Annotated in this window: 45 protein-coding genes, 2 tRNA genes, 3 rRNA genes and 1 pseudogene (2 of these 51 running past the window's edge); 25 read left to right on the top strand and 26 right to left on the bottom strand. The window is 70.9% G+C overall.

What is annotated here, in order from left to right; genetic code table 11:
* Window positions 1–2,300, top strand: the 3' portion of a protein-coding gene (locus OG989_RS05955; protein ID WP_327029927.1) for a fibronectin type III domain-containing protein. It extends 232 nt beyond the left edge of the window; the window shows 2,300 of its 2,532 coding nt (coding positions 233–2,532); the start codon falls outside the window, past its left edge; its stop codon occupies window positions 2,298–2,300.
* Window positions 2,301–2,342: 42 nt separating this feature from the next.
* On the opposite strand, the gene nudC is transcribed toward OG989_RS05955, so the two are convergent.
* Complete coding sequence (gene nudC, locus OG989_RS05960) at window positions 2,343–3,263, bottom strand: NAD(+) diphosphatase (protein WP_327029928.1); 921 nt, start codon at window positions 3,261–3,263, stop codon at window positions 2,343–2,345.
* Between the two features lie 180 nt (window positions 3,264–3,443).
* Here nudC and OG989_RS05965 point away from each other — a divergent pair, with 180 nt between their 5' ends.
* Both OG989_RS05965 and OG989_RS05970 read left to right on the top strand, forming a co-directional pair.
* Entirely contained in the window at window positions 3,444–5,258 is a 1,815-nt protein-coding gene (locus OG989_RS05965; RefSeq protein WP_327029929.1) for a VanW family protein, read from the top strand.
* Between the two features lie 140 nt (window positions 5,259–5,398).
* Window positions 5,399–5,731: a hypothetical protein gene (locus OG989_RS05970; protein ID WP_327029930.1), complete on the top strand. Its 333-nt coding sequence runs from the start codon at window positions 5,399–5,401 to the stop codon at window positions 5,729–5,731.
* A 117-nt stretch (window positions 5,732–5,848) separates the two neighbouring features.
* Here OG989_RS05970 and rrf read toward each other — a convergent pair.
* The 5 genes from rrf to OG989_RS05995 all read right to left on the bottom strand — a co-directional run bounded on the left by rrf (window position 5,849) and on the right by OG989_RS05995 (window position 13,179).
* Window positions 5,849–5,965 (bottom strand): 5S ribosomal RNA (rrf, locus tag OG989_RS05975).
* Window positions 5,966–6,049: 84 nt separating this feature from the next.
* Window positions 6,050–9,158: ribosomal RNA gene (locus tag OG989_RS05980) — 23S ribosomal RNA — on the bottom strand.
* A gap of 373 nt (window positions 9,159–9,531) precedes the next feature.
* A 16S ribosomal RNA gene (locus OG989_RS05985) occupies window positions 9,532–11,046 on the bottom strand.
* The 16S, 23S and 5S rRNA genes sit together here, the layout of an rRNA operon.
* A 1,023-nt stretch (window positions 11,047–12,069) precedes the next feature.
* Entirely contained in the window at window positions 12,070–12,333 is a 264-nt protein-coding gene (locus OG989_RS05990) for an SCO4848 family membrane protein (RefSeq protein WP_327029931.1), read from the bottom strand.
* Window positions 12,334–12,711: 378 nt separating this feature from the next.
* Complete coding sequence (locus OG989_RS05995; protein WP_327029932.1) at window positions 12,712–13,179, bottom strand: hypothetical protein; 468 nt, start codon at window positions 13,177–13,179, stop codon at window positions 12,712–12,714.
* A 283-nt stretch (window positions 13,180–13,462) separates the two neighbouring features.
* On the opposite strand from OG989_RS05995, the gene OG989_RS06000 reads away from it, so the two are divergent.
* The 13 genes from OG989_RS06000 (at window position 13,463) to fxsT (ending at window position 27,775) form a co-directional block, all read left to right on the top strand.
* On the top strand, window positions 13,463–13,912 hold the full coding sequence (locus OG989_RS06000) for a PRC-barrel domain-containing protein (protein ID WP_327029933.1): 450 nt from the start codon (window positions 13,463–13,465) through the stop codon (window positions 13,910–13,912).
* Between the two features lie 32 nt (window positions 13,913–13,944).
* Window positions 13,945–14,121, top strand: coding sequence for a hypothetical protein (locus OG989_RS06005; RefSeq protein WP_192581407.1), 177 nt, complete (start codon window positions 13,945–13,947; stop codon window positions 14,119–14,121).
* A gap of 86 nt (window positions 14,122–14,207) precedes the next feature.
* Window positions 14,208–15,266, top strand: coding sequence for a tryptophan--tRNA ligase (gene trpS / locus OG989_RS06010; protein ID WP_327029934.1), 1,059 nt, complete (start codon window positions 14,208–14,210; stop codon window positions 15,264–15,266).
* A gap of 79 nt (window positions 15,267–15,345) precedes the next feature.
* On the top strand, window positions 15,346–15,861 hold the full coding sequence (locus tag OG989_RS06015) for a DUF6098 family protein (RefSeq protein WP_327029935.1): 516 nt from the start codon (window positions 15,346–15,348) through the stop codon (window positions 15,859–15,861).
* Window positions 15,862–15,982: 121 nt separating this feature from the next.
* Window positions 15,983–16,510, top strand: a complete 528-nt coding sequence (locus OG989_RS06020) for a DUF6244 family protein (protein ID WP_151454823.1) — start codon at window positions 15,983–15,985, stop codon at window positions 16,508–16,510.
* A 173-nt stretch (window positions 16,511–16,683) separates the two neighbouring features.
* Complete coding sequence (locus tag OG989_RS06025) at window positions 16,684–17,106, top strand: hypothetical protein (RefSeq protein WP_151454830.1); 423 nt, start codon at window positions 16,684–16,686, stop codon at window positions 17,104–17,106.
* Window positions 17,107–17,120: 14 nt separating this feature from the next.
* Complete coding sequence (locus OG989_RS06030; protein WP_327029936.1) at window positions 17,121–17,570, top strand: SitI3 family protein; 450 nt, start codon at window positions 17,121–17,123, stop codon at window positions 17,568–17,570.
* Between the two features lie 67 nt (window positions 17,571–17,637).
* Entirely contained in the window at window positions 17,638–18,540 is a 903-nt protein-coding gene (locus OG989_RS06035) for a DUF4231 domain-containing protein (protein WP_327029937.1), read from the top strand.
* A 261-nt stretch (window positions 18,541–18,801) separates the two neighbouring features.
* On the top strand, window positions 18,802–21,120 hold the full coding sequence (locus OG989_RS06040) for an FxsB family cyclophane-forming radical SAM/SPASM peptide maturase (RefSeq protein WP_442791941.1): 2,319 nt from the start codon (window positions 18,802–18,804) through the stop codon (window positions 21,118–21,120).
* Window positions 21,111–21,914 (top strand): aminoglycoside N(3)-acetyltransferase, encoded by an 804-nt coding sequence (locus OG989_RS06045; protein ID WP_327029938.1) that lies wholly within the window; start codon window positions 21,111–21,113, stop codon window positions 21,912–21,914. The genes OG989_RS06040 and OG989_RS06045 overlap by 10 nt, the downstream gene beginning before the upstream one ends.
* 77 nt (window positions 21,915–21,991) lie before the next feature.
* Window positions 21,992–22,669, top strand: a complete 678-nt coding sequence (locus OG989_RS06050; RefSeq protein ID WP_151454819.1) for a TIR-like protein FxsC — start codon at window positions 21,992–21,994, stop codon at window positions 22,667–22,669.
* A complete protein-coding gene (locus OG989_RS06055) occupies window positions 22,656–23,867 on the top strand; it encodes a TIR-like protein FxsC (protein ID WP_327029939.1) in 1,212 nt (403 codons plus the stop codon). The genes OG989_RS06050 and OG989_RS06055 overlap by 14 nt, the downstream gene beginning before the upstream one ends.
* Window positions 23,864–27,775, top strand: a complete 3,912-nt coding sequence (fxsT, locus tag OG989_RS06060; RefSeq protein ID WP_327029940.1) for an FxSxx-COOH system tetratricopeptide repeat protein — start codon at window positions 23,864–23,866, stop codon at window positions 27,773–27,775. The genes OG989_RS06055 and fxsT overlap by 4 nt, the downstream gene beginning before the upstream one ends.
* Here the strand turns inward: fxsT and OG989_RS06065 are convergent.
* Both OG989_RS06065 and OG989_RS06070 read right to left on the bottom strand, forming a co-directional pair.
* Window positions 27,769–28,719 carry an alpha/beta fold hydrolase gene (locus OG989_RS06065; protein ID WP_327029941.1) on the bottom strand — a complete coding sequence of 317 codons (951 nt, stop codon included), beginning with the start codon at window positions 28,717–28,719 and terminating at the stop codon, window positions 27,769–27,771. The two genes, fxsT and OG989_RS06065, sit on opposite strands and share 7 nt — an antisense overlap.
* Before the next feature lie 232 nt (window positions 28,720–28,951).
* Window positions 28,952–29,719, bottom strand: coding sequence for an RluA family pseudouridine synthase (locus OG989_RS06070; protein ID WP_327029942.1), 768 nt, complete (start codon window positions 29,717–29,719; stop codon window positions 28,952–28,954).
* A 557-nt stretch (window positions 29,720–30,276) separates the two neighbouring features.
* On the opposite strand from OG989_RS06070, the gene OG989_RS06075 reads away from it, so the two are divergent.
* Window positions 30,277–30,927, top strand: a complete 651-nt coding sequence (locus OG989_RS06075) for a DUF2306 domain-containing protein (protein ID WP_327029943.1) — start codon at window positions 30,277–30,279, stop codon at window positions 30,925–30,927.
* On the opposite strand, the gene OG989_RS06080 is transcribed toward OG989_RS06075, so the two are convergent.
* Window positions 30,899–31,396 (bottom strand): pyridoxamine 5'-phosphate oxidase family protein, encoded by a 498-nt coding sequence (locus OG989_RS06080; protein WP_192581405.1) that lies wholly within the window; start codon window positions 31,394–31,396, stop codon window positions 30,899–30,901. The genes OG989_RS06075 and OG989_RS06080 overlap by 29 nt on opposite strands.
* 197 nt (window positions 31,397–31,593) lie before the next feature.
* Between OG989_RS06080 and OG989_RS06085 the strand changes: the two genes are divergently transcribed.
* Window positions 31,594–33,462, top strand: a complete 1,869-nt coding sequence (locus OG989_RS06085) for an ABC transporter ATP-binding protein (protein ID WP_327029944.1) — start codon at window positions 31,594–31,596, stop codon at window positions 33,460–33,462.
* A gap of 379 nt (window positions 33,463–33,841) precedes the next feature.
* On the opposite strand, the gene OG989_RS06090 is transcribed toward OG989_RS06085, so the two are convergent.
* The 4 genes and pseudogenes from OG989_RS06090 to OG989_RS06105 all read right to left on the bottom strand — a co-directional run bounded on the left by OG989_RS06090 (window position 33,842) and on the right by OG989_RS06105 (window position 38,379).
* Entirely contained in the window at window positions 33,842–35,074 is a 1,233-nt protein-coding gene (locus tag OG989_RS06090) for a trypsin-like serine peptidase (protein WP_151454813.1), read from the bottom strand.
* A gap of 240 nt (window positions 35,075–35,314) precedes the next feature.
* Window positions 35,315–36,994: a cellulose-binding protein gene (locus OG989_RS06095; RefSeq protein WP_327029945.1), complete on the bottom strand. Its 1,680-nt coding sequence runs from the start codon at window positions 36,992–36,994 to the stop codon at window positions 35,315–35,317.
* 417 nt (window positions 36,995–37,411) lie between these two features.
* A pseudogene (locus OG989_RS06100) lies at window positions 37,412–37,736 on the bottom strand (decarboxylase); the annotation flags it as partial.
* Window positions 37,737–37,803: 67 nt separating this feature from the next.
* Window positions 37,804–38,379, bottom strand: coding sequence for an NADPH-dependent F420 reductase (locus tag OG989_RS06105; protein WP_327029946.1), 576 nt, complete (start codon window positions 38,377–38,379; stop codon window positions 37,804–37,806).
* Between the two features lie 182 nt (window positions 38,380–38,561).
* On the opposite strand from OG989_RS06105, the gene OG989_RS06110 reads away from it, so the two are divergent.
* The gene (locus OG989_RS06110) at window positions 38,562–38,909 is read left to right on the top strand and encodes a hypothetical protein (RefSeq protein WP_327029947.1); all 348 of its coding nucleotides are present in this window, start codon (window positions 38,562–38,564) and stop codon (window positions 38,907–38,909) included.
* Window positions 38,910–39,033: 124 nt separating this feature from the next.
* Here OG989_RS06110 and OG989_RS06115 read toward each other — a convergent pair whose 3' ends face one another.
* On the bottom strand, window positions 39,034–39,207 hold the full coding sequence (locus OG989_RS06115; protein WP_192581334.1) for a hypothetical protein: 174 nt from the start codon (window positions 39,205–39,207) through the stop codon (window positions 39,034–39,036).
* 331 nt (window positions 39,208–39,538) lie between these two features.
* Here OG989_RS06115 and OG989_RS06120 point away from each other — a divergent pair, with 331 nt between their 5' ends.
* On the top strand, window positions 39,539–40,693 hold the full coding sequence (locus OG989_RS06120) for an MFS transporter (protein WP_442791942.1): 1,155 nt from the start codon (window positions 39,539–39,541) through the stop codon (window positions 40,691–40,693).
* A gap of 24 nt (window positions 40,694–40,717) precedes the next feature.
* Here the strand turns inward: OG989_RS06120 and OG989_RS06125 are convergent, their stop codons facing one another.
* The 3 genes from OG989_RS06125 to OG989_RS06135 are packed head-to-tail and all read right to left on the bottom strand — an operon-like array spanning window position 40,718 to window position 43,562.
* The gene (locus OG989_RS06125; RefSeq protein WP_327029948.1) at window positions 40,718–41,959 is read right to left on the bottom strand and encodes an MFS transporter; all 1,242 of its coding nucleotides are present in this window, start codon (window positions 41,957–41,959) and stop codon (window positions 40,718–40,720) included.
* Window positions 41,960–41,967: 8 nt separating this feature from the next.
* Window positions 41,968–42,264 (bottom strand): hypothetical protein, encoded by a 297-nt coding sequence (locus OG989_RS06130; RefSeq protein WP_327029949.1) that lies wholly within the window; start codon window positions 42,262–42,264, stop codon window positions 41,968–41,970.
* Between the two features lie 59 nt (window positions 42,265–42,323).
* Window positions 42,324–43,562, bottom strand: coding sequence for a YcaO-like family protein (locus tag OG989_RS06135; RefSeq protein WP_327029950.1), 1,239 nt, complete (start codon window positions 43,560–43,562; stop codon window positions 42,324–42,326).
* A 561-nt stretch (window positions 43,563–44,123) separates the two neighbouring features.
* Between OG989_RS06135 and OG989_RS06140 the strand changes: the two genes are divergently transcribed.
* Window positions 44,124–45,377, top strand: a complete 1,254-nt coding sequence (locus OG989_RS06140) for a S8 family peptidase (protein ID WP_327029951.1) — start codon at window positions 44,124–44,126, stop codon at window positions 45,375–45,377.
* Between the two features lie 331 nt (window positions 45,378–45,708).
* Here OG989_RS06140 and OG989_RS06145 read toward each other — a convergent pair.
* The 3 genes from OG989_RS06145 to OG989_RS06155 all read right to left on the bottom strand — a co-directional run bounded on the left by OG989_RS06145 (window position 45,709) and on the right by OG989_RS06155 (window position 46,963).
* Window positions 45,709–45,781 (bottom strand) — tRNA-Arg (locus tag OG989_RS06145).
* A 36-nt stretch (window positions 45,782–45,817) separates the two neighbouring features.
* Window positions 45,818–45,908 (bottom strand) — tRNA-Ser (locus OG989_RS06150).
* Between the two features lie 587 nt (window positions 45,909–46,495).
* Entirely contained in the window at window positions 46,496–46,963 is a 468-nt protein-coding gene (locus tag OG989_RS06155) for a hypothetical protein (RefSeq protein ID WP_327029952.1), read from the bottom strand.
* Between the two features lie 70 nt (window positions 46,964–47,033).
* Here OG989_RS06155 and OG989_RS06160 point away from each other — a divergent pair, with 70 nt between their 5' ends.
* Window positions 47,034–47,723, top strand: coding sequence for a hypothetical protein (locus tag OG989_RS06160; protein ID WP_327029953.1), 690 nt, complete (start codon window positions 47,034–47,036; stop codon window positions 47,721–47,723).
* 191 nt (window positions 47,724–47,914) lie between these two features.
* Here OG989_RS06160 and OG989_RS06165 read toward each other — a convergent pair whose 3' ends face one another.
* Window positions 47,915–48,685, bottom strand: coding sequence for a CPBP family intramembrane glutamic endopeptidase (locus OG989_RS06165; RefSeq protein ID WP_327029954.1), 771 nt, complete (start codon window positions 48,683–48,685; stop codon window positions 47,915–47,917).
* Window positions 48,686–48,843: 158 nt separating this feature from the next.
* On the opposite strand from OG989_RS06165, the gene OG989_RS06170 reads away from it, so the two are divergent.
* Complete coding sequence (locus OG989_RS06170; protein WP_327029955.1) at window positions 48,844–49,962, top strand: globin domain-containing protein; 1,119 nt, start codon at window positions 48,844–48,846, stop codon at window positions 49,960–49,962.
* A 164-nt stretch (window positions 49,963–50,126) separates the two neighbouring features.
* Here the strand turns inward: OG989_RS06170 and OG989_RS06175 are convergent, their stop codons facing one another.
* The gene (locus tag OG989_RS06175; RefSeq protein ID WP_327031120.1) at window positions 50,127–51,644 is read right to left on the bottom strand and encodes a peptide deformylase; all 1,518 of its coding nucleotides are present in this window, start codon (window positions 51,642–51,644) and stop codon (window positions 50,127–50,129) included.
* Between the two features lie 295 nt (window positions 51,645–51,939).
* On the opposite strand from OG989_RS06175, the gene OG989_RS06180 reads away from it, so the two are divergent.
* Window positions 51,940–52,722 (top strand): IucA/IucC family C-terminal-domain containing protein, encoded by a 783-nt coding sequence (locus OG989_RS06180; RefSeq protein WP_327031121.1) that lies wholly within the window; start codon window positions 51,940–51,942, stop codon window positions 52,720–52,722.
* Between the two features lie 24 nt (window positions 52,723–52,746).
* On the opposite strand, the gene OG989_RS06185 is transcribed toward OG989_RS06180, so the two are convergent.
* The gene (locus tag OG989_RS06185; protein ID WP_327029956.1) at window positions 52,747–54,567 is read right to left on the bottom strand and encodes a hypothetical protein; all 1,821 of its coding nucleotides are present in this window, start codon (window positions 54,565–54,567) and stop codon (window positions 52,747–52,749) included.
* A 212-nt stretch (window positions 54,568–54,779) separates the two neighbouring features.
* On the opposite strand from OG989_RS06185, the gene OG989_RS06190 reads away from it, so the two are divergent.
* Window positions 54,780–55,490, top strand: a complete 711-nt coding sequence (locus tag OG989_RS06190) for a class I SAM-dependent methyltransferase (RefSeq protein ID WP_327029957.1) — start codon at window positions 54,780–54,782, stop codon at window positions 55,488–55,490.
* Between the two features lie 18 nt (window positions 55,491–55,508).
* On the opposite strand, the gene OG989_RS06195 is transcribed toward OG989_RS06190, so the two are convergent.
* From OG989_RS06195 to OG989_RS06205, 3 genes are all read right to left on the bottom strand, one after another.
* The gene (locus OG989_RS06195; RefSeq protein WP_327029958.1) at window positions 55,509–56,042 is read right to left on the bottom strand and encodes a YbhB/YbcL family Raf kinase inhibitor-like protein; all 534 of its coding nucleotides are present in this window, start codon (window positions 56,040–56,042) and stop codon (window positions 55,509–55,511) included.
* A 91-nt stretch (window positions 56,043–56,133) separates the two neighbouring features.
* Window positions 56,134–57,372 (bottom strand): ATP-grasp domain-containing protein, encoded by a 1,239-nt coding sequence (locus OG989_RS06200; protein WP_327029959.1) that lies wholly within the window; start codon window positions 57,370–57,372, stop codon window positions 56,134–56,136.
* 42 nt (window positions 57,373–57,414) lie between these two features.
* On the bottom strand, window positions 57,415–57,671 hold the final stretch of the coding sequence (locus tag OG989_RS06205) for an FAD-binding oxidoreductase (RefSeq protein ID WP_151453785.1). It continues 1,141 nt past the right edge of the window; only the last 257 of its 1,398 coding nucleotides appear in the window; its start codon lies off the right edge, out of view; its stop codon occupies window positions 57,415–57,417.

Below are 57,671 nucleotides of genomic sequence, written 5' to 3' on the forward strand. Positions count from 1 at the left end.
TCCCCGACGGCCGGCTCCTCTGGCTCTTCTCCGACACGTTTCTCGGCCCCGTGGGCCCGGACGGTTCCCGCCCCCGCACCGCGTCGTTCATCAACAACTCCGCCGTGGTGCAGCAGGGCGACGAACTGCGCGAGACGGTGCACGGCGGCACCGCCGAGGACCCCGCCTCGCTCGTACCGCCCCCGGCCGCCGACCAGTTCTACTGGATCGGCGACGCCCAGGTCGTGGGCGAGACCCTCCAGATGCTGGTCAACCGCTACCGCCGGACGGGCGACGGCCCGCTGGACCACGTCCTGCTGGGCACCTCGCTGGCGACCTTCGCACTGCCCGGCATGACACCCGTCGCGGTCCGGCCGCTGCCGCTGGGAGAGCGCATCTCGTGGGGCTCCAGCCTGCTCCGCGATGGCGGACACACCCTGATCTACGGCACCGAGGCGAGCGGCGAGACGAAGTTCGCGCATGTCGCCCGGGTCGCCGGGACCGACCTGAACGGCCCGTGGGAGTTCTGGACGGGCACCGGCTGGGCGCCCGCAGCGGACAAGTCCGCCCGCATCCTCAGCGGGGTCGGCACGTCGTACGGGGTGCAGCGGGTCGGCGACCGGTACGTGCTCGTGACCCACGAGAACAACCTGGTGTTCAGCGCCGACGTGGTGGCGTACACGGCGGGTGGGCCGACGGGTCCGTTCGAAGGTCCGGACTACCTGCACCGCGCGCCCGAGACGGACGCCGGGCATCTCGTCTACGACGCCGACCTGCACCCCGACCTGGCTCGTCCGGGCAAGCTGCTGATCTCCTACAACGTCAACAACGTCGACGACGCCGTGACCTACGCCGACGCCGGCCTCTACCGGCCGCGCTTCGTCGAGGTCGACTGGCCCCGCCCCCGGCCGGACCGGGCCGACGTGCCGCCGGCGCCGGCGGCACTCACGGCCGAAGCGCGGGGCGCGGGCAACGCCGAGCTGCGGTGGCGTCCCGTCCCGGTCGATGACGAGCTGCGCTACCTGGTACACCGCCGGAACGTGACCGCCGGGCAGACCCACTTCGTGCGGATCGGCGAGCCGTCCGCCGAGCCCCGCTCCTCGGCCGACTTCCTGGTCAACGGCCACGAGTACGAGTTCCGGGTGACCGCCGTCGGTCGGCGGGGCGAGGGTCCTCCCTCGCCGGTGGCGCGGATGACCGCCACCGTGCCGCCGCCACCGCCGCCGAGCGGGGTGCGGGCCGAGGCCGGCCGCACCGGGGACGTCGCGGTGCACTGGGAGCCGATCCCGTTCGTCCAGGTGTTCCGGCTCTACCGGCGCGACGTCACGGCGGGGCAGCGGAAACCAGCCCTCGTCGGCACGTTCACCGGCACCAGCGCCACCGTCGGCTCGCTGTGGCACGCCCGGACGTACGAGTTCACCGTCGTCGCGGTCGGCGGCGGCGGGGACAGCCCGCCCTCGACGCCCGTCCGGGCCACCGCATCGGTCAGCCCGCCGGCCGCGCCGGCCCGACTGACCGCACAGGCCCAGCCGGACGGCGACATCCGGCTGGGCTGGGCCAACCTCGGTCCCGGCGTCTCCTACCGGGTCTACCGGCGCGACCTGACGGCGGGCCAGAGCCGCCTCGGGTCGCCCGCACTCGAGAGCCGGCCGAGCCACCTCGCCCGCCACCTTGAGCACGGCCACGAGTACGAGTTCGTCGTCAGCGCGGTGGACCGCGACCGCGAGGGACCGCTCTCCCCGCCGGTGCGGGCCCGGGCGACCTTCAGCGCGCCGAAGGTGGTGCCGACCGACCTGCGGGTGACGAAGGTCGGCACGGCCGAGGTGGAGCTGACCTGGCGGTCGGCCAGTCCCGGCGGGTGGCACCGCGTCTACCGGCGGGACCTCACCGCCGGGGAGCGGGAGTTCACCGAGGAGGAGGTGCCCGTGCAGGGCACCGAGGCCACCATCCGCCAGCTGCGCAACGGACACGAGTACGAGTTCGTGGTCGCCGCGGCCAACCAGGCCGGTGCCGGGCGGCAGAGCAGGCCGGTCCGGGCCGTCCCTCGGCTGCCCACGCCAGCCGGGCTGGCGGCGACGGCGGCCGGCAACGGCGAGGCCCGACTGAGCTGGCGGCCGGCGGGGCCGGGCCTCGCCTACCGCGTCCAGGTCCGCGACGTCACGGCCGGCGGGGAATGGCGGACGGACCCGGTGCCGGTGGGCGGGACGGACTTCACCGCCGTGCTGCTGGTCCGCGGGCACCGCTACGAGTTCCGGGTCGCCGCCACCGACGGCATCGACACCGGCACGCCGTCCGCGCCGGTCGCCGTGCTCGTCCGCTGAGACACAGGCGGTGACCGCGTCGCGCTGGAGGAGCTGGCCCGGTCAGGCCCCGGCCGTCAGCCAGGAGTGCAGCAGGTGGTGGTCGATCGAGTCGACGCGGCCCAGCGGCTGTCCGGCGGCCGCCCGCTCGCGCAGCTCGTCCCGGGTGAACCAGCGCGCCTCCAGCAGCTCCTCGCCGTCCACCCGCACCTCCTCGGACGCGGCGGTGGCGCGGAAGCCGACCATCAGGCCGGCCGGGAACGGCCACGCCTGCGAGCCCACGTACGCCAGGTCGGTCACCGTCACCCCGGCCTCCTCCGCCATCTCCCGCCGGACGGCGTCCTCCAGGCTCTCGCCCACCTCGACGAAGCCGGCGAGCGTCGAGTACGCCCCCTCGGGCGCGCCCGCGTGCCGGGCCAGTAGGCAACGGTCGGGGACGCCGGGCGCCTCGATCAGCACGATGACGGCCGGCTCGATCCGGGGAAAGAGGAGCCGTCCGCAGTCCGCCCGCGCGCACGACCGGACGTGTCCGCCGCCCCGGGCGACTGTCGACGCCCCGCACGTGCCGCAGAAGCGCTGCTGGCGGTGCCAGTGCAGCAGCCCCCGCGCGTACGCCTGGACGGCCGCCCCGGCCGGGTCGAGCCGGCCGACCAGCGCCCGGACGTCCACGGCGGCGCTCGCCTCCGCCACCTCGACGGCGGCAGCCTCGGGCAGTCCGGAGAGGTCAACGGCGAAGACGGCCGAGCCCTCGTCCATGCCCAGGAAGACGGTCTCGTCGGCGACGGTGAGCGCCTTGGCCGCCCGTTCCCCGGTCAGCCGCACCGGCACGTCCCCCGCGACCAGGCAGCGGTCCCGCCAGAGCGGCAGCAGGGTGCTCGCCGGGTCCGCCAGCAGTGCGGCGAGCCGTTCCTGGTCGGTACGCAGCTCCCCCGCCCGGTCCAGCCAACCGCCCCCGTACGCCAGGACCGCCTTGTCCGCTCCCATGTTCCCTACCGTGCCATGCCCGCCGGCCCGCCCGACGACCGGCCGGTGTCCCCCGACACGCCGGGCGACACGCCGCGACGCGAAGGGTGGGGCGCTGACTCCCGACCCGCCGGGGCGCCGGTTACCGTAGGTGTCTTCCGGGCGGAGGCGCGCTCCCCCGTTGTGGTACGTCCGATCGAGGTGACCGTGACGCTGTACGGCGAGAAGACTCCACCCGCCGACGACCGGCCCACCGTGCAGGTCAAGGCTGTGACCTGGCCCGGTGACGAGCCGGAGCCGGTCGCGCCGGCTGGCCGGCCGGGCGGGTCACGGTCCCGCCGGACCCGCCTGTTGCTGGCCGCCGGGGCCGCCACGGCGGTGCTGGCCTCCGTGGCGGGGGCGGGTGCCTACGCGTACGCCGGTGACGTGCCGCGCGGGACGACGGTGCTCGGCGCGGAGTTGGGCGGCCGGAGCCGCGCGGACGCCGCCCGGGAGCTGCGGACGGAGCTCGAACGCCGCGCCGCCACGCTCAACGCCCCGCTGTCGGTGCGCGTCGGCGAGCGGACCGCCACGATCGACCCTGCCACCGTCGGTTTGGCGGTCGACGTCGACGCCACCGTGGCGGCGGCGGCCGAGGCCGACGCGCACGCCGTCGACCGGCTCGTGGGGTCCCGGGCGGTGCAGCCGGTGGTGGCCGTGGACGCCGTCCGGCTCGACGCCGCCCTCGAGAAGGTCGTCGGCGACCAGGGCCGGAAGATGACCATGCCGGCGATCACCTGGAAGGGCACCACGCCGAAGGCGGTGCACCCGAAGCCGAGCCTCGCCCTCGATCCGGAACGCTCCGCGCAGGTGGTACGGGAGGGCTGGCTCGCCGGCCAGCCGGTGACCGTGCCGCTGGTCGAGACCCACCCGGCGACCACCGCCGAGGAGGTGGACCGGCTGGTCGCCGAGCTGGCGAAGCCGGCTGTCGCCGCCCCGGTCACGCTGACCACCGGCAAGGGCTCGGTGCAGATCCCGCCGAAGGCGATCGCGCGGAGCCTGCGGTTCACGGCCGACAAGGCCGGCAAGCTGACGCCTCAGGTCGACGTGAAGCGGCTGCGGGCCGCGCTCGGCGGCGACCTGGCCGCGATCGAGGTGCCGCCGAGGGACGCCCGGATGACCATCTCCGGCGGCAAGCCGAAGGTCGTCGACGGCAAGCCCGGGCAACAGCTCGACAGCGCGGCCCTCGGCCGCGACCTGCTCGCCGTCCTGCCGAGGGCGGACGACCGGAAGGTCACCGGCGAGCTGAAGCCGGCGGAGCCGGAGCTGACCGCGGCGAAGCTGGCCGGGTTGGGCATCAAGGAGCGGGTCTCCACCTTCACCACGCACTTCAGCGGTGGGCTCTCCTCGCCGCGCAGCCAGAACATCGTCACGATCGCGAAGGACGTGGACGGCACGGTGGTGCTGCCCGGCGAGACGTTCTCCCTCAACGGGCACACCGGCGAGCGCGGCTACGCCCAGGGCTACCGGGACGCTCCGGTCATCCTCGACGGCAAGCTGGTCCCGGGGGTGGGCGGCGGCACCTCGCAGTTCACCACGACGCTGTTCAACGCGACGTACTACGCCGGGCTGGAGGACGTCGAGCACAAGCCGCACTCGTACTGGTTCAGCCGGTACCCGGCGGTCATCGAGTCGACCATCTTCTGGCCGGACCTCGACTTCAGGTTCCGCAACAACACGGAGCACGGCGTCCTGATCGACACCTCCTACACGTCGAGTTCGATCACCGTGTCGATCTGGAGCACGAAGATCTGGGACAGCGTGAAGACCGAGTACACCCCGCGCCGCAACATCACCCAGCCGAAGACGGTCTACCTGGAGCCCGGCCCCACCTGCATCCCGGCCGGCGGCAGCCAGGGCTTCACCCAGGACGCCTACCGGGTGTTCAAGAAGGACGGCAAGGTCGTGAAGCGGGAGAAGTTCACCTGGCGCTACTCCGCCGAGCCGCGCTTCATCTGCGGTCGCGAGCCGTCCTGACCATCGCATGGACGCGCGGCGGTGCGGAGGCACCGCGCACCCGTCCTGTAGAGCTGTCCGCCCTGTAGAGGAAGGTCGGTGCCGCAATGGCAATTTCGTTCACGGCGGAGGTCGACCGGTTCATCACTGTCGCGACGCAGTTGAGCAGCGAGGACCTGGAGCGGGTGTACGAGTTGCGGATGGCGGTGCGCCGGGCTCACGGACGGCAGCCGAAGCCGAGCCTGTCCGCTGCGGCGTTCAGCAAGCTGGACAAGCGCGTGCGGGATGACCTGCGCGCCCGCGGCCCGCAGTTCTGGGCGTACCGTGTCGGGGCGATCAGCGAGGCGATCGTGGCGACCCTGAGCGCGGCCCGTGCGATCTGGAAGCCGGAGCAGCTCACGCCTGAGCAGTACCACCTGATCGTCGGCCCGTTCGAGCAGGTCGGAATGACTGTGCCGGCACACCCGGACGATCCGCCGCGGCCTGATCGTTGACACAGTCGCCGAGCGGCGTTCAGCATGACGCTGACGCGCTGGCGTCTTTCGGCCTCGAATTGGTCCGTAACGCAGTTCAGGGCCACCCCCGAAGGGGTGACCCTGAACTGAAAGATTGTCCGGCGGTGTCCTACTCTCCCACACCCTCCCGAGTGCAGTACCATCGGCGCTGGAGGGCTTAGCTTCCGGGTTCGGAATGTAACCGGGCGTTTCCCCTCCGCCATGACCGCCGTAACTCTATCGACATATCAAACAACACCAACCACGTGGTCTGTCGTTCGTTTATCGAGAGTTGCACAGTGGACGCGTAGCAGCTTAGTAGTCAAGTCCTCGGCCTATTAGTACCGGTCAACTGAACCCGTTACCGGGCTTACATTTCCGGCCTATCAACCCAGTCGTCTAGCTGGGGGCCTTACCCCACAAAGTGGGTGGGATACCTCATCTTGAAGCGAGCTTCCCGCTTAGATGCTTTCAGCGGTTATCCCTTCCGAACGTAGCTAACCAGCCGTGCCCCTGGCGGGACAACTGGCACACCAGAGGTTCGTCCGTCCCGGTCCTCTCGTACTAGGGACAGCCCTTCTCAAGTATCCTACGCGCACGGCGGATAGGGACCGAACTGTCTCACGACGTTCTAAACCCAGCTCGCGTACCGCTTTAATGGGCGAACAGCCCAACCCTTGGGACCTGCTACAGCCCCAGGATGCGACGAGCCGACATCGAGGTGCCAAACCATCCCGTCGATATGGACTCTTGGGGAAGATCAGCCTGTTATCCCCGGGGTACCTTTTATCCGTTGAGCGACACCGCTTCCACTCGCAAGTGCCGGATCACTAGTCCCGACTTTCGTCCCTGCTCGACCTGTCAGTCTCACAGTCAAGCTCCCTTGTGTACTTGCACTCAACACCTGATTGCCAACCAGGCTGAGGGAACCTTTGGGCGCCTCCGTTACCCTTTAGGAGGCAACCGCCCCAGTTAAACTACCCACCAGACACTGTCCCTGAACCGGATAACGGTCCGAAGTTAGATACCCAAATCAACCAGAGTGGTATTTCAAGATTGCCTCCACCCATACTGGCGTATAGGTTTCACCGGCTCCCACCTATCCTACACAAGCTAATTCGGATACCAATGTCAAGCTATAGTAAAGGTCCCGGGGTCTTTCCGTCCTGCCGCGCGTAACGAGCATCTTTACTCGTAATGCAATTTCGCCGGGCCTGTGGTTGAGACAGTGGGGAAGTCGTTACGCCATTCGTGCAGGTCGGAACTTACCCGACAAGGAATTTCGCTACCTTAGGATGGTTATAGTTACCACCGCCGTTTACTGGCGCTTAAGTTCTCCGCTTCGCCCCCAAAGGAGCTAACAGGTCCCCTTAACGTTCCAGCACCGGGCAGGCGTCAGTCCATATACATCGAATTACTTCTTCGCATGGACCTGTGTTTTTAGTAAACAGTCGCTTCCCCCTGCTCTCTGCGGCCATACAACGCTCCACCCGCGCGGGGCTTCACGTCTCCGGCCCCCCTTCTCCCTAAGTTACGGGGGCAATTTGCCGAGTTCCTTAACCACAGTTCGCCCGATCGCCTCGGTATTCTCTACCTGACCACCTGTGTCGGTTTGGGGTACGGGCCGCTAAGAACTCGCTAGAGGCTTTTCTCGGCAGCATAGGATCACTGACTTCACCTGAATCGGCTCGGCATCACGTCTCAGCCCTAATGGTGTGCGGATTTGCCTACACACCGGCCTACACGCTTACCCCGGCACAACCACCGGCCGGGCTCAGCTACCTTCCTGCGTCACCCCATCGCTTGACTACTACCCGCCAGGTTCCCACGCTCCCCAGCTCGGTCCGAAGACCTCCCCAGGTTCGGGTGGTTAGCACAACGAGGTTCATCAGGGACGCTCTTTCGCGGGTACGGGAATATCAACCCGTTGTCCATCGACTACGCCTCTCGGCCTCGCCTTAGGTCCCGACTCACCCAGGGCGGATTAGCCTGGCCCTGGAACCCTTGGTCATCCGGCGGAAGGGTTTCTCACCCTTCTTTCGCTACTCATGCCTGCATTCTCACTCGTGCCGCGTCCACAACTGGGTCACCCCGCTGCTTCACCCCCGGCACGACGCTCCCCTACCCATCCACACACCTGCACAAGGAATCAAGTCCAAGCGAGGTAAAAATGTGAATGCCACAGCTTCGGCGGTGTGCTTGAGCCCCGCTACATTGTCGGCGCGGAACCACTTGACCAGTGAGCTATTACGCACTCTTTAAAGGGTGGCTGCTTCTAAGCCAACCTCCTGGTTGTCTATGCGACCCCACATCCTTTTCCACTTAGCACACGCTTAGGGGCCTTAGCTGGTGATCTGGGCTGTTTCCCTCTCGACTACGAAGCTTATCCCCCGCAGTCTCACTGCCGCGCTCTCACTTACCGGCATTCGGAGTTTGGCTGATTTCGGTAAGCTTGTGGGCCCCCTAGACCATCCAGTGCTCTACCTCCGGCAAGAAACACGCGACGCTGCACCTAAATGCATTTCGGGGAGAACCAGCTATCACGGAGTTTGATTGGCCTTTCACCCCTAACCACAGGTCATCCCCCAACTTTTCAACGTTGGTGGGTTCGGCCCTCCACGCGGTCTTACCCGCGCTTCAGCCTGCCCATGGCTAGATCACTCCGCTTCGGGTCTAGGACACGCGACTGAACGCCCTATTCAGACTCGCTTTCGCTACGGCTCCCCCACACGGGTTAACCTCGCCACATGCCACTAACTCGCAGGCTCATTCTTCAAAAGGCACGCCGTCACCCCGCAAGGCTCCGACGGATTGTAGGCGAACGGTTTCAGGTACTATTTCACTCCCCTCCCGGGGTACTTTTCACCATTCCCTCACGGTACTCGTCCGCTATCGGTCACCAGGAAGTATTTAGGCTTACCAGGTGGTCCTGGCAGATTCACGGCAGATTTCAGGGGTCCGCCGCTACTCGGGAACACCCACAGAAGGTCAGCAACTTTCACCTACCGGACTCTCACCGTCTACGGTCAGCCATTCCAGACTGTTCGACTAGCCACTGACTTTGTAACTTCTCGAACAAGTGTCAGCTTGTTCAGCAGGGTCCCACAACCCCGACCACGCAACCCCTGACAGGTATCACACGCAACCGGTTTAGCCTCAATCCGCTTTCGCTCGCCACTACTCACGGAATCACTAAATTGTTTTCTCTTCCTACGGGTACTGAGATGTTTCACTTCCCCGCGTTCCCCCCACACACCCTATGTGTTCAGGTGTGGGTGACTGGACATGACTCCAGCCAGGTTTCCCCATTCGGACACCCTGGGATCACAGCTTGGTTGACAGCTCCCCCAGGCCTATCGCGGCCTCCCACGTCCTTCATCGGCTCCTGGTGCCAAGGCATTCACCGTTCGCCCTTGACAACTTGACCACAAAGATGCTCGCGTCCACTGTGCAATTCTCAACAAACGACCAACCCACAACCCGATCCGTGCGACACCAAACCCGACCACCGCCGGCGGTATGCCACACCAGGCCATGCCTGGCAGCCCGACAAGCTCTCACGCTCGCCTACGGCTCCGAAAAAACAACCAACGGTTGTTCCTTCAGGACCCAACAGGGTGCTATCCGCCCTCTCCCAGCCGCACCAGGACTCCGTTCCCACCACCCGAAGGCAGCTGTACTAGAAGAACCCCAGCCGTTGCCAGGAAAAAACTCGCCAGTGTCTCCGCCATTGAGCACCCCACCACCACATTCGGGCAGTGCGGGCTCCTTACCGACTTTCGTCGGAAGGTGCTCCTTAGAAAGGAGGTGATCCAGCCGCACCTTCCGGTACGGCTACCTTGTTACGACTTCGTCCCAATCGCCAGCCCCACCTTCGACGGCTCCCTCCACAAGGGTTGGGCCACCGGCTTCGGGTGTTGCCGACTTTCGTGACGTGACGGGCGGTGTGTACAAGGCCCGGGAACGTATTCACCGCAGCGTTGCTGATCTGCGATTACTAGCGACTCCGACTTCACGGGGTCGAGTTGCAGACCCCGATCCGAACTGAGACCGGCTTTTTGGGATTCGCTCCACCTCACGGTATCGCAGCCCATTGTACCGGCCATTGTAGCATGCGTGAAGCCCTGGACATAAGGGGCATGATGACTTGACGTCATCCCCACCTTCCTCCGAGTTGACCCCGGCAGTCTTCGATGAGTCCCCGCCATAACGCGCTGGCAACATCGAACGAGGGTTGCGCTCGTTGCGGGACTTAACCCAACATCTCACGACACGAGCTGACGACAGCCATGCACCACCTGTGACCGCCCCCGAAGGACCTCACATCTCTGCGAGTTTTGCGGCCATGTCAAACCCAGGTAAGGTTCTTCGCGTTGCATCGAATTAATCCGCATGCTCCGCCGCTTGTGCGGGCCCCCGTCAATTCCTTTGAGTTTTAGCCTTGCGGCCGTACTCCCCAGGCGGGGCGCTTAATGCGTTAGCTGCGGCACAGGGAACCGGAGAGGCCCCCCACACCTAGCGCCCAACGTTTACAGCGTGGACTACCAGGGTATCTAATCCTGTTCGCTCCCCACGCTTTCGCTCCTCAGCGTCAGTATCGGCCCAGAGACCCGCCTTCGCCACCGGTGTTCCTCCTGATATCTGCGCATTTCACCGCTACACCAGGAATTCCAGTCTCCCCTACCGAACTCTAGCCTGCCCGTATCGACCGCAGGCTTGGAGTTGAGCCCCAAGTTTTCACGGTCGACGCGACAAGCCGCCTACGAGCTCTTTACGCCCAATAAATCCGGACAACGCTCGCACCCTACGTCTTACCGCGGCTGCTGGCACGTAGTTGGCCGGTGCTTCTTCTGCAGGTACCGTCACTTACGCTTCGTCCCTGCTGAAAGAGGTTTACAACCCGAAGGCCGTCATCCCTCACGCGGCGTCGCTGCATCAGGCTTCCGCCCATTGTGCAATATTCCCCACTGCTGCCTCCCGTAGGAGTCTGGGCCGTGTCTCAGTCCCAGTGTGGCCGGTCGCCCTCTCAGGCCGGCTACCCGTCGTCGCCTTGGTAGGCCATCACCCCACCAACAAGCTGATAGGCCGCGAGCCCATCCCAGGCCGAAAAACTTTCCACCACCAACCATGCGACCGGTGGTCCTATTCGGTATTAGCCCCCGTTTCCGAGGGTTATCCCAAAGCCTAGGGCAGGTTGCTCACGTGTTACTCACCCGTTCGCCGCTCGAGTACCCCGAAGGGCCTTTCCGCTCGACTTGCATGTGTTAAGCACGCCGCCAGCGTTCGTCCTGAGCCAGGATCAAACTCTCCAACAAAAACTTGTTGAAAAACTGTCCCGACAACAAAAAGTGTTGCCAAAGGAATCCAAGACCAGCCAAACCGAAGCCTGACCAGTCCGGGGTATAAATCATAATTGGCACTGGCTTATCAAGCACCCTGTTGAGTTCTCAAAGAACAACCACACACCGCCCAGAAACCCCACACCGTGGAGCACCCGACCCGGGGCATTTCGTTCACCGTGTCCGCCGCTCTCGCGCCGGGCACTTTTACTACGTTACCTCACCGTCTTCGCCGTGTCAAACCGTTTGTTCCGGTCTGTCGTGCTTCGTACGGGTTGGCTCCGACGAGCGCACGCAGCAGCGAACCGCCGCGTTGATCATCGGATTTGGCAGACCGGCCGCTCTGCGGTTTCCCGCGAGCTCGCCCGGATCCCTGCCGGCCGTGAACCTTACCCGGTCGGCTTCGCTGCGCCAAATCCGCCTCGCGGCAGATCCGGTGAGCCCCGCCCGGGGCGCGTCGTCCGAGGATTCGATCCCGTCCGACCCGGGCCAGTTCGGTTCGGCGCCTCAGGACTTTCGCCCTGTTTGCCCCGTTCCGCGCTGGCAGAGAGAAAGTTACGCGTCTGCGGGTTTGAACGTCAAATCCGGGGGTAGCGTCCCGGGTCACATCATTTCCCGGTCGCTATATCGCCTGCTCAGCGCTGGTGCGGCGCTTGTCCCCGGCAGCCAGGGCACTTGCGGTGCTTCGCCCGACAGCCAAGGCGCCACCGCCACGGGCAGCACCGCCACCCTTCCGAACGCCCGCATCCGTCGCAGTCACGCCTCATCCGCACATGCCTGCCGCAGGGTGCCGGCGGAGGTGTCAGCGCGCCAGGCACCGCGGCATCCCCCACGACCCTGGAGCGGCCTGGTGGCGGTGAATGTGGCGCGGCGTGTCGCGCAACTCTGGTGTGCGGTGGAGCAGCCTGGTGGCAGTTGACCTCGGGGGCCCGGTGGAGCAGATCGGTAGCGATGGACCTCGGGGGCCCGTCCGGCAGCCCGGTGACGGTGGAGCGTCCGTCAGGGTGCCTGACGGTCGGCGCGCCGGCCGGCCGCCCGCCAGGCTCGTACGCCGAGTACACCGACGATGGTGCCGATGAGCAGAGACGCCGCGATCAGCAGAGCGTGGATCCAGAGGAAGCCGGTGGCTGGGAACTCTCCGACCCTGCCGGTGGACCAGGCCCGCGGGTCCTTCCAGATGGCGACGGCGAACCTCGGCCAGATCACCCAGGTCCAGATTCCGACCCCGGTGAGGAAGAGCGCCCAGCCGCGCGACAGCACCATGGCTGCCGAGTATGCCAGCGCGAGCTGACGGGCCAGCGGTGGAGGCGCAGGTCAGGGGACCTGCCACCGCCGAGGACCTGCCGCCGCCGGCGCCGTGTCGTGCGCTCAAGCCGGGAGCGCGGCGAGCAGAGCGCAGCGCTTCCGTATGTCGTGCGGCTTGACGGGCAGTGCCTCGGCGGCCGGGAGCTGGTGCGAGCCGTAGCCGAACTGGCGGCCCGTCCGTCGGGCGGCTCCCCGTGCAAGTGGATCTACCGAAAGCCGAAGAGAACGGTGAGCAGTGACGCGTTTCCTTGTGCCATTCCGAAACTGCGGTGGGCGAATCGGACGGCTCCCCGGAAACGGGAGGCCCGCATGATCGCGGACCTCCCGAACACACCCTCAGAAGCAGGTGCCGATGCCGCCGATCGCGGGGTTCGCCCGGTCGTGGTAATGGATCGTGCCGCTCGGGTCGGCCATGAAACCGCCCCAGATGATGCAACCGCCCCTGACGTACGCCCGGGCGGGCCCGGCCGCCCAGAGCTTGTCGCCGTCGTCGGTCTGGGTGGGCAGGTACTGGGCGGCGAGGTAGACCTGGGTGCGGGTCAGCGTCCCCACGTAGGCGGACTTGACGGTGACCGTGCAGCCGTAGCCGACCATCGCGTTGTGCAGCAGGTACACGGTGCCGAGCCGGACGCCGGTCTCCGCGTGCCGGATCGGGTCCTGGTCCACGACCGTGTATCCGAGCCCGCAGAGCGACTGCGGCGTGACCGGGTTGACGACGGCCGCCGGCGCCGCGGCGCCGGCCCCCGCGACGAGCCCGAGCGCGACGGCGAGCACGACCCCGAGCCGACGAATGGTGCGGTACATCCGTGTCCCCCTTTTCCTCTGCGACAGATGCGTCACCAGAATGGTCGGCCCGGTTGACCGAACGAATGTGCCGACTGGACACTCCGCATCCCCGGCGGATGTGCGCGGCCCATTTCCCGTCGCCGCCACCTGCGGCACAGCGCGCCATTCATCGACGGTCGGCGAATATGACGTACTTCGCACCGAGAAATTTCAGTGAACCGAAAATTGCCGTGTTGTTTCCCGGGAGCGCGGGCGGGGCACTGACTTGGGGACCGGCGCAGACCGTCATCGGAGGTGACCCGTGCAGCCGTCGACATTCAACCCCTGGACCTGGCGCGACCCGTCCGCCCTCGCCGGCGGGTACTCCGGAGCCAGCCCCGACTCCGCCCCACCGGACGGGCCGGAGCCCGGCGGTGACGGACCCGACGCCCCCGGCCCCGGCACCCCGCTCGACCTGGTCGGCTACCGGGTGGAGGCCACCGACGGGCGGATCGGCTCGGTCGACGAGGCCAGCGACGACACCGACGCCCGCTGGCTGGTGGTGGACACCGGGCCGTGGATCTTCGGCCGCAAGGTCCTGCTGCCGGCCGGCACGGTGACGCGGGTGGACCACCTGGACCGCACGGTGCACGTGGACCGCACCCGCGACCAGGTCAAGGAGTCACCGGCCTTCGACGCGGATGCCTACGGCGAGCCCGGCTACCGGGACCGGATCGGCGACTACTACCGGGACAGCTACCGGCAGGGCTGAGCGGGCAGGGCCGGACCCGCTACCGTGGGGGCATGGTCCGGCCGATCAGCTACGCGCCGGAGGTCGTCGACCTGGTCGACGGCCTCCCGCTCGGTGTCGTGACCATCTCTCCGACCCGCTCCGACGACGGCCGCGAGCGGATGATCGACGTACTTCGTGCCGGTGGACTGCGGTTCCGCGACGGCGCGCGATGGCGTTCGGCTCACTGAGCCGACCCTGACCGACCCGGGATGACATCCCCGGTCGACGCGCGCCCGCGCACACCTCGTCCACCAGGCACGAAAGGCGTACCACCATGTCCGTTGCACGGATGCTCACCGGGGACCGCCCCACCGGGCGGCTGCACCTCGGCCACTACGTCGGCAGCATCGCCAACCGGGTGCGGCTGCACCAGCGCTACGAGAGCTTCTTCATCATCGCCGACCTGCACATGCTCACCACGCGGAACACCCGCGAGGACATCGAGCGGGTCGCCGGCAACGCCCGGGAGATGGTCACCGACATCCTGGCCGCCGGCGTCGACCCGCAGCGCGCCACCTTCTACCTCCAGTCGGCCATCCCGGAGGTCGGCGACCTGAACACCCTCTTCCAGAACCTGGTCACGGTGCCCCGGCTGGAACGCGTGCCCTCGCTCAAGGACATGGCTCGCGACGCCGGCAAGGAGGAGATGCCCTACGGCCTGCTCGGGTACCCGGTGCTCCAGGCCGCCGACATCCTCTGCGTCAAGGGGCAGGTCGTACCGGTCGGCAAGGACAACGCGGCGCACGTGGAGGTGACGCGGGAGATCGCCCGGCGCTTCAACCACCTCTACGGGGAGGTGTTCCCCGTGCCGGAGACGATCGCGTCCGAGACGCCCACCCTGGTCGGCACGGACGGCCGGGCGAAGATGAGCAAGAGCCTGGGCAACGCGATCGCGCTCTCCGCCGATCCGGCGACGGTCCGCCGCGCGGTGCTCGGCATGTACACCGACCCGAACCGGATCCGCGCCGACGTGCCCGGCACCGTCGAGGGGAACCCGGTCTTCGCGTACCACGACATCTTCAACCCCGACCGGGCGCAGGTCGACGACCTCAAGGAGCGCTACCGGGCCGGGCGGGTCGGCGACGTGGAGGTGAAGGAGAAACTGGTCGTCGCGCTCGACCGGTTCCTGGACCCGATCCGGGAACGCCGGGCCCGGATCGAGGCCGAGCCCGGGCTGGTCGACCAGTTGATCTTCGAGGGCACGGAGCGGACCCGCCACGAGGTGCGGCAGACGCTCGTCGAGGTCCGCCGGGCGATGGGGCTGACCAGCGCGTACACGCAGGTGCGCCGCCGGGCCGAGCGGCACCGCAAGGCCACGGCCACGCCAGCCTGAGCGGTCGTACGACCGGCCCGGGACGGGGAATGAGCTCCGGCACCGGGCCGGTTCGTGCGGAGCGGTCGCAGCGGGATGAATGAGTGGCTCCGGGCGGGGCAACTGGAACACCATGGGCGTGGTCCGGTACGAGGCGGTGCTGCCGGTCGTCGACGAGCTGGACCAGCTCGTCGACCTGCTGCGCAAGGCGGCCCCGGGTGAGCAGCTGTACGTCCGGTGGTCCCGCGGGCCGGGCGTCGACCTGTCCGGCGAGCACGGGTCGGGGCAGTCCAGCAAGGACGCGCTGACCGGCATCGACCTGCCCGGCCTCTCCGCCAATCCGCTCGCCGTCGAGTCGTGGTGGGGCGATCGGCCGCTGCGGCTGTGGGTGGCCCGCCGGCTCTACGACTACTGCCACCTGCGTCGGCTACGCGGCCCGGGCGTACGCCCCTGGGTGCTGGCCGGCGAGCAGCGCGGCCGGGGCCCGGACAACGAGCCGCTGGTGCGGTGCCGCCGGCCGGTCGCGTGGGTGTCGGAGCGGGCGCTGCGGGAGGCGGACCGGGTCGTCGATGCGCAGGCGTCGACGGAGTGGGGACCGCTGCACCGGGCCGACTGATCCGCCCCGCGACCAGGTCGGCCTCCCCCACCGCCCCGGAGGGTCTGGCGGCCCGGGGGCGCGGGTCGCTAGGTTTCAGCTTCGGGTATCTCACTGTCGTCGATCGGGGGAAGTCGGCCGCGTGTCGCACATCGAGAAGATCACCGGGGAACTGCGCGCCTTGACGACCGGCGTCGACAGGGCGCAGGCGCTGGCGTCCGCCGCCGACAACCAGGCGCAGGAGGTTGCCCTGCGCGCCGCCGGCGCCGGCTTCGCCGCCGTGGCGGCGGGCGTGATCCGGGTACGCGACGGCATCTCGGCCGTCCGGGGCAGCCTGGGCAGCCTCGCGACCACCATCGGCGAGGCCACGAAGGCCACCGCGGCCGTCCCGCAGGAGGCCAGCCCGCACGAGACGATCACCGGCCTGGCACCGGTGCACAACGCGTGCGACGGCATCCGCGACACCGCCGCCGCCACCATCGCGCAGGTCCGCGAGACACGACAACTCGTCACCACCGTCCTGCACGGCGGCCAACCGGGCCCTCTCGTGCAGTCCCTGGAGAGCATCACGCAGGTCCTGAGCCTGGTCGCCCAACGCACCGCCAGCGCCCGGCAGGCGGTCGAGACGGCGATCGCCGAGGCCCGACAGCTGGGGTCGGCGGGAAACTGACCGGGGCTGGCGGCACCACACCGACCAGCCCTACCTCGACCGCCGACGCCGGCACCGCCGGCCGCCACCCTGGGCACGAGGATCCCATCCACGACCCGGCCCACGACTCCGCGCCGTGGACCAGACCCGCCACCGGCACCGCCGGCGGCACACCGACCGGACCACGCACCCGAATCCCGGCCAATGAGAGACCGGCCGAACGCCGCAGCCTGGAACTGGAGAACGAGGCCGCCGACACGGTCGCCAGCAGTGGCTATCGGGTGCACCAGAACCCCACGAAACAGGAGATCGCGACGGCCAAGCTGAATGCCGGCGACGTCGTCGACGAAAAGAGGTCGCCGGATTACCTGATCGAAGGGCTGGTCTTCGATTGCTACGCTCCCACTTCCTCTGCGGCACCACGCTCCATCTCAAGTGCGGTGAGCAGGAAGGTCGGGCGGCGGCAGAGCCAACGGGTAGTACTGAACCTCCAGGACTGGCGGGGAGATCCCGCCGCCCTGCAAAAGCAGTTCGACGACTGGCCGGTACCGGGGCTGAAGGAGTTGGTGGCCGTCACACGGAGCGGCCAGATCGTCCAGATCGTCCGGCGGGACTGAGGAAGGTCGAACGCATGTCCATCACCTATCGACTGACGCTCGCGGGCGACGTCCCGCTGGACCGGATGGCCTCGCTGGTCGCCCCCGAGGCGGCCGAGACCACGACGCACTCCGGCGCCCGGATGCTCAGCGCCGACCTGAACGAGGAGTGCGGCTACGCCGTCAGCATCGTCGCCGGCAGCCGGGGCTACTACGGGGCCGAGGACGACGGCGGCGTCCCGTGGGAGTGGGAACCGGCAACCTACGTCGACATCGACTTCCACATGCGAAAGGACACGCTGGGGGAGAAGGGCAGGCCGCACATGCTTCGGACCGTGGGCCGGGTGCTGGCCGACCGGCCCGAGGACGCGGCGCTGGTGCTCAACGACAACTGGTTGCTGCTGACCCGGGTGAACGGCGTGATCCGCCGGCACAACGAGGCCGACTGGTACGACGAGGCGTACGACAGCTTCCTGCCCAGCTGACCGCCGCCCGCCGGATTGGCCGTTTCGGGTCCCCCTGGCGCGGGCGCGGCCGTCCTACCATCGGATCGTGGCGAACTTCGATGTCCCGGCAGCGGTCGCGACGATCTGGCAGCGGCAGGCTGCCTGGTCACGGGCGTCCGGTGAGGCCAAGCGTGCGATCACCCGTGCGCGGTTGACCATCGCCGCGCTCACCGTGGGGGCCGCCGTGTGCGGCACCCTCGCCAACCAGCTCGGGCACGCCCACCCCGGTGTGGGGCGGGCGCTCGCGATCGTCGCGGCGGCGGCGCTGCTCGTGGTGCCGCTGGCGGCCCGGTGGTCCTCCCGGGAGGCGGTGCACGCGTGGACCCGGCTCCGCTCGGTCTCCGAGGCGCTGAAGGCGGACACCTACCGCTATCTCGCCGGGGTCGCCCCGTTCGGCGGCGCGGACCGGGACGCTGTCCTGCTCGGCCGGTTCGACGCGCTCATGGACGACGCCGGCGACCTGGTCGGCCGCACCCTGGACGCGCCGCCGGCCGACCGTCCGCTGCCAGCCGTCTCGGACGTGGCGACGTACGTGACGGAACGGTTGCAGCGGCAGGTCGACGGCTACTACCTGCCGGCGGCCCGCCGGATGGCCCGCGCCGCGCGGCGGGTCCGGTACGCGGCGACGGGGCTCACGATCGCCGCCGCCCTGGTCTCCGCGACGGTCGGGGTGCTCGGCGACAACCTCGGCCTCACCGCCTGGATCGGTGTCGCGGCGGCCGTGACCACGGCGCTGGTCGGCTACGGCTCAGCCCAGCAGTACGAGCACCACCAGATCGAGTACGCCCGCACCGCCGACCAGCTGACCCGGCTGCGCACGGCCCGCGAGGCCGGGCTGGGCTGGGCCGGCGACGACGCGTTCGTCGCCGAGGCGGAGCGCATCATCTCGCTGTCCAACGAGGGCTGGATGGCAAAGATGATCGAGCAGGATGGCGCTGCGCAGCCGTGACATCACTGGTTGTGCCATATAGCATCGTCGATAGTCGTCGTTGACCGTCGTCGTGGGCGGTCGTCCGTCCACTCCCGACTCCAAATGGGGGAACCGACGTGGATCGCACCGCACGCCAGCCCGATCCGACCGCGCCGCCACTGGACGACCTCCGGCGTACCCCGCTCGGCCGGATCTCCCTCGACCGGGCCCGGTCCGTCGCGCGCGTGGCCGGCCGGAGGGAGGATCGTCCGGCGCGTGTCGACGTCGCGGCGTTCAGCTCTGCGATCTGAGCCGGACGGGCAGCCGACCGGGCAGGTCGCCCCGCTGACGCAGTACGTGCTGAAGCTGGTCAGCCGCTGCGACCTCGCCTGCGACCACTGCTACGTCTACGAGCACCCCGACCAGTCCTGGCGGCGCCAGCCCCGGGTGATGGCCTCCGCCACGGTGGCGGCGGCCGCGGAGCGGATCGCGGAGCACGCGGCGGCGCACCGGCTCGACGCCGTACGGGTGGTCCTGCACGGCGGCGAGCCCCTGCTCGCCGGCGCCGCCCGGCTCGACTCCACTGCCGGCACCCTGCGGCGCGTCATCGGCCCGGTGGCCCGCCTCGACCTGCGGATGCAGTCCAACGGTGTGCTGCTCACCCCGGCGACCTGCGACGTGCTGGTCACCCACGACGTCAAGGTGGGGATCTCGCTCGACGGCGACCGGGCCGCCAACGACCGGCACCGCCGCCACGCCAACGGGTCGAGCAGCCACCGCCAGGTGCTGCGGGCGTTGTCGCTGCTGCGCAGCCCCGCGTACCGCAGCAGCTACGCGGGCATCCTCTGCACCGTCGACCTCGCCAACGACCCGATCCGGGTGTACGAGGCGCTGCTGGCCGAGGAGCCTCCGCACGTCGACTTCCTGCTGCCGCATGCCAACTGGGACAACCCGCCCGCCCGGCCCGACGGCCCCGCCACTCCGTACGCCGACTGGCTGCTGGCCGTCCACCGGCGGTGGCTGGCCGACGGGCGTCCGGTGCCGATCCGCCTGCTGGAGTCCCTGCTCTCCACCGCGTCCGGGCACGGCAGCCGCAGCGAGGCGGTCGGGCTCGGCCCGGCCGACCTGGTCGTCGTCGAGACCGACGGCACCTTCGAGCAGGTCGACTCGCTCAAGTCCGCCTTCGACGGCGCCGCGGCCACCGGCCTGGACGTCTTCCGCCACCGGGTGGACGATGCCGCGGCCCACCCGGCGATCGCCGTACGGCAGACCGGTCTCGACGGTCTCTGCGCGACCTGCCGCGCGTGCCCGGTGGTCGGGCACTGCGGCGGCGGGCTCTACGCCCACCGGTACCGCGCCGGGGACGGCTTCGACAACCCGTCCGTCTACTGCCCGGACCTGCTGGAACTCGTCCGGGTGGTGACGGCGGCGCCGGTCGCCGACGAACCCGACCGGCCCACGGACTCGCTCCACCCGCGCGTCCTCGACGACCTGGCGACCGGCGCGGGCGCGGCGGGCTCGGCCGCGCAGCTCGCCGCCGTCCACCTGGCGCTGGTGCGCGCCCTGCTGGTCGCGCTCAGCGAGCGGGCCGCGGGCGACCCGGTGGCGGCCGACGGGTGGCGGCTGCTGGTCCACCTGGACGACGCGCATCCCGATGCCGTCCGCGCCGTGCTGGCCCACCCCTTCGTGCGCCGTTGGGCACGGCGCTGCCGGGACGGGACGGCCGAGCTGTCCTACCTGGCCTGCGTGGCGGCGGCCGCCGCCGTCCGCGCCCGGGTCCGGGCCGACCTGCCCGTCCCGGTGCGCGACGGGGTGGTCAGCCTGCCGACGCTCGGCGCGCTCGCGGTCGGTGCCGAGCGGGGCGTCGTCAGGCTCGTCGTCGACGACGGCGACGTCCGGCTCGCCGGCCGGCGGATCGCCGTCCTCCCGGGCCACGACGGCGACCCGGCCCGAAAGGACGGGCCGGACGGCTGGCTGCCGGTGCGTGCCGTCCGTCTCGGCGGGAACCGGCTGCTGTTGGAGGACACCGATCCGCACCGGGACGGCTACGACCTGCCGGTCGAGCCGCGGCTGTCCGGCGCCGCCGCGCTGGGGTGGACGCGGCGGCTGGAGGGGGCGGTGCGGCGGATCGACGCCGAGGCCACCAGCTACACGGCGGGCGTACGCACCCTGTTGCGGGCCGTCGTGCCGCTGCGCGCGGAGCCGACCGGCCGGTTCCGCAGTGCCGCCGCCGGCGTCGCCTTCGGCGCGGTGGCCGTCACGGCCGTACCCGACGACGCCACCCTCGCCGTCCTGCTCGTGCACGAGGTGCAGCACCTCAAGCTCAGCGCGGTGCTGGACGTCTGCGACCTGTTCGACCGCGACGACACCCGGACGCTGCGCGTGCCGTGGCGGGACGACCCGCGCCCGGTGGAGGGCGTGCTGCACGGCGTCTACGCCCATCTGGCCGTCGCCGACGTGTGGCGCCACCGCCCCGGGCCGGCCGCCGGGGACCACTTCCGCCGCTACCGGGACTGGACCGACGGGGCCCTCGACGCCCTGCTCGACCTCGGCGTCCTGACCGCCGCCGGCGAGCGGTTCGTCGGGGGGATGCGCGCCACCGTGGACACATGGCCGTGACCGCCGGCCCGCTCCGGCGGGCCACGCTGACGGCGGACCTGCGCGCGCTGGGACTGCGGCCGGGGTCCACCGTGCTGGTGCACTGCGCCCTGTCCCGCGTCGGTCGGGTGGCGGGCGGCCCCGCCACGCTGCTGGCCGCCCTGCGGGACGTGCTGGGCGGAGCGGGCACGGTGGTCGTACCGGCGCAGACAGCTGGCAACTCCACCACCTCGCGGGCGTTCCGGGTGGCGACCGCCGGCTTGGGCCCCGCCGGAGTCGCGGCGGCGGAGGCGGCCATCGTGCCGTTCGACCCGGAGCGCAGCCCCGCCGAGGGCATGGGGGTCTTCGCCGAGCACGTACGCCGGCAGCCGGGAGCCTCCCGGAGCCACCACCCGCAGACCTCCTTCGCCGCCCTCGGCCCCGACGCGGCCCGGCTGACCGCCGTCCACGACCTCGACTGCCACCTCGGCGAACGCTCACCCCTCGGCGCGCTCCACGCCGCCGACGCCGTGGTGCTGCTGCTCGGCGTCGACTGGTCGGTCTGCACGGCGTTCCACCTGGCCGAGTACCGGCTGCGCCGCCCGCCGGTCGACCGGGCGTACCGGTGCTACGTGCGCGACGCCGCCGGGCGGCGGGTCCGGCACGACTTCCAGGCCCTCGATCTCCACGACACCGACTTTCCGCTGATCGGCCGGGCACTGACGGAGGCCGGCGCGGTGCGGCGCGGGCCGGTCGGCGGCGCCGACTGCCGGCTCACGGACCTTCGGGTGGCCGTCGACTTCGCCCGGGGGTGGATGGATGAGCACCGGCGGTGACGAGCGGGGCAGCGGAGGGTTGGCCACGGTCGATACTGTGGACGGTCGGGAGTCGCCGCACCGGTCGGGAGCCTCAGTTGACAGAGGGCACGCTCTGGGAGGACGAGAGCGCCCCCGTGTTCTTTCTCAGCTATGCCCACAAGAAGAACCAGGTCGCGGCGCCCCGGGACACCAACCAGAAGGTCTTCCAGCTCTTCGTCGACCTCTCCGACCATGTCGTCGAGCTGCTCGGCCTCGGCCCGGGGCGCACGGCCGGATTCATGGACCGGATGCTCGACGGCGGGCAGGTATGGACCGACGACCTGGCCTTCGCCGCCGGGCACTGCCAGGTCTTCATCCCGTTGATCTCCACTCACTACCTCAACAGCGACTGGTGTGCCCGCGAGTGGGACGCGTTCACCCGCCGGCCGATACTGACCCGGCCGGGTGCCGAGCCGTCGGCGGGGGAGACGCCGGTCATCCCGGTCAACTGGTCCCTGGTGGAGCGTCGCCGGCTGCCGGCGGCCGTGTCGCGGAGGCAGATGTTCACCCCCACCCGGCTGCCCCCGGAGATCGCTCCGCAATACCACGAAGAGGGCATCTACGGTCTACTGAGCCTCGGCGACACCGGCAAGGCCGCCTACGACGCGGTGGTCTGGCGGCTGGCGCAGCGGGTCGCCCGGGCCTATCGGACGCACTGGGTGCAGGCACAGGTCCCGACCGACGTGCGGCAGTTGCGCACCACGTTCGAGGAGGGCGGACATGACGTGGTCTGACCCCGTTCCGCCCCGGGGCGCATCCCGCCGGGAGACCTACTTCTTCCTGAGCTACGCCCACTCGGTGCCGCTGTCGGCCGGTGTCCGGCCGGACACCGACTACTGGGTCAACCGGTTCTTCAACGACCTGGCCACCGCCGTCCGGCACGCTGCCACGAGGAGCCGCGACCTCGACGCCGGCTTCTTCGACGGCCAGGTCAACCCGGGAGCCGACCTCAGGCAGACGCTCACCGACGCGCTCAGCCTCGCGCACGTCTTCGTGCCGCTGCACTCACCGAACTACTTCCGCAACGCGTGGGCGCTGGGCGAACGCGAGTCGTTCCGCAGCCGACTCACCCGGCTCACCCCGGCGCAGGCCGAACGGCACCTGGTGCCGGTGCTGTGGCTGCCGCTGCCGTCCCGGGGCGAGCGGCCGGAGACGACCCGGGCCCTCGACCTGGTTCCGGACGCCGGCGACCGGGCCGACTACGCCGAGAACGGCCTGCGCGCCCTCTGCAAGCTCAGCGCCTACCACGACCTCTACCGGCGGGTCCTCGATGCGCTGGCGAAGCAGATCGTCACGGTGACCGAGACGCAGCCGCTGGCCCGGTCCCGGGCGACGACGCTGTCCAGCCACCCGGTGCCTGACAGCGTCGGCCCGGCGCTGGTGGTCACCACCCTCACCGACCACGCACGGTGGCGGCCCTACGCAGGGCAGCACGAGCTGGCCGTGGCCGACCACGTCGCCGCGACCGCCGAGCGGCTCGGCCTGCCCACCCGGGTCGTCGACCTGGCGGCGGCCCGGGCCCTGGCGCCGCGGAGCCCCACCGTCGTGCTGGTGGACGCCGCGACCGGTGCCGCCGCCATCCGTTCGGCGCTGGACGATCTGCCCCGCTGGGTCGTCCCGCTGGTCATCGCCGCCGGTCACGAGCGTGGCGCGACGGCACCCGAGTCGGTTTCCGAAGCGTTGCAGGCCGCCGGGTTCCCCCGGGTCATGCCGGTACGCGCGATCGACGAGTTCGAGCGCTGCACCCCGCTGCTGGTGACCGAGGCCCGCAAGCAGTTCCTCCGGTACGGTCCGGTCGACCCGCCGGACGGCCCGGTCACCCCGAGACCGAGCCTGCGCCCGGCCCGGCCCTTCGACGGGCCGCCCGGGTCCGGCGCGAGCCTGCCGCCGGTGCGGCCGTTCGACACGACGCGAGGGAAGGACGAGCGATGACGCCATCGCGCGAAGGGCAGGTCATCACCTTCTACTCCTACAAGGGCGGTACGGGCCGCACGATGGCGCTGGCCAACACCGCCTGGATCCTCGCCGCGAACGGTCAGCGGGTGCTCGTCGCCGACTGGGACCTGGAGTCTCCCGGCCTGCACCGGTTCTACGCCCCGTTCCTCGACGCGGAGCAGGTCGCCACCACCGGCGGCGTCATGGACCTGATCCTGGACTACGAGTGGGAGAACGCCCGCCGGCGCGAGGAGACCGGCGCCGACCCCCGGCCCGGCGACTGGCACCGGGAGTACGCGCGGGTCCACCGGTACGCGTTCTCGGTGAGCTGGGAGTTCCCCGGCGGCGGCAGCCTCGACCTGCTCCTGGCCGGCCGGCACAATCCCGACTACGCGACCAGCGTGACCGGCCTGAACTGGGACAACTTCTACAACCGGCTCGGCGGCGCGCAGTTCTTCGACGCGCTGCGCGAGGACATGAAGCGGCACTACGACTACGCCCTGATCGACAGCCGCACCGGGATCAGCGACGTCGCCGAGATCTGCACCATCCACCTGCCCGACGTGCTGGTCGACTGCTTCACCCTCAGCGACCAGGGCATCGACGGCGCCGCGGCGGTGGCCGCCCGCGTCCGCGACTACGAGGGGCGTCGGGCGCGGCGGGTGCTGCCCGTGCCGATGCGGGTCGACGACGGGGAGAAGGGCAAGCGGGACGCCGGGCGGTCGCTGGCCATGCAGAAGTTCGCCGGCCTGCCGGGCGGCATGACCGACAGCGAGCGGCAGGCCTACTGGCTCACCGTCGAGGTGCCGTACCGCGCGTACTACGCCTACGAGGAGACGCTGGCGACCTTCGGCGACGAGCCGGGCGGGCGCACCACCCTGCTGTCCGCGTACGAGACGTTGACCAGCCACATCACCAACGGCAGGATCACCGGTCTGCCCCGGATGGACGACCAGCTGCGCCGCCGGACGGTGCAGCGCTTCGAACGCAAGCCGACGGTCGTGGACGAGCTGATCCTGCTGCGGCACGTGCCCGAGGACCAGGTGTGGGCGGAGTGGGCGCAGGCCGTGCTGAACTCCGCGGACCTGCGGGTGGTCACCGCTTCCCTGGACGGGCCGGCACCCGAGCAGACGGGCTCGGCCTTCCGCGAGGTCCGGCTGGTCTCCCGCGCCTACCTGGCGGCCTGGCGTGCCCGCTCCGGCACCGGTGGCGACCGGGCCGCGCCGAGCTGGCTGGCCGTGCACGTCGACGACACCCCGCCCGTGCCGGACGTCCCGGTCGGCAGTTGGACGGCCGTGCACGACCTCACCGCCGAGGACGCGGCGACCCACCTGCTGAAGCTGGTGGGACGCACGGTGGGCGCGGCCGGCCTGCGCCCGGCCCGCTTCCCCGGGGTGCGCGCGACGGTCTTCAACGCGCCGGCCCGCAACGCCCGCTTCACCGGGCGCGAGGACCTGCTGCGCCGGCTCCGTGAGGAGCTGAGGGCGTCGGGCGGCAGCGGCACCCCGGTCGCCCTGCGGGGCGGTCCCGGTCTCGGCAAGACGCAGCTCGCCATCGAGTACGCCCACCGGTTCCGGGGCGCGTACGACATCATCTGGTGGGTCGCCGCCGACCCGCCGCAGTTCGTCGACGTGCTCATGACGGAGCTCAGCGACGAGCTGGGCCTGCCGAGCCAGGCGACGATCCCGGAGACCAACCGCGCCCTGCGGCAGCGGCTGGGTCAGACCGAGCGCCGCCCCGACGGCACCCCGCCGCCGCACTGGCTGCTGATCTTCGACAACGCCGACCAGTACGAGGACGTCCGGCCCTACCTGCCGCAGGGCAACGGACACGTGCTGGTCACCACCCGCAACCCGGACTGGGGTGACCTGGCGCGGGCGGTGGACGTCGACGAGTTCGCGCGGGCGGAGAGCGTGGCGCACCTGCGCGCCCGCCTCGGCGAGCACCTGATGAGCGTCGCCGAGGCCGAGCGGGTCGCCGAGGCCGTGGAGAACGTGCCGATCTTCGTCGCGACGGTCGGGGCGTGGTTGGCCGACACCCGCACACCGGTCGAGGACTACCTGGCCGGGCTGCGCCGCACCGGCCTGGAGACGGAGGTCTGGGACCTCCCGCTCCAGCGGCTGCGGGAGGGTTCCCCGGGGGCGTACCGTCTCCTTCAACTCGCGTCGGTGCTCGCCCCGGAGATCTCCCTCGACCTGCTCTACAGCGACCGGGTGGCGCGGGTCATCGCCCCGCACGACCCGGTCGTCGCCGCGCGGGTCGCCGACCGGGTCTCCGAGCGTGACATCGCGGCGACGCTGGTGCAGCGGATGAACAAGCTCGCGCTCATCAAGCTGGACCCGCACGCCCACCGCGTGCAGGTGCACCGGCTGTTGCAGACCGCGCTGCGCGCCCGGATGACCGACGACGAGTTGGTCACGGCCAAGCACGAGGTGCACCAGATCCTCGCCGGGTCGCGACCGCCGGGTGAGGTGGAGGACCCGGCGAACCGGCAACGGTTCCGGATGCTCTGGCCGCACCTCGACGGCTCCGACGCGATCTCCTGCCGGGACGACGACGTCCGGCAACTGGTCATCGACCGGGTCCGCTACATCTACGTCAGCGGCGGGTACGAGCAGGGCGAGCGGTACGCGCGGGAGACCGAGGCCGTGTGGTCGGCGCTGCTGGCGGAGTTGCCGCCGGACGGAACGGAGCACCGCAAGCTGCGCGTCCAACTGCTGCACCTTCGGTTCAACTGGGCGAACGTGCTGCGCAGCCTCGGGCGGTTCGACGAGGCCCTCCGGCTGGACGAGGACACCCTGCACCAGCAGGAGGAGCTGATCGGCGACAGCCACCCGCACACGCTGATGACCGCCGGTGGTTACGGGGCGGACCTGCGCACCCTGGGCCGCTACCGGGAGGCCCTGGAGCGCAGCTCGCGGACGTACGCCGCATCGGTCGAGGTGTTCGGCGAGGATCACCGGCGGACCCTGACCGCGGCGAACAACCTGGCCGTGTCGTACCGGCTGATGGGCATGTTCGACCGGGCGCTCGAGGGTGACCAGGCGACCAACCGGCGACAGCGGGTCGTCCTCGGGCCGGAGCACCCGAACACCCTGGTGTCGGCCAACAACCTCGCCCGCGACCTGCGGGAGACCGGCGACTACGAGGGTTCCGTGGCGCTGCTACGGGAGGTGGTGACCGGCTACCGGAACCTCTTCGGCGAGCAGTCCCGTGACCTGCTCACCGCGCAGGCCAACCTGGCCGTGTCGTTGCGCAGCACCGGGGAGATCGCCGAGGCGGCCCAGTTGCTCGACGAGACCTACCAGCGGCTGCTGGCCACCCTCGGGCCGACCAGCCCGGACACCCTGTTCAGCCGGCTCAGCCGCACGGCCAACCTGATGTTGCAGGGGCAGAACACGCAGGCCCTGGCGGAGCTGGTCGAGGTGGAGCAGCAGTTCGTCCAGGCGTTCGGCGCCGACCACCCGTACTCGCTGGTCTGCCGGGTCAACCTGGGCGTGGCCCAGTGGGACGCCGGCGACACGGGCACCAGCCTGTCGATCACCGAGGCGGCCGCGGCGGCGATGCTCGCCGCACTCGGCGACCGGCACCCGTTCACCATGGCGGCGGCCAACAACCTCGCGGTCTTCACCATCCTCACCGGGGAGCAGGAGCGGGGACGCGACCGGCTGCTGGCCGTGGTGGAGCAGCTCGCGGAGGTGCTCGGGCCCGAGCACCCCGACACGTTGCGGGCCCGGGGCAACCTGGAGACCGTCAACCAGGCGTTGTCGGGCGGCCGGGTGAGCATCGGGCGGATGCGGATCGCCGACCGGCTCGCCAACCGGGTCGGGCAGCACCACCCCAGTGTCGTGGTGCTCCGCGACGGGCGGTACGTGCGGCGGGTGCTCGACCCGCACCCCTACTGACCGGGCCGCGCGCCGATCAGCAGGTCGGCGCTCAGCGCGGGGTCGGGGTCGACGAGCCAGCGCAGGATGCGCGGCAACTCCTCAACCGCGTCGAAGTGCGCCGCCCCGGGCCGGACCTCCATCTCGGCGCCGGGCATCTGCGCGGCCAGCCAGCGGCCGTGGCTGACCGGGGCGAAGTTGTCGTCGGCGCCGTGCCACAGCCGGACCGGCGTCGCCGCGGTGTCGATCGCCGACAGGTCGAACGCCCAGGGGCGGCGGAACGCCAGCACGTCGTCGATCCACCCGTACGGCCCGGAGCGGAGCGCCTCCGCGTAGGTGTCGGTGATGAGCCGGCGCAGCGCCGGATCGTTGACCGCCCGCCGGTCCGCCGCGCTCATCTCCGTCCTCAGGTCCGCGAGGAGCAGCCGTGGGTCCGCGGCGGCCCGCTCGGCACGCTGGCGGATCTCCTCCACCACGGCGGCGGTGTCGGGGCTGCCGGCGCCGAACCCGCGCACGTTGCCGGTGTTCATGCCGCCGACCCAGTCCAACTCGATGGCGTTCCACGGGGCGAGACTGACCAGCACCGCCACCCGGGTCACCCTGCCGCGCAGGCGGGCATCGGCCGCGCAGGCGAGGGCGTGCGGGCCGCCGCCGGAGCGTCCGACGACCGCGAACTCCCGCACGCCCAGGTGGTCGGCGATCGCCTCGACGTCGCGGGCGGCGTCGGCGACGTCGCGGTTCTCCCGTCGGTCGGAGTCGCCGTAGCCGGGCCGGTCGTAGGCGATCAGCCGGACACCCATGCGGTAGAGGACGATGCCGCGCGGCTTGGGGCCACGTCGGCTGCCGGGCGTGCCGTGGAGCAGGAAGACGGGGAAGCCGTCGGGCGCGCCGGTCACCTCGTACGCCACGCGTCTGCTGTCCTCGCGTTCGGCGAAGTCGGCCCCTGGCTCGCCGTCTCGGGTCACTCCGTCCTGCCCTTCGGTGCCGCTACCAGCCAATACTCGCAACCCGGCATCGAGTAGAGACGATGTCGGACGGCTCCACTCAACAATCGAGCCTAATGGTCGGGCCCGCCGCGCCGCTATGCCGAGCGGGAACAAGGGGCCGGATCTGTCGGAAACGACACCGCCGGTCTGCCGCCGCTGGAACTTCCGGCGGCCGCTTCGACCGGGGACGCCGGTGGCGGGGGTCGGACGGTCAGGCGGTCAGCGCGTCGAGGGCGTCGTCGAGCCGGGGCTTCCGGCCGTCGGCGAAGACGTCGAGGAACTCCTCGCCCGGCGGGGCCCAGAACCGGGTACGCGGCTCGTCCCGCCAGTCGCAGGTGATCTCGCAGCCCCACGAGTGCAGGTACGTCCGCTGGTCCGCCTGCCCGCGGTGGAACAGCGGGTCGCCGACGATCGGGAAGCCGAGCCACGCCAGGTGGACGCGGATCTGGTGACGCCGGCCGGTGACCGGCTTGAGCACCAGCAGCGTACGGTCGCCGCTCACCAGCGCCGTGGCGAAGTCGGTACGGGACTCGTAGGAGGGCTTGGACCGGTCGACGGCCGACTCCGGCAGCGCGAAGCGGCGGCGGTCGGCGTCGTAGCGGATGGCATCGCGCTCGCCCGCGATCCGGATGGTGCCCTTGCGGCCCGGCCGCAGCGGCAGGTCGATGGTGCCGGTCTCGGGCAGCCGCGCCCCCTCGACCCAGGCCAGATAGCGCTTGTCGGCGCCCCGGTTGGCGAACTGCCGGGTCAGCGAGGCGTGCGCCGACGGCGTCCTGGCCAGCAGCAGCAGCCCCGAGGTGACCTTGTCGATGCGGTGCACCCAGTGCACCGGCTCCCCGGCGGCGGCGGCCAGGTCGGTCAGGGACTCGGCGTGCCGCTCGCCCATCACGGAGATGCCCGGCGGCTTGTCGAGCACGAGCAGGTGGTCGTCCTCGTGGATGGGATCGCGCCGAAGTTCCGACCAACTGAAGGTGGTCATCATCGCCTCGGCTCTCGACTGTGCTGAGCTGCTCGGTGTCGCCGACGGCCGGCCCCGGGACATCGGTGACGCGCGGAGCGGGGTCGAGCCGGGCCAGGTGGGCCGGCACGGCGAAGGATACCAACCCGGCGACCGCCCGCCCCGACGTCGAGCGGCGTCGCGCCCCGGGGGCATCGCGCCCGCGCCCCGGGACCGTCGCGCCGGCCCTCGGCCCGTGCGGGTGACCGGCCACGAGCCGCGTGCCGGCGCACCGTGGGATCGCCAAATCCGGGTCGACCACACCATCTCCGTACGTCGCCGCACGGAGCGGACCAATGGCGAGGCCAGCATTTTGAAAGAAATATGACGGGTTGTCGGACTCTACCGTGAAAACGGCACATGGGGGTCGAGGCAGACCCGCGCGGAGAGCGCGGTCCGGACCTGGGAGGAATCCAACCGTGACCCAGTACGTGGAGGAGGCCGGCAGCCCGACGCGGCAGGCCGAAGAGTCTCGACCGCCGGCGAGAAGGGCGGGTGCGGGAGGATCGTCCGCACGGTGGTGGAGACGACCGTGGATCGTGCCACTGGTCGCGCTGAACGGGGCCTTCCTGCTGTTCGTCCTGCCGCCGTACCTCGGTCTCGACCCGAACCAGTCACGGGTGGTGCTGAACGACGGCTTCGCGTCGCACTACGCCGTCCTGGTGGTGCACATCCTCTTCGGCACCATCGCGCTGGTGACGTTGTGCCTCCAGGCCTGGCCGTGGCTGCGCCTGCGGTACCCGAGGGTGCACCGGCTCAGCGGGCGGCTGTACGTCTTCGCCGGCGCCATCCCGTCCGCGCTGCTCGCGCTCGTCCTCATGCCGTTCGCCGCGGCGCCGAACGGGCTGCTCGGCAGCGCGCTGGCCTCCGTGGGATGGATCGCCACGACGGTGCTCGGATTCCGCGCGGCCCGTCAGCGCCGCTACGCCGAGCACCGGAAGTGGATGGTCTACAGCTTCGCCTTCGCCCTGCAGACCATGTGGGGACGGGTGATCTTCCTGTTCAGCGCGCTGACCGGGCTGTCCATGAACCCGGTCGTCGCCGCCGAGGCGGGCGGGTGGCTCAGCGTGCTGGTGAACCTCGCCATCGCCTACTGGTGGCTGCACCGCACCCCCCGCCCGGCACGCCTCGGCGCTCAGCTGACACCCCCGGCCGGCGTGCTCAGTCGAACCGCCACCGGGTCGCGCTGAAGCCGGAACCCTTGTCCATGCCGATGACCTTGGCCGGGGTCACCTCGTACACGAGGTACGGCGACGGACCGATCCCGTCGCCGTCGATCCCACCGTCGACCGGAGTCACCTCCCAGCCGTACTTCTCCCCGTACGCCTCGGCGACGCGCTTGAGCGTCGCCGAGTCGCTGACCCGGGATGCCGTGCCCTCGATCGAGAGGTCCAGCTCCGGACTGGCGACGGTGAGGACGCAGTGCGGGTTGGTGGCCAGGTTGTCGACCTTGTGGGCGGTCTCGCTGGAGCAGAAGTACATGCTCTGGTCGAGCCACATGGCCAGCAGCGGCACGGCGTGCGGCCGGCCGTCCGGCCGGACCGTGCACAGGAAGAACTCGCCCGCCTCCGTCAGCCGCTCACGCGCCTGCGACCAGGGCATCGGCTTGGAGCCTTCGCTGGCAAAGGACGGTTCCGCGACCGGCTCACGGTTCACCATGGGTTCCCCTTCGAACGACGACATCGTGACTGAAGCAGCACGGAGAGTATCTCAGTGTGGCGGCGTCCGCGAGCGGACGGACACCGCCGCCGCGGAGTGTCGGAGGGACGCGCCCCTCCGACCGTCCCGCGCTCCCGCATTCCACAGGGGACGAATTCGCTTGACCTCAACCGCGCTGCAGGTCCTAGGTTCGCGGCATGAGCATGGAAGTCACCGCGTGGATGTCCCTGCACCACGCGATGCATCAGCGTGACCAGCGGCCCTTCTCGAAGGCGACCCTGAGGCGGATCGGCGGCTTCGCCCGCCCGCACCGCCGCCTGCTCGCGTGGTTCCTGGCGGGCAGCGTCGTGGCCGCGGTGCTGACCGTCGCCGCGCCGGTGCTGGCCGGGCGGGTGGTCGACGCGATCGTCTCCGGCACCGACACGGCGACGGTGGTGCGGCTGGCCGTGGCGATCGCCCTGATCGCGCTCGCCGAGGCCGGGCTGGGGCTGCTCACCCGCTACCAGTCGGCGCGGATCGGCGAGGGCCTGATCCTCGACCTGCGGACCGCCGTCTTCGACCACGTGCAGCGGATGCCCGTCGCGTTCTTCACCCGGACCCGCACCGGCGCCCTGGTCTCGCGCCTCAACAACGACGTGATCGGGGCGCAGCAGGCGTTCAGCGACACGCTCTCGGGCGTGGTCGGCAACGCCGTGACGCTGCTGCTGACGCTCGCGGTGATGCTGACCTTCTCCTGGCAGATCACCCTGCTGGCGCTGGTGCTGCTGCCGATCTTCGTGCTGCCCGCGCGGCGGATGGGCCGGAAGCTCGCCCGGCTCGAACGGGAGGCGGCCGACCTGAACGCGGCGATGAGCACCCGGATGACCGAGAAGTTCTCCGCGCCCGGCGCCACCCTGGTGAAGCTCTACGGGCGGCCGGCGGAGGAGTCCGCCGAGTTCGCCGCCCGCGCGCGGCGCGTGCGCGACATCGGCGTGCGTACCGCCATGTTGCAGACCGTCTTCATCACGGCCCTCACGGTGGTCGGTTCCCTCGCGCTGGCCCTGGTGTACGGCCTGGGCGGCGTGTACGCCATCGGCGGGCAGCTCGACGCCGGCGCGGTCGTCGCGCTCGCCCTGCTGCTGTCGCGCCTGTACGCGCCGCTGACCTCGCTCGCCAGCGCGCGGGTGGAGATCATGAGCGCGCTGGTCAGCTTCGAGCGGGTCTTCGAGATCCTGGACCTCAAGCCGATGATCGAGGACAAGCCGGACGCCCGGCCGCTGCCCGACGGACCGGTGGCGGTGGAGTTCGACGACGTCCGCTTCGGGTACCCGTCGGCCGACAAGGTCTCCCTGGCCTCGCTCGAGGACGTGGCGAAGCTCGACACCCGCGGCGGCGAGGAGGTGCTGCACGGGATCTCGTTCCGCGCCGAGCCCGGACAGATGATCGCCCTGGTCGGCTCGTCGGGCGCGGGCAAGTCCACCATCGCGCAACTGTTGCCGCGCCTGTACGACGTGGAGGACGGCGCCGTCCGGCTCGCCGGGCGCGACGTCCGCGACCTGACCGGCGACTCGGTAAGAGACGCCCTCGGGGTGGTCACCCAGGACGGTCACCTGCTGCACGACACGATCCGCGCCAACCTGCTCTACGCCCGACCGGACGCCAACGAGGACGACCTGTGGGACGTGCTGCGTCGCGCGCGGCTGGCCGACCTGATCCGCTCGCTGCCGGACGGCCTGGAGACGGTCGTGGGCGAGCGGGGATACCGCCTCTCCGGCGGCGAACGTCAGCGGCTCACCATCGCCCGGCTGCTGCTCTCCCGCCCGCGTGTGGTGATCCTCGACGAGGCCACCGCACACCTCGACTCGACGTCCGAGGCGGCGGTGCAGGCGGCGCTGGGTGAGGCGTTGACCGGGCGGACCAGCGTGGTCATCGCGCACCGGCTCTCCACGATCCGCTCCGCCGACCAGATCCTGGTGCTCGAACAGGGCCGGATCGTGGAACGCGGCCGGCACCCCGACCTGCTGGCCCGGGGCGGCCGGTACGCCGAGCTGTACCGCACCCAGTTCGACCAACCGGTGCCGGCCTGACGTGTCGCCCGTGGTCGCGCGACCGGCCCCGCCCGGGTCTGGGTGTGCCGTCACCGGGCGGGGGCTGAGGCCGCCGCACCGCGTCGGGCCGCTCAGCGCCGATCGCGCGACCGGCGGGTCGCCAGGATCCCGCCGACGATCGCCGCCACGGCCGGCAGGAGGCAGCAGATCGTCAGGACGAACACGTGCCACGGCTTGACAGCTCCCATGGCCGCGAGGATAGGCAGCGCGCGCCAGTGTCGTCACCCATGGTCACGCACCGTGGCACCCACCCCTGAGGTCCGGGCGCGAGCGCGGCGCGTGCCGGGGGCGATGAGCGAGCGCGCGGACGGGCCGCCGGGGTGCGTGTCGCACCCCGACGGCCCGCCGTCAGTCGTCGTCAGCCGTTGTTGTCGATCAGGCTGGCGATCTGGTTGTAGATCAGGTGCGCCTTCGCGCCCTGGTTCGACGGGCAGCCGCCGAGGTGGTGCAGGGCGATCACCCGGTGGCTGGCGTTCAGCACCGGCGAGCCCGAGTTGCCGCCGGAGGTGTCGCAGCTGTAGCTGATGTTCGAGGCGTTGTAGTTCGCGTTCTTCACGGTGCAGTTCGCACCGTTCTGGGTGTCCTCGAAGATCGACAGTCGCTTCGGGCTGCCGTCGCCGTGCCCCGGGATGTACATCCGCGTGCCGGTGGTGGTGGCGGTCGTCGCCAGGTACAGCGTGCCGAAGCTCTGGATGCTGGTGAAGTTGTTCACCGAGTACAGGGCGTAGTCCAACTCACTGGAGCCGCCGCTGCTCACCTTGTAGAGGGTCGCCCCGCTCACCTTGGTGCCGGCGCCGGGGTTCGAGCCGCCGCAGGTGGCGCACTGGTAGTTGAACTGCATCTCGCTGCCGGTGACGGCGGCCTGCGTCGAGAAGCAGTGCTTGTTGGTCAGCATGCGGTTGGTGTTGCCGACCCGCCAGGTGGTGCACATACCGCCGCCGCTGATCAGCAGCCGCGCCACCGCCCTGCCACGGGCGTACTCGGTGGGGTGGCTGTTCTGGTAGCAGACCACGTCGCGGCGGGCGTCGGTGCTGCACACGGACTGCGTGGAGAAGTTGTGCTGCGCGATCTCCGCGCGGTCGTAGCCGCGCCAGAACCGGTCGATGGTCGCGACGTTGCCACGGGAGGCGCGGCTGCTGTGCATCGTCACCACCGCGGTGTCGCCCTCCACCGACATCGCCCAGAAGCCCGGCTGTCCGTCGGTGGTGTAGTCCGCGCCGGTCGCCCGGTTCAGGTAGCGGTCGTACCGGTAGCTCTCCCGGCCGTCGGGGCTCGCCACGGTGACGTAGTCGCCGTGGGCCAGCCGCAGCGCGCTGAAGTGCACCTTGACGTACGACGCGCCGGGGTGCCGGATGACCTGCGTCCGGCCGTCGCCGGCGGAGGAGAGCGTGCCGGCGACGGTGCGGAGTTCACCGACCGTGGTGACGCCCTCGGCCGAGAACTGCTCCGATTCGGGTGCCCGTTCGGATTGCGGCGCGAGAGGTTGCACCGAGTACGCCTCGGCGGCGGGTGCCGACATCAGACTCAGCCCGAGTGTGCAGGCGCCCAGCGCGACCGCCGCCGTTCGTAGGCGGCGCATGGCATGTTTCATCGTCGCTCCTCCCGAGGAACCAGCACCCAGACGTGCTTGCAGCCTTCATACACGAATTGATGGAGGCATGTAAACATATCGATGCCTACCTACCGGCACGGTGTCGTCGGTCGCGCCGACGGGTTCCTGGCGGGGACCACCCGCACGACACACTCCCCCGGTCGAGCCCGGCCACGGCCGGACCGCACCGGACGGAACGCCGGCGTCACCGCTGCGGTGACGCCGGCGTCGTACCGTTCGTTACGGCGTGACGACCCTGCCGCCGAAGGTCACCACGAGGCGACCGTCGGACGCGAAGGACCAGCCCAGGGCGCCGGAGTACTGGGCGCACCGGGATCCGTTGCTGCCGGACCAGAACTGGTTCGAGCTGTCGGAGTTGCCGACGATCTTGTCGTTCGAGCCGCTGTCGCACGAGGTGTTGTTCCGGAACACCGAGGAGCCGCCGTCGAAGGTGAAGTTGCGCTCGGTGTTGCCGATGCTGGCGTTGTTCGACACCTGCATGCTGCCCAGATTGCGGTTGTAGGTGAAACCGTGCTTGCCGTTGTCGTAGGCGATGTTGCCCCGGACGATGTGGTTCACCCCGATGTCCTCGCCACCGAGCTTGTAGCCGTTGCGGTCGCCGGCCCCGGCCTGGCCACCGTTGCTCAGGGTGCCGTTGTTGTAGGCGAGAGAGGACTCGATGGTCACCGCGCCGATGGCCCCGGTGTCGCTCTTCGTGTAGAGGTCGTAGCCGTCGTCGATGTTGTTGTGGGCCACGGTGTAGCGGAAGACGTTGCCGGGGCCGACGGTGAGCTTCGGGGCGAAACCGTCGGCGTCCTCACCGTCGGAGTCGACGTTGTCGTGCGACACGGTGCTGACCACGAGGTTGTTGGACGGCCACTGGTCGCGGGGCGCGTTGGCCACCAGCCGCGAGAGCTGGAGCCCCGAGTCCCGGTTGTGGCGGGTCACCGTACGCTCGATGATGTTGTTGTTTCCGGCGAGCAGGATGCCGTTGTCTCCGGCCCGCTCGACGACGATGCCGCGGATGTGCCAGTACGATCCGCCCAACGCGAGGCCACGGTTCGCCGGGTCCTCACTCTGGGCCGAGAAGTTCAGGATCGGGGTCTCGCCCGGGTAGGCGAAGATGTTCTTGCGCGCGCTCGACGTGCCGTTGTTGCCCTGGCCGATGGTGATGGTCTGCGAGTAGCGGTAGGTGCCGCCGCGCAGGTAGATCGTGCCGCCGGCGGCGATCCGGGTGATCGCGGAGGTGAGCGTCGTCGGGTTCGCCTCCGTGCCGGACGCGCTGTCGGTGCCGGTCGGTGCCACGTACAGCGTGCCGCTCGACGGCGGCGGGGTGGTCGGCGGCGGGGTGGTCGGCGGGGGTGTGGTGGGCGGCGGCGTGGTCGGCGGCGGAGTCGTCGGCGGCGGGGTGGTCCCGCCCGAGGCGTACGTCTCGAACTCGGCGATCCTCGGCGTACCGGTCGCGCCGGTGATCTCAAAATTGATCTTGCGCAGCGACGTGGCGGCGAAGTTGATGACCCCGGCCCCGTTGCCGCTGGCCAGGGTGGCGCCGGTGTCGTTGTTGACGACCCGCCAGGAGCCGATGACCCCGACGGCGCCGGCCGCCTCCCGGATGTTGATCGAGGCCACCGTGGTGGCGGTGCCCCACTTGATCGAGACGCGGCCGGTCGAGCCGGCAGGTGACCAGTAGGTGCTCATGCTGCCGTCGAGCACGTTGCCGTAGCTGGTGCCGCTGGCCTTGCTGGAGCCGTCGGAGCCGGCTCCGAGGCTGAGGTTGGTCGCGTTGGCGCCGACCGATGCGGGACTGGGGCCGCCAGTCGCACCCGACGCCTGGGTCATCGGCAGCGCCGCGGCGAGCGCGGCTGCGGCAGTCAGGGCGGTGCCGCCGGCAAGAAGCTTGTGTCGCACTGTGGTTCGCACTGTTGGACTCCTCAGGAGTGAGCACGGTGCGGGGCACTACCTGCACAGCCCGACACCGCATGCGGCTTCGTGTCCGTACCCTCAGCCCGGTCAGGGATCGAAACATCGATGAAACACAGGCTAGGAAAGCGCTTGCCCGCGAGGCAAGTGCGGAGACGTGCAGGTTTGTTGCATACGGCAACGCCGGACGCTGGCGGCCCCTACATCAAGAACGTGGATCGAACCGCGCACCAGCCCGGCATCGTCTGGCCTGCTAGAGCCTGGCGTCGGACCTCGGCCACCCTGGTTGCGCCCGGCTGATCGCCTGGGCCGTCGCGGCAGGCTCGGTGAACTGGTGCGTGTGCATGCCGAGGCGTTCGGCGGCGGTGGCAGGCGATGACGCCGAACAGATCGAACAGGATGACGTCGGGCATGACGTCACGCCCGGTGGGCGATCGTGCCGGCGGCAACGAGTGCGTTCGCGTCGTCCTCGGCCACGTCGTCGGTGGTGACGACCATGCTGATCGCGGATACGGGCGCCACGAACGCCAGGGCCGTACGTGCGAACTTGGCGGGGGTCGGCGACCACGATGACGCGATGGGCCGAGGCGATGATCGCCCGTTTCATGGCGGCGTCGGCGAGGTCGTAGGCGGTCAGCCCGTCGGCGGTCAGGCCGCAACAGCCGAGGATCGCGGTGTCGAAACGCAGCGCGGCCAGGGACGCCTCGGCGGACGCGACGGGGTAGGGAACGCTCGTCGGACGAGCAGACACCGAGCAGCCAAATGTCCGCGAAGGACAGACAAACAATTGGCGTCGGTGAAATTGTGGGTCAGTCGACGATACCGAATCCGCCGGACCAGGAGACCTTCTCATTCGACGCCAGGCCTATCTGCAGGAAGCCGAGAGCCTCCATCTCCCGAGCGCGCTTGAGCGAGCCGGCGTCGATCGCCTTCAGGCCACTGGCGGTGACCACGCCAGCGAGGGTCGCCTTGGCGTCTGCGTCGTCACCGGCGATCAGAACCGTGGTGGTCAGCGGGCCGACGGTTCCCTCGGCGAGGGTGCCGGCGAACGTGGTGTTGAATGCCTTGAGCAGCCGGGAGTTCGGCAGCTTGGCGGCGATCTCCTCGGCCGCCGAGGAGTCGGCAGGGACGGTCAGGGAGTCGAAGGTTTCGAAGTTCAGCGGGTTGGTGATGTCGACAACGATCTTGTTGTCGAATTGGCCGGGGCGCTGGGCCAGCACCTGATCCACGGCTGGGTAGGGCACCGCGAGCACGACGATGTCGCCGTCGACCGGCTTGTCGGCATCCTCCTTGCCGAGCAGATCGACCACGTTGTCGTCCCTGGTGAGAGCGGCGGTGATGGCCTGTCCCATGTTGCCGGCACCGATGATCGAGATGTGCGCCATGAAGCTTCCTCAACAAATGGTCGGTGATTCAGAAAGAAGCTGCGCCCGCAGCGCATCGCGCCGCCATCCTCCCACGGCCCTCGCACGTGACGCGGCGAATTGGCGATCCGACGACGCTTTCCGTGGATCGCTGTAGCCTCGCCTGAAGACGTTATCGCCACTCGCTGGAGGGGGGTCGTGTCATGACCGACGACCAAGTCACCCGCAACCTGAAGGGAATGGACGATCTCGACTTCAAGGGTTGGAATTCGGCGGACTGGAACGGCGTTTTCGCCCACCATCACACTGACGACGTGCTGGTGGACATGAAAGGACAACCGCAGACCCGGGGCGTCCAGGAGCACATCGACGCGATGGTGGCGTTCACCCAGCAGAACGGTGGCGAGCCACCGCAGATCAAGTCGCACCCCATCGGTTTCGGATCGGGGGAGTGGACCTGCGTGGTGGGCGAGTTCGAAGACGGCAGCCGGATGGTGACGGTGGCAAAGTGGCGGGGCGGGGCCATCGCTGAGGAGTACATCTGGATGTAGTGCCGTACGCGGCTCGCCACCGTCACCGTCGCCGATCCGCGTCCGTCGTTCGGAGCGGCATCAGGCCGAAGCGGTGGACGGGCACTTCTCCCGCGTCCCGGTGGCCTCCGGCCCGCGCGGCCGATCAGGCCGGTTCGCGGACCCCGCCGGACTGGTCACCGTCGTCCGGAAGCGGTTCGGCGGGTGCTTCCGGCAGCTCGTCGGGCGTATCGGGAAGTAGTTGCGCCGCGTCGTCGGGCACGGGCTCCCGAGGATCGAGCGGTGGATACAGCTCCGGGTCGAGATCAGGGTTGGTCATCGACCAAGTATCGGCCGCGACGGCCGTCACCGCCCGTCGGGCGTACGCGCACAGGGCCGCACCGGCCAACGACCGGCCTACGACGAGAGGCTCCGGGGCGGCCACCCGAGACCTGCCCTGCTTCCTGCCGCCAGCCGCTGCGGATAATGCCGACGTGCGTTCGGACGTGGATCGTGGGGATGACGCGGCTGGAGTGGATGTCGCTGGTGGCGCCGCAGGCAAGCGGACGCTGATCCGCAGCCCACTGCGGTCCCGGACAGGTGTGGCCGCAGGCGACGGGTCGGCGTGGCGGGTCGTCGTCGGGTTCGGCGTGGTGAGCCTGGCCGCCGACATGGTGTACGAAGGTGCCCGCTCGGTGTACGGGCCGCTGCTGGCCTCACTGGGCGCGTCCGCTGTCGTCGTCGGGCTGGTCACCGGCGCCGGTGAGGCGGCGGCACTGCTGCTGCGGCTGGTGTCCGGGCCGCTTGCGGACCGGACCCGCCGGTACTGGTCGTTGACCCTTTTCGGGTACGGCCTGACCGCGGTCTGCGTACCGCTGCTCGCCTTCACGCCGCTGTTGGGCGGCGCTGGCCTGGCCGTCGCCGCCGTGTTGATCCTCGCCGAACGGTTGGGCAAGGCGGTCCGCAGTCCGGCCAAGTCGGCGCTGTTGGCCGACGCCGCCAGCCGCGTCGGGTTGGGTCGAGGGCTGGGCGTCCACAAGGCACTCGACCAGGTCGGCGCTTTCGCCGGCCCGCTGCTCGTCGCCGCGGTCGTCGCGATGGCCGCGGGGACCCTCTGGCCGGCCCTGGCCGTCCTTGCCCTGCCAGGCATCGTCGCGATGCTGTTGCTGCTCGCCGTTCGGGCGCGTACCGACGTGCCGGCCGCGAGCAACGCACCGGCCGACGGCACCCCCTCGGCGTCATCCGATCCGCCCGCCACCCGGGCGGTACGGCGGACGCCGTTGCCGGCGATGTTCCACTGGTTCGCGGCGGCGATGGCGCTGTGCACAGCCGGCCTGGTGGCCTTCGGGCTGATCGGCTTCCACCTCGTCCGCGCGGGCGTCGTCGCGACCGCGACGGTGCCGCTGATGTACGCGGCGGCGATGGCCGCCGGCGCGATTGCCGCCCTCCTCACCGGCGCTCTCTACGACCGGATCGGCCCACGGGTGCTGATCGCGCTCCCGGCGCTGATCGCCGCCGTGCCCGCCCTGCTGTTCGGCGGTGGGCTGCCGCTGGCAGCGGCCGGGGTCCTGCTGTGGGGTGCCGCCGTGGGTGTGCAGGACTCCACCGTCAAGGCGCTGGTCGCCGATCTCGTGCCACGGGAACGCAGAGCGACCGCGTACGGGGTGTTCGCCGCAGTGCAGGGCGCGGGGGCGCTGGCCGGCGGTGCCGCAGCCGGGTTCCTGTACGAATTCTCGCCGGCAAGTCTGACGACTGCGGTGGCCATCACGCAGGTCATCGCCCTGGTCACGCTCGTGGGCGTCCTGACGAGGTTGGCCACGCGGTGACCGGTGGACGCGCGGGGTACCGGGCTAGTCGACCGCGATGCGCAGGCCACGCACCGGTGAGGCGACGACCAGGGCGAGGCTGAGCACGACGGGCACAGCCAGCATCAGGTACGCGACCCGGACCCCGTAGGTGTCCCCGGCCAGCCCGCCGATCAGGGCGCCGAACGGAGTGCCGCCCCAGGCCAGCATGCGCCCGGTGGTGTTGACGCGGCCCTGCAACGCATCGGGGGTGAGCAGTTGGCGCACGGTGATGCCGTTCGCGTTCACGGTCAGGCGCGCCACGGCCCAGATCGCCCATCCGGCCAGCGCCAGGGTGAACGCCGAGGTGCCGGCCAGGCCGATGAGGGCCGCGACGAAGATGACGAGCCCCACGATGGACACCGTTCCCTGGCCGGCCCACCGGCTGGCTCGGGGCAGAAGGACGGCGGCGATCAGCGAGCCGACCGCGGCGGCGGCGTAGAGCAGGCCGAGGCGCTGGTCCTCCGGGCGCAGGCCGAGAGCCTGGTCGGCGTGGACGACGAGCAGACCCAGCACGCCGCCGGCGGCGACGTTGAGGCCGAAGCCCGCGGCGGTCAGCGTACGCAGGACCGGCGTTCGCCAGAGGTGTTGCACTCCTTCGGCGATCTCGGCCCTCAGCCTGCGGGCCACCGTCGGCCCCGAATCCAACCCGGTCCGGATCTGGGCGAGCAGCGCGGCGGACACCAGATAGGTGGCGGCGTCGACGGCCAGCACCAGGGTGGGGTCGGCGATCGCGGCCAGGAGTCCGGCGGCGGCGGGTGCGGCGATCTCCAGCACGATCTCGGTGGACCAGATGAGGCTGTTCGCCCGGGTGAGCGCTGGCTTGCCGACGATGCGTACGAAGGTGCCCCAGGCTGCCGCGTCGAACCAGCAGAAGGCGCAGCCCACGCCGAACGCCACGATGAGCAGGTACCAGGAGGGCAGCGCATCGAACAGCGCGGCGACCGGCACGGTGGCGAGCAGGAGAGCGCAGCACACGTCGGCGGTGATCATCATGCGCTTGCGCGGCAGGCGGTCCGCGGCGGCGCCGGCGAAGAGCCCGAACAACAGGTACGGCAGGGCTTCGAGTCCGACCACCGCCGCCGTCAGCGTCGGGGAGGCGCTCGTACGGTAGACCAGCAGCGGCAGGGCGACGGCGCTGGCAGCGGTCCCGGCGACCGAGATCGATCGGGCGACGTACCAGAAGGAGAAGTCACGGTGGAACAGCCGGCGTCCTTCGACGCCGGCTGCCTCGGTGCGCTGTGTCACGGCCTGCGTCAGCCCAGCAGGGCGAGTTGCCGATCGTCGATGCCGGTCAGCGCGAGGTGCAGGTCCGCCGCCAGATCGTCGGCGAGGCGAGCCGTCGGCGCACCGTCCCCGTCGCCCGGGTGGAAGCACGCGGCGCCGCCACCACCGCCGGGCCAGACGTTACGGGCCACCGGCTCGTCGCCCTTGTCAGCGGGGTGGAAGCACAGGGTGCCGCCCGAGGGAGACTGACGAGCCATCAGCTCACCGTTCTCGTCGGCGGGGTGGAAGCACAGAGTGCCGCCGCCCGGGGAAGAATGACGAGCCATCAGCTCACCGTCCTCGTCACCGGTGCGGAAGCAGGAGCCGCCAGCAGACATGTTGTCCCTCATCTCGTTCGAACTGGATCTGGTCGGGTGACCGTCGCCCTATCCGGCGACGGCCACAGGTGCCACCCCCGCCCGGTCGGGATGACGGGCACCCCGTGCCGCACCAGGCTGAAGCGCTCCAGCCCTGGGGCGATCGTGGTGGCCACCGCGATCGGTGAGCCGACTGGCGCGACCTCGCACACGTGGTAGCCGATGCCGTGTCGGGCCAGAGCCCGCCCGACGTGCTCCAGCCCCCAACCCGGGCTGCCGTCGCCGGCCATGTCCGCGCGTAGCGGCGCCGCCCGCACGGGGCCGGAGAGCAGCTCGTCGAGTGGCATCAGGGCACACCGTTGCAGTGCCGGCCAGGCCGCCAGACGCTGGACCGCGGGCGAGTCGGCGGTGGATGCGGAGAGCGCACAGACCTGGATCAGCTCGCCGAGGGCACGCGACGCGGCGTCGGAGGCCCAGAGCGACGCGCCGGCCCCGAGCCGGGTCGGCCCGCCGCTGGCCGCCGGGCTGACCGCCACGTACACCGGCACGTCCAGGTCCGTCGTGATGTCGAGCAGGTGTACGGGTGCGCCGGCCGCCCGTACGGCATCCGCGTGCAGCGAACGCAATCCGTCCGGCAGTTCGCCGACGGGTACGAGGTCGACGTCCGGGACTCCGGCGACGTACCAGCGCAGAAGCGCCTGACCGAGCCCGTCGTGTTCGATCAGCTCGCAGAGGCCGTGGTAGACGGCCTCTGCCAGGTCGACGCCTGCGGCGGTGCCCAGGCTGGACGAGTACCGCAGCAGACTGCGGTACGGCCGGACGTCGTCACCCGCCACCGGCCACCGGTAGTAGCGCGGATCGGTGAGGAACGTGGGATAACGGACCCCGCCGTAGGAGGCACACGCCGCGACGGAGTCCGGAAACTCCGCCGCCCACCGCTGCACGACCAGGTCGGGCTCCAGGGCGGACTGCCCGGCCACGACGCTCGCCGGCACCAGCCTGGTGGCGTCCGCGGTCCATCGGCGGTTGTCCCGGGCCGACATGAGATAGCGCTCCAGGGCCTCGAAGTACGCGCTCGCCTCGCCCTGGGGACCAGCTCCCTTTCCCACACCGATGGCGACCTGTGCTCCGTCCCGGAACAGCGTGACGAGCATGATCGGCGACGCGGCCGGGCCGAGGACCGCCGCCCGCGCCGTGAGGCCGAGCCGGGCGATCTCCGCTGAGGCCGTCGCGAGGGCGCACTCGGCGGGCACGGATCGGAACGACACCGCAGCCTCCCCCGGGACCATCCATCGGCCCGGACTGTGTCAACGAAATGCTTCGATGTCAACGGCTGGCAGCGGAATCGGGGGTTACGCGGACGTACCGCGTTCTGAGGTCGCCGCCGGGACAGGGAAGGGGCCCGAGCCGCGTTTCCGCAGCTCGGCCCCTCGTGAGCCTGGGCGCCCGAAGGAACTCGAACCCCTAACCCCTGACCTGCTCGGCTCGTCGGTGGCCGTCGCCCATCACCCACGTATGTCGGCCGCTTGGCTGTACGGATGGCTGTGCAGCCGTCAGTCCTCGCGCGTCGCTTCTGGCGTGGCCGCGCCCAGGACGAGGCCGCCTGCGGCCTCGCAGGCAGCAGCAGCCGAGGCCCCGGAAGCAGCCCTGATACATCGAGCCAGGACTCTTCTCACTCCCCGCCGAAAAAGACTTCCATAAATTGGATTCATGGATTCCACGATGGAATGCGGCCGTAAATCGACTGTACGATCCAGCAAACCATTCGGACCATTCAATCGGCGCGTCGTACGCCCGCCGGAATGGCCGGAACAAAGGGAGGCTGGGAGATGAGGCTCCACCGCGACACGATCTTCGCCCGCGAGCGTCGAGCCGGAACGGCCGCCATGGCCACGCTCGCCACCACGGTCCTGCTCCTGACCGTGGCTGCCGGACCGGCCACTGCGGCACCCGCCACCGAGGCGCCGTCCGGGACGACGACCGGCGAGATCCTCGGCACCGGCAACGCCACCGCCGTGCCCGGCAGCTATGTGGTCACCCTCAAGGACAGCGGCGGCACGGTCGGCGATCGGCAGGCTGGCGTGTCCCGCCTCGCCGACCGGTACGGCTTCCGCCCGGACCAGGTCTGGCGCGACGCGCTGAACGGCTTCTCCGTGCGGACCTCCGAGCTGGTGGCCCGCCGGCTGGCCGCCGACCCGGCGGTAGCGGTCGTGGAGCAGGACCGCCTGACCAGCTTGGCCACCACCCAGACGAACGCGCCGTGGAACCTCGACCGGATCGACGCACCGCTGGGACTCAGTGGCACCTACAACTTCACCAGTGTCGGGACCGGCGTCCGGGCGTACATCGTGGACAGCGGGATCCAGATCGGCCATGCCGACTTCGGCGGCCAGGCGGTGTACGGCTACGACGCCGTCGACGGCACGCTCCCGGCCAACGACTGCAGCGGGCACGGCACCCACGTCGCCGGCACCGTCGGCGGGACGACCTACGGGGCGGCCAAGAACGTTGTGCCGGTCGCGGTCAAGGTGTTCGACTGCGCCCTGCCGAGCACGCTGTCAATGTTGATCAACGGGATCAACTGGATGATCGCCAACCACCTCGCCGGGCAGCCGGCTGTGGCGAACATCGGCGTGCTGACCAGCCCCACCGTCGCGCTCAACACCGCAGTGACGAACGCGGTCGCCGACGGCATCACGGTAACGGTTCCGGCCGGCAATTCGAACGTGAGCGCCTGCACCGTCTCACCCGCGTCGGTGCCGGCCGCGCTGACCGTGGGCGCGACGTTGACGAACGACAACCGGGCAAGCTGGTCGAACTTCGGTCCCTGCCTGGACATCTTCGCTCCCGGCGATCGCATCACGTCGGCCTGGTGGAACTCGACCACCGCGACCCAGACGATCAGCGGCACCTCACACGCCGCACCGCTCGTCGCCGGCGTCGCCGCTCGGGTGCTCAGCAACAACCCGACCTGGACACCGGCCCAGGTGGCCAGCTACCTGTTCAGCGTCGCCAGCCCGGTCGTGATCAACCCGGGGGCCGGCTCGCCCAACCGTCTCCTGCACCTGTCCCCGACGCTCTGAACTGGCCCTGTCTTTCCGACCCCCGCTCGCCCCCCTGCGCCAGCCCAGGTCGACCGCGACTGACATCCGGGGCCTCCACCTCGGCACACAGGATCCACAACGCTGGGCCACAGTGGATATCGGTTCCCCCTGAGGCACCGGCGCCCCGACCATGATCCAGGCCAGCCGACAGGCAAACGCACTGGCCAACACCGATCGGCACGAGACCCCCGCCGGACAGCGCGGCGACAAGGGAGCACCAGATCCAACTCCTGGGACGCTCCGCCCCAACCCGCAGAATCGATCAAGGCCGTGACCGGCGTTTCCGCTGGTCACGGCCTTGATCGTGAAGTGCGCCCGAAGGGACTCGAACCCCTAACCTTCTGATCCGTAGTCAGATGCTCTATCCGTTGAGCTACGGGCGCTCGGTGCTTGGCCAGTCTACACACCCGGCTTTCGCGCGGAGACTCCGGGATTCGAACCCGGGAGGGGCTTTAAGACCCCAACCGCATTAGCAGTGCGGCGCCATAGACCAGACTAGGCGAAGTCTCCCTGGTGGCCCTGCAGACCACCGCGCCCGAGGATACAGGGCCTCACCCATCAGGAGCAAAGCGACTTCCCCGGTACGCCCCTCCGCTCACGCAACGGGCTGTCCCGAACCAGGCCCGGACTCGCCCCGGCCTCGGCTTTCCCTGCTGTGCACGGGCGTGATCAGGACTACGCTCCATCGATATGCAGGAGCAGCCGCCGCGCGAGCCGACCCGCCGAGAGCCTGCTGAGGGAGCGCGCCGACGCTCCCCGAAGGCGACCTTCAGTCCGCCCCCCGCGCCGCCGGAGCCGGCCGGGCCGGAGGATTCCGGGAAGCGCCCCAGGCGGGCGAAGCCGGCCCCTGCGGTGCTCTTCCAACCGCCCTCGGCCGATCCGCCGCTGCCCCGCCAGGCCGACCGCACGGCCGAACAGACACCGCAAAAGCAGCCCGACCAGGCCGACCACACGGCGGAACAGGCGCCACGGAAGCAGCCCGGCCAAGCCGGCCGCGCTGCCGAAAAGGCACTACGGGAGCGGCTCGGCCAGGCGGACGAGACCGGCAGGAGTGACGTCGCACACACCGGCGACGGCGTGCCCACCGCTGCCGGCGATCAGCCGGGGTCCGCCACCGCTGCGGGCCCGCCCGGCTCCGGCACGCAGACCTCTGGCGGTAACGCCGCCCCCGCCCGCAAGGCGCCCGGGAAGAGGGCGGTCGCGAAGAAGGCCGCGCCAACGCGACCGCCCACAGCAAAGGAGGCGGCAGACCAGGTCGACGCGACGACGCTGGCGGAGGCCGCAGAGCCGGGAACGGCGGCGAAGGAGGCCGCAGTACCGGAGACGGCGGCGAAGGAGGCCGCAGAGCCGGCCACGACGGCGGCGGAAGCCACAGAGCCGGGAACGGCGGAAGGCGCGGCGCCCCCGGTGGCAACGAAGGGCGCACCCGCTCGGAAGACCACAGCCGCCCGGAAGGCCGCGCCCGCGAAGAGGGCGACACCCGCGAAGAAGGCCACACCGGCCGCGAGGGCCGAGCCTGCCCGGAAGGCGACGCCCGCGAAGAAGGCCGTCCCGGCGACGCTCACCCCGGCGACGGTCGCTGCCGAGGCTCCAGTCCAGGCCCCCGTCGAGGCCCCGACCGCCGCGCCCCCGCAGGTGGTCGAGCGGCATGCCGGCGACGGGGCGGCGGGGACCCCGCCGGGGCGTACGCCGGAAACGGTCCTTCGGCTGGCCGCCGCGCGGGTGCTGGAGCATCCCGCGTTCGCGCCGGAGTTGCTGGCCCTGGCCGCCGTCGAGGCGTTCGGGCCGCGTGCCCGCGACTGGGCGCAGCGGCTGCGCGACGCGTACCCCGATGCGGGAGCGGACGGCTTGGCGCGGCTCGCGACCCGGCGGTTCGTCCGGCAGGCCGGGGTGGGCGGGGCGACCGCCGCGCTGGCGGGGCTCTTCGCGCCGGTGGCCGAGCTGGCGGCCGTGCTGTGGGCGCAGGCCAACCTGGTGCTGCACCTGGCGGCGGCGTACGGCCGGGACCCGGCGCATCCGGACCGGGCGGTGGAGTTGCTGGTGCTGACCCGCGTGCACCCGGACGCGGAGAGCGCGCAGGCGGCGCTGGCGGCGGCCCGGTCGGCGGAGGAGCCCGACGAGGCGGGCTGGCCCCGGGCGGCCGAGGCGGCGTGGCGGCTGGCGGCGCCGTTGGCCGCCCAGGCGGGCGGCTGGCTGGCGCTGCGGGTGGCGTCCCGGGTGCTGCCCGGCGCGGCGGTCCTCGTGGCCGCGGCCGGGGACGCGGCGGCGGCCGAGCGGCTCGCCGCCCGCGCGGTCACCGCCTACCGGCGGCCCACGCCCCGCTGATCGCCGGCGGCCGGCGCTCGGCCGAGCGGAACGCGGCGGGGAAGGACGCGGGCCGCTGGTAGATCTTGGTGAGAAATGGCCCCCGGAGGGGCGCTTTCCGACCAAGATCTGCCGGGGCGGCACCCGACGGCGGCAGCCGACGGGGGCAACGGCGGGGACGAGGCCGCGGAGGGAGAAGGGGCTGGTGGGCGTCAGAGCCAGTCGAACCATTCCTTCGGCAGCAGGGCGTAGCCGAGGAAGGCGACGATGTCGAGCAGCGTGTGCGCGACGACCAGCGGCATGACCCGGCGGGTGCGCAGGTAGAAGAGGCTGAACACGACGCCCATCACCACGTTGCCGAGGAAGGCGCCGAAGCCCTGGTAGAGGTGGTACGAGCCGCGCAGCAGGGCGCTCGTCGCCACGATCGCGCCGACCCGCCACTGGAGCTGGCGCAGCCGGGTCGTCAGGTAGCCGACGACGATCACCTCCTCCAGCACCGAGTTCTGCACGGCGGCGAGGATCAGCACCGGCACCGTCCACCAGAGGTCGGGCAGCGCGGCCGGCACCAGGGTGGCGTTGACGCCGAGCTGGGCCGCCGCCCAGAACAGCGCCAGGCCGGGCAGGCCGATCAGCGCGGCCAGGCCGGCGCCGCGGGCCAGGTCCTGACCGGGCCGCCGGGCGTCCAGGCCGAGCGTCCGCGCCGGATCGCCGGGGTCCCGCGCCAGCAGGTGTACGGCGAGCAGCACCGGCAGCAGCGCGAAGACGATCCCGAGCAGCTGGTACGTCAGGTCCAGCCACGGCCGGGGTGACACCGACGTGTTGAGCGCGGCGGTCTGCTTCGACAGCGGCCCGTCGGCGGTCAGCTTCGCCACGATCGACACCGTCGCGTAGACGGCGGACTGGCCGAGCGAGAGGCCGAGCACGAGCAGCGTCTCGGTGCCGAGCATCCGGCGGGTCGCCGGGCGTTGCAGCTCAACGGTCACCGCACCACTCTGCCCGACGCCGAGGGCCGACGTCACCGGCCGGCGGCACCGCCCGAACGAGCCTCACGAGCCGGTCGCACATTCTGTGCGACCGGTCGGCACGCTCCGTGGACATTCTATGGATGCCCGATCCGCCGTCAGGAGAAGGAGCGCGCCCCGTGGACGACTTCGCAAGGCTGCTGAAGGAGAGCTGGACCCTGGTCGAGGAGCACCGGGAGCGGCTGAGCGGTCACTTCTACGCCCGGCTCTTCCTGCTCGACCCCGAGCTGCGCAAGCTCTTCCCGGTGGAGATGACCGGGCAGGGCGACCGGATCCTGGAGGCGATCGTCACCGCCGCCCAGACGGTCGGCGACCCGGAGAGCTTCGACGAGTACCTGCGCTCGCTGGGCCGGGACCACCGCAAGTACCACGTCGAGGCGGCGCACTACGAGACCATGGGCGTCGCGCTGCTGGACGCGCTGCGCAGCATCGCCGGCGACGGCTGGAACCTGGAGTACGACCAGGCGTGGCGGGACGCGTACGCGGCGATCACGGAGAAGATGCTGGCCGGGGCGGCGGCCGACGACAACCCGCCGTTCTGGCACGCGGAGGTGCTGACCCACGAGCGGTACGGCAGGGACACGGCGGTGCTGACCTGTCGGGCGTTGCAGCATCCGCTGCCGTGGCGGGCCGGCCAGTACGTCAGCGTGGAGGTGCCCCGCCACCTTCCCCGGGTGTGGCGCACCTACTCGGTGGCGAACGCCCCGAACGACGACAACCTGCTGGAGTTCCACGTTCGTACGCCGGAGGGCGCCGGCTGGGTGTCCGGGGCGCTGGTCCGCCGGGTCAAGCCCGGCGACCTGCTCCGGGTGGCGGCGCCGATGGGGTCGATGACGCTGGACCGCTCCTCGGAGCGGGACATCCTCTGCGTGGCGGGCGGCGTCGGCCTGGCTCCGATCAAGGCGCTGGTGGAGGAGTTGGCCGGCTACAACCGGACCCGCTGGGTGCACGTCTTCTACGGCGCCCGTACGGCGGCGGACCTGTACGGCCTGGCCGGGCTCCAGGAGTTGGTGGCCGCGCACCCGTGGCTGTCGGTCACTCCGGCGTGCAGCGAGGATCCCGACTTCGACGGCGAGCTGGGTGACATCCCCGACGTGGTCAGCCGGTACGGCCCGTGGACGGCGCACGACTGTTACGTCTCCGGTTCCGCCCGCATGGTCCGGGCCGCCCTCCGGGTGCTCGCCGAGGACGGCGTCCCGCCGGAGAACACCCGCTACGACACCTTCGGCAACCTCTAGAAGCGTTCCTCCCCCCATACCGGGGCGCGTGCTCCTGCCCCCTGGGGCACGCGCCCCGGTCCCCCAATCGGGCGGACCGGCACCGCCCCGCACGATCACGTCCGCCCGGCCGTCCTTCCCACCCGGGCGGACGTGGTCGTGCCGCCGGGGCGGATGTGCGCAGGTCAGTAGCGCCAGGGCCGGCCGGTCTCGCGGTACTCCTCGACCGGCACCAGCGGCACCCCCGGCGCCATCCGGTCGACGTAGAGCCGCCCCTCCAGGTGGTCGATCTCGTGGGCGACGAGCCGGGCCATGCCGAACTCGAACGAGGTGATGATCCGGCTGCCGTCGTACTGGGCGTGCTCCACGTCGAGCCGGAGCGGCCTGGGCACGAGGCCACGGTGGTCGAAGAAGGAGAGGCACCCCTCGTACTGCTCGTCGCTGTCGGGAGAGGCGTCGACGACGCGGGGGTTGAGCAGCACGACGGGGTCGGCCGACCGGTCGGGGGGCCGGACCACCGCCACCGCCCGGCCGAGGCCGAGCTGCGGGGCGGCGATGCCCACCCCCTTGCGGAACGGGTGCAGCTCGTCGAGGCGGACCAGGGTCGCCGCGAGGCGGTCGGCGACGTCCCGGGCCTCCCGTTCCTCGCGGGGCAGGTCGAACGGCCGGGCCGGTTGGCGGAGCAGGTCGGCGCCGCGCTGCACGATGCCGATGCCGCGCATCCGGTCGCTGGGCCGGATCCGCCCGGCTTCCTCGGGCTCGGCGTCGGGCCGGCCGCGGAACCGCCACTGCAACCGGTACCGCGCGTTGAGCGGCGGGTCCTCGGTCGCCCAGTCGAAGATCACCCGGTCGGCGTCCTCGCGCCTGGTCACAGGCGTGCGCAGCGGGCCCTCCTCCGCCGAGAGCGAGGTCTCCGCGCCCCACACCTGCGGGTCGACCGCGGCCGGGAGGTCCAGGCGTACGGCCATCTGCCGGGTGGGCAGCCGGACCGCCCGCTGGAACCAGGGGCCCCACTTGTCGTGCCCGACGCAGTACGCGTACTCGATGGTGGTCCGGTCCCCCGGGTAGAGGGGGAAGCGCCGGTCGGCGTTCTCGAAGAGCAGCCACAGCTCCTTGAAGGCGTCGCGGTCGTGCTTGGCCCGCCAGTGCATCGCCTCCCGCTCGTCCCCGTCCTCCCGGTACGCCCGCAGCCGCAGCTCGGCGAAGGTCAGCGGGTGTTCGCGGTGGTGCAGGTTGGAGCGCCCCGGGTCGTTGGGGTAGCGGTCGACGGCGATCCGCACCAGGTAGCGGGTGACCGGCTCGGTGCCGGCGTTGTACAGCTCGCGCCGGATGACGCAGCGGTAGGCGTCGCCGAGGTGGGTGAGGGTGGCGAGTTCCCGCTCGACGATCAGTCCGGTGCCGGGCGGCATCCACTGCCCAGGGACGGGTGGGTCCCGGTGTGCCCGCTCGGCCCGGGCGTGCCGCAGCTCGTCGTACTCCTTGAAGCGCTGCCAGATCGCGCCGCCGGCCTCCAGTACGGCCTCGGCGCGGCGCGCGAAGTCCTCGGTGGGGCGGTGCCGGCGCCCCTCGACGTGGCTGACATACGACGGGTCGAAGCCCATCAGGGTGGCGAGCTGCTTCTTGGACAGCCCCCGCCCCGTGCGGTGCCGGGCGATCTCGGCGGCGAAGGAGTCGGCAGCCCGATCGAGCGGTGAGGTCATCAGCTTCCTCGTGGCCGGGAGTATCAGTTTCACGTTCTGTGGCGACGCGCACACGGAACTGGCACCTTGCCGACACGAGCCTTGACAGATAGCGATGGCTGTCGATACTGGGGCGACGTTTTCCGCCCCGATGACCGGGTAGTACGGCCGCACGGGCGGAGTGACCGGCCCCTCCGGATCCGACGCAGGCGAGCCTTCCCTTATCTCGCGGGATGTGGTTAGGCTAGCCTTAGCTCAGCGACGGGCGGATTGCCCGCCGACGGCGACGACGGGGTGGGTGAGTCCAGTGACAGCGGTGATGCCGAAGCGCGACACCGCCGCCGCGCCGCTGGCCCCGGTCACCGCCGCCATGCGCGCGATGTTCGGCACCGACGACGTGCCCGGTCTCGCGCCCGGCCTGCTGGTGCACGACGAGTTCGGCTGGCGCCCGGCGACCACCCTGGTCGACGGCACCCTCCTGCCGGAGTTCCTGCGCTCGGCCAGCTCGCGCTGGGGCGGCACCCCGCACGCCTGCGCCGCGCTGGCCTGGAAGTCGTACAGCTACTGGACGGCGCTGCCCGTGGCGCTCGGCTGGGCCTCGGCCCGACGGGTGCCGCTGCTCGACCCGGCCGACGTGCTGATCCACTTCGAGGACCACCGACCGCTGCTCACCATGGGCCTGCGCCGCTCGACCACGGTCGCGGTGCTGCCGAGCGACCCGCTGGCGCTCGCCGGGCTGCCCGAGGTGCGGGTCGTCGCGGACGAGGCGGAACTGCTCCAGGTGCTCCGGGCCTCGCTGCTCGACGCCCACCTGGCCCCGATGGTCGCCGCGATCCAGGCCGAGGTCCGGATCGGCGCGCGCACCCTGCTCGGGTCGGTGGCCTCGGGCATCGCCCACGGCGTCCTCCGGGCCGCCGACGGCCTGCCCGGCTCATCGGTCGAGACGATCGAGACGCTGCTCGGCGCGCTCGACCTCGCCGACCTGGTGGAGCTGGTCCCGGGCCCCAACGGCGAGCCGACCGTGCAGCGGCGCACCTGCTGCCTCGCCTTCACCCTCCCCAAGCCCAAGATCTGCCAGGGCTGCTGCGTCCGCCAGTCCTGACGGCCGCCTCCGGGCCGCCCGGCGTCAGTCGGTGAGCGGGCGGACGTCCCAGAGCCAGACCCCACCGGTGTACGTGGGGCGGACGCCGGTCAGCTCGGTCATGCCCCGGCGCAGCGCGTCGGCCTGCCGGTGCGGCCCGAGGACGACCGCGCCCGCCCGCCAGTACCGCAGGTCCCCGACCGCGTCGACCCGCGCCTGCGGGGTGATCGGTGGCACCGCGCCGGTCCGCCGGATCTCGGCGAAGAACTCGCTGGTGGGGCGGGGCGGCGCGGAGAACAGGGCGATCCGGTCCCGACCGGGGCGGGTGTCCGGGCCGAGGAAGTAGCCGCGGGCGATGGGCATGTCCAGCCCGGTCCGCGCCGACCAGCGCAGCGGATCGGCGTAGTGGGTGTCGGGCAGCGGGAGGGTCACGATGCTCCGCCCGCCGTCCGCGTACGGCCGCCAGGCGCCCGAGGTGACGAAGGCGGGCACGGGGTCGAGCCGGGTGGTGGGCAGCGGGGTCGGCAGGATCGGCAGCAGGGCCATGACCAGCACCGTGGCGGTGGCGAAGCGGATCTGCGGGCGTGCCCGCGGGTGCCGGGCGGCCAGGGCGCGCGCGTGGTCCGCCCCGTAGGCGAGCAGCACCCCGACGATCGGGGTGATCGCCAGCGCCCACCGGGTCGGCACCACCGAGTGCAGGACGGGCAGGTTCTCCAGCGCCGCCCACGGGCCGGGTATCCCGGTCCCCCTGCCGTTGAGCTGCACCTCCCGCCCGAGGGAGAGCAGGCCGAAGAAGAGCGCGAGGACGGCGAGGCCGCGTACCACGACGTGCCGGCGCAGCCACCAGACCAGGGCGACGACGAGCACCACCAGCGGCCAGCCGAAGAAGGCGTTCTCCTCGGTGGGGTTCTTCGCCAGCCCCTGCGCGCTGCGGGCGTCACCGGCCAGGGACTCCCGCGAGTACGCCACGAACGACGCGAGGTCCGTCGAGTAGCCCCGGATCAGCCAGGACAGCCCGTTGTACGCCCCCGGGCCGAAGAACTGGACGTGGAGCGGGTACGCGAGCACCACCAGCGCCACGACGGCGGCCACCGCCAGGCCCGCGAGGAACGGCCGGACCCGCCGGCGCAGCTCGGGCCGGCCGAGGGCGAGCGCCCCGACCACCACGCCCAGTCCGATGGCGGTCATCAGCAGCACCTCGAGGTTGAGGAAGGCCTGCCACACGATGACCGCCGCGAGCAGCAGCCCGTTGCGCAGCCAGCGCCCCGGCTCGGCGAGTCGCAAGGTGCGCCAGACGATCAGGGGCACCACGTACTGCGAGACGATGTTGGGGTGCGCGTTGGCGTGCGAGATCATCGCCGGGGCGTACGCGCAGAACGCGGCGCCGAGCCAGGCCGGCCCGCGGGCGCCGACGACCACCCGGGACAGCAGGAAGTACCAGGCCGTCGCCGTGGCGATCATGCCCAGGGTGAGAAAGAGCAGAAACGACGCGCGGGTGCCGAGCAGGAGTGTGACGGGCGTCATTGGCAGAGATACGGATAATACGGACGTATTTGCCATCAGATTGACGGTCTCCGGCACGTTCATCCGGTCCGAGGTGAATGGATCAACAAAATCGGTCATCACGCGCGCGCCGTGCGCCATCATCCACTCGAACTGCGACTGGTCGGTGCGGTTGTCCCGGATGCCGTGCGACGGGCGCAGCCAGAGCCGCGCGGTCACCCAGAAGCCCAGCGCGACGAAACTCGCCACCGCGGCGGCGTCCGTCCACCACCCCTTCCAGGGCCGTACGCCCCGGTCGGGCCCGTCCACCGACGCCCCGGGCCCTGACTCGCCAGCGGGGAGGCCCGATTCAGGAGTAGTCATGACGATTCGTAGAGTAGTCAGGCTATGACGCCAAGGTGACATGTTTCGGGGTACTGGCGTACCATGTGCCGGGTTCGCCGACCGCCGATCACGTGCCCACCCCCGACCGCATTTCGGCCACCACGGGTGCCCCGATTTTTCTGTTGCCAGTGCGGATGATTCACTCTGTCGGTCCAGGCGCGGGTCGAGTTCATATCGTGAGGAATCGACGCATGGCAGAAATCACTGGGGATCAGCGCGTGCAGTCCGAGGTCCTGGAGGGTCTCGCGACGGCGGTCAACCACCGTCGCTGGTTCGTCGAGCTGGCCCTGCCGTACCTCGGTGACAACCCGATCGAGATCGGCAGCGGGCTCGGCGACTACGCGCTGGAGTGGGCGGAGCACCTGCCGCGCTTCACCGCCACCGAGGCCGACCCGGACCGGCTCGTCCTGCTGAAGGAGCGGCTGGCCGACCAGCCCCACATCGAGGTCCGGCAGATGCTGCTGCCGCACCCCGACCGGGGCGACTACAGCGCCGCCGTGTCGTACAACGTGCTGGAGCACATCGAGGACCACGTGGGCGCGCTGCGCAGCATGCGCGACCTGGTCCGGCCGGGCGGCAACGTCATCATCATCGTGCCCGCCTTCCAGTTCGCGATGAGCCCGGCGGACATCGCCACCGGCCACGTGCGGCGCTACACGAAGAAGACCCTGGCCGCCGCGATGACCGCCGCCGGCCTGACGGTGGAGAAGATCCACTACGCGAACGCGCTCGGCCTGATCGGCTACTTCATGGCGACCAAGGTCTTCCGGCTGATGCCGAAGGAGGGCCCGATGGTCAAGGTCTACGACACCCTCGTGCTCCCCGCCACCAAGGCGGCGGAACAGCGCGTCCTCCCCCCGTTCGGCCAGTCGGTCTTCGCGGTAGCCCGGGTCCCCTCCTGAGGCCGGGCCCGCTCCGGGTTACTCCTTGACCTGGTAGGTGGGGCGGATCACGGCGCGGGCCAGGGTGTGGAAGGCCAGGTTGAAGCCGACCACGGCGGGGGTCGCGGCAGGGGTGACGTCGAGGCGCTCCACGTCCAGGGCGTGCACCGCGAACACGTAGCGGTGCGGCCGGTCGCCTGCCGGTGGGGCGGCGCCGCCGTAGCCCCGGTCGCCGTAGTCGTTGCGGACCGTGAAGGCGCCGCCGAGGTCGTCGCCGGCCGCGCCGCGCGGCAGCCGCGTCACGTCGGCCGGCAGGTTGACCAGGACCCAGTGCCAGAAGCCGCTGCCCGTCGGCGCGTCCGGGTCGAGGCAGGTCACCACGAAGCCCTTGGTCTCGGCCGGGAAGCCGGACCAGGCGAGCTGCGGCGAGATGTTGTCGCCCCCGACGCTGCCGTGGGCGTACGCGGCGTCCATCGGCTCGCCGTTCTGCACGTCGTCACTGGTCAGCGTGAACGACGCAACGGTCGGCAGCAGCTCGTACGGGTCCGGGGCGATCGGTCGTTCCAGGGTCATCGGGGGGTCCTTCCGGTGAGCGGTTGTTCCTCCGCACCTTCTTACCCCGTCGGCACCCGCGATCGAACCGGCAGCGCCGGGCGCGCAGGGGTCAGCTCCCGTACAGGCCGTGCCGTTCCCAGCGGCGCAACATCTCGTAGCTCCGCTCAACCTCGGCCGGATCCTCCGCGGCGAGATAGAGGTAGCCGGGCGAGCTGAACAGGTCGACGGTCTGCGGCAGTTCGGCCCCGGGGGAGCAGCGCGCGGCGATCGCCACGGCCGCCGGCAGCTCCGACAGCCGGGCGTACCAGCCCCCCGCCTGCGCGGCGACGGGGACCGGGTTGATCAGCGACACGTTCCGGACGGCGGCGGCCCAGCCCGGCGTACGGTCGTCGAACTGGTCGAGCGACGCCGGATCGACGAGGTGCTGGGCCTGTAGGAAGGTCTGCGACACACCGCAGAACTTCGCCACGACGTCGGGCAGGGTCGCTCCCCCGAGTCGGGCCCCGGCCTCGATCAGCACCGGCCCCCGGTCGGTGAGCATGAGCTCGGTGTGTGCCGCCGAGGACCGGACACCGAGCGCGTCGAGCACCCCGAAGACGAACTCACGGAGCTGCCGGGCCAGGGCCGAGCCCCGGTCGACCGGCTCCTCGTAGTCGTAGATGGGACCGCCGCCAGGACCCGGCCGTTTCGTGTACCGCCAGATCTCGGCGACCCGGTGCGTGCCCGCGTACGAGACCGTGTTGACGTAGAACTCGGTCCCGACGAGCCGCTCCTGGACCAGCACCCGTCGATTGGGTACGCCGTACAGGTTGACCGAGGCCAGGACCGTCGCGCAGGCGAGGCGCACCTCGTCGAGACTCTCGCAGAACCGCACGTTGTCGGTGCCCGCGCCGTCCACGGGCTTGACGACGGCCGGGCCGGACAGGCTGGTCGCGTACCAGGCGACCGCCTGGTCCACGGACTCGAAGCACCGGCCGGCGGGCACGGCGAGACCGGCGGCGGCCACGGTCGCCGCCATCGCCGACTTGTCGCGCCGCGCGGTGACCGTGGCGATGTCGTTGCCGGGCGTACCGAGCAGGTGGTTGAGCGTGTCGGCGAGGACCACCCCCGGCTCGGTGCCCGCGACGACCCGGTCGACGCCGAGCGCCCGCAGCCGGTCGACGAGGCGGTCCTCGTCGGCGACGAAGCCGAGGTCAACCGCGTAGTCGCCGGGGCGGAACGTCTTCAGGTAGTAGTCGTACAGGGACTCGCCGCTGCGTACGTGGACGCAGGTCACCCCTCGCTCGGCCAGCGCCCGACTCAGCGCGCTGCCTGTGGAGTATCCGTCGACGATGGCTATGGTCGGCACGCTCTCCTCATCTCCGTACGGCCCGCCGGAGGGTGGCGGGCATCAGAAGACCTTGCCGGGGTTGAGCAGGCCGGCCGGGTCCAGGGCGGCCTTGATCGCCTGGTGCACCCGCAGGCTCACCGGGCCGATCTCGCGGGCCAGCCAGTCGCGCTTGAGCAGGCCCACGCCGTGCTCGCCGGTGCAGGTGCCGCCCAGTTCGAGGCCGAGGCGCATGATCTCGTCGAACGCGCGCCGGCCGCGTTCGAGGCTCGCCGGGTCGGCCCGGTCCACCACGATGTTCGGGTGCATGTTGCCGTCGC

It is taken from the genome of Micromonospora sp. NBC_01740 (genome assembly GCF_035920365.1).
Lineage (GTDB): Bacteria > Actinomycetota > Actinomycetes > Mycobacteriales > Micromonosporaceae > Micromonospora > Micromonospora reichwaldensis.

What these genes read in the sequence shown, in the direction of transcription:
- OG989_RS06130 (WP_327029949.1), bottom strand. Translation starts at nt 42,264, where the DNA reads ATGGCTCGTCATTCTTCCCCGGGCGGCGGCACTCTGTGCTTCCACCCC.
- OG989_RS06005 (WP_192581407.1), top strand. Translation starts at nt 13,945, where the DNA reads ATGGTCCGGCCGATCAGCTACGCGCCGGAGGTCGTCGACCTGGTCGAC.
- OG989_RS05995 (WP_327029932.1), bottom strand. Translation starts at nt 13,179, where the DNA reads ATGTACCGCACCATTCGTCGGCTCGGGGTCGTGCTCGCCGTCGCGCTC.
- OG989_RS05990 (WP_327029931.1), bottom strand. Translation starts at nt 12,333, where the DNA reads ATGGTGCTGTCGCGCGGCTGGGCGCTCTTCCTCACCGGGGTCGGAATC.
- OG989_RS06180 (WP_327031121.1), top strand. Translation starts at nt 51,940, where the DNA reads ATGCCGAAGCGCGACACCGCCGCCGCGCCGCTGGCCCCGGTCACCGCC.
- OG989_RS06070 (WP_327029942.1), bottom strand. Translation starts at nt 29,719, where the DNA reads ATGACCACCTTCAGTTGGTCGGAACTTCGGCGCGATCCCATCCACGAG.
- OG989_RS06105 (WP_327029946.1), bottom strand. Translation starts at nt 38,379, where the DNA reads ATGGCGCACATCTCGATCATCGGTGCCGGCAACATGGGACAGGCCATC.
- OG989_RS06140 (WP_327029951.1), top strand. Translation starts at nt 44,124, where the DNA reads ATGAGGCTCCACCGCGACACGATCTTCGCCCGCGAGCGTCGAGCCGGA.
- nudC (WP_327029928.1), bottom strand. Translation starts at nt 3,263, where the DNA reads ATGGGAGCGGACAAGGCGGTCCTGGCGTACGGGGGCGGTTGGCTGGAC.
- OG989_RS06185 (WP_327029956.1), bottom strand. Translation starts at nt 54,567, where the DNA reads ATGACTACTCCTGAATCGGGCCTCCCCGCTGGCGAGTCAGGGCCCGGG.
- trpS (WP_327029934.1), top strand. Translation starts at nt 14,208, where the DNA reads ATGTCCGTTGCACGGATGCTCACCGGGGACCGCCCCACCGGGCGGCTG.
- OG989_RS06090 (WP_151454813.1), bottom strand. Translation starts at nt 35,074, where the DNA reads ATGAAACATGCCATGCGCCGCCTACGAACGGCGGCGGTCGCGCTGGGC.
- fxsT (WP_327029940.1), top strand. Translation starts at nt 23,864, where the DNA reads ATGACGCCATCGCGCGAAGGGCAGGTCATCACCTTCTACTCCTACAAG.
- OG989_RS06015 (WP_327029935.1), top strand. Translation starts at nt 15,346, where the DNA reads ATGAGTGGCTCCGGGCGGGGCAACTGGAACACCATGGGCGTGGTCCGG.
- OG989_RS06055 (WP_327029939.1), top strand. Translation starts at nt 22,656, where the DNA reads ATGACGTGGTCTGACCCCGTTCCGCCCCGGGGCGCATCCCGCCGGGAG.
- OG989_RS06115 (WP_192581334.1), bottom strand. Translation starts at nt 39,207, where the DNA reads ATGACCAACCCTGATCTCGACCCGGAGCTGTATCCACCGCTCGATCCT.
- OG989_RS06110 (WP_327029947.1), top strand. Translation starts at nt 38,562, where the DNA reads ATGACCGACGACCAAGTCACCCGCAACCTGAAGGGAATGGACGATCTC.
- OG989_RS06120 (WP_442791942.1), top strand. Translation starts at nt 39,539, where the DNA reads ATGGTGTACGAAGGTGCCCGCTCGGTGTACGGGCCGCTGCTGGCCTCA.
- OG989_RS06195 (WP_327029958.1), bottom strand. Translation starts at nt 56,042, where the DNA reads ATGACCCTGGAACGACCGATCGCCCCGGACCCGTACGAGCTGCTGCCG.
- OG989_RS06045 (WP_327029938.1), top strand. Translation starts at nt 21,111, where the DNA reads ATGGCCGTGACCGCCGGCCCGCTCCGGCGGGCCACGCTGACGGCGGAC.
- OG989_RS06190 (WP_327029957.1), top strand. Translation starts at nt 54,780, where the DNA reads ATGGCAGAAATCACTGGGGATCAGCGCGTGCAGTCCGAGGTCCTGGAG.
- OG989_RS06085 (WP_327029944.1), top strand. Translation starts at nt 31,594, where the DNA reads ATGAGCATGGAAGTCACCGCGTGGATGTCCCTGCACCACGCGATGCAT.
- OG989_RS06080 (WP_192581405.1), bottom strand. Translation starts at nt 31,396, where the DNA reads ATGGTGAACCGTGAGCCGGTCGCGGAACCGTCCTTTGCCAGCGAAGGC.
- OG989_RS06030 (WP_327029936.1), top strand. Translation starts at nt 17,121, where the DNA reads ATGTCCATCACCTATCGACTGACGCTCGCGGGCGACGTCCCGCTGGAC.